This window comes from Acinetobacter sp. B-6, from assembly GCF_056930735.1.
The window spans coordinates 57672-115342 of sequence record NZ_JBXPBY010000014.1 but is presented as its reverse complement, the minus strand read 5'-3'; the positions used below and the strand labels follow the sequence as shown (position 1 = coordinate 115342).

Below are 57671 nucleotides of genomic sequence, written 5' to 3'. Positions count from 1 at the left end.
TGACGAACTTGCATTCTCATAAATTATGTTAATTGTATTGTATATATCGCGCGATAAACAGAGCTAAAACTGGCTCTGTTTATTGATCAATTATACTGGGTTATCCACCTGAATTCATTTGTTTATTTTTCACGCAAACATTGATTATTTTTACTTTAAAAATTGATTTCAATATGGTAAAAATCACCAAATAAATAAAAAAACTATAGAGTATTTACTCTAAAATATTTTTTAAATTCAGAGGCTTACTACTAGTAATTTTATTTTTTTTGTATATTATTGCCCCCAATAAAACTGACTATCTTTTATACAAGGATAGCTTCACCCAGAAACTAAAAATACAGCTCATATATTCATTTTAGCAAAATCAGGAAAATAGCTATGAATCAGAAATTGGAGCAACTTTTTCAAGAAAAGGTTCAAGGTAAAATTGCATTAATCACTGGTGCATCTAGTGGTATTGGTTTAACGGTTGCAAAAAAACTTGCTGCGGCAGGAGCACATGTACTTTTGGTGTCTCGTACAGAAGAAACACTCAAAGAAGTTCAAGCGGAAATCCAGGCAGAAGGTGGTCAAGCGGACATTTTTCCGTGCGACTTAAATGATATGGATGCAATTGATAGGGTCTCTAAGCAAATCATTGCTTCGGTTGATCATATTGATATATTAATTAATAACGCAGGACGTTCGATTCGCCGTGCTGTACATGAGTCTGTCGACCGTTTCCATGACTTTGAACGTACCATGCAGCTGAATTATTTTGGTGCTGTACGCTTAGTATTGAACATTTTACCGCAAATGATGACACGCAAAGATGGTCATATCATCAATATCAGCTCGATTGGTGTATTGGCAAACGCAACCCGTTTCTCTGCTTATGTTGCTTCAAAAGCGGCTTTAGATGCCTTTAGCCGTTGCTTATCTGCCGAAGTCCACTCACATAAAATTGCGATCACATCGGTGTATATGCCTTTAGTGCGTACACCCATGATTGCACCAACCAAAATCTATAAATACGTTCCGACGCTCTCTCCAGAACAAGCTGCAGATTTGGTGGCTTATGCGATTGTTAAACGTCCGAAAAAAGTTGCAACCAACTTAGGACGTTTAGCTTCAATTACCTATTCAATCGCACCAGGAATCAACAATAAATTAATGTCGATTGGTTTTAATTTATTCCCAAGCTCAACTGCTTCTGTGGGCGAACCACAGAAACTTAATCTAGTACAACGTGCCTATGCGCGTTTATTCCCTGGCGAACATTGGTAAGTTTAAAATATCTTAGAAAGCTTATTTTTAAGTAAGCTTTCTAACCACTCAATAAAAAATTGAAAATAGACAGGTCTATATTTTCTTTCTAAAAATAAAAAATTAACAGGAATCTTAAGACAAGGTTCATCTTCAAAAATTCGAATTAATTTATTTTGTGCAATAAAAGGCACTGCATCGAACGCAGGAATCTGAATGATCCCTAATCCTTGTAAAGCAGCATGTAAATAGCTTTCTGTGTCCTCTACACACAGTTTGTAGGGAAGATTGACCTGAATATTTTTAAAATACAGGCGCTCAAAATCAGTATCTAAATTTTTGATTTGATACCCGATCAGAAAATGCTCTTGCAAATGCGTCAAGCGCAATGGCTGTTGCAACCTATTTAGATAATCAGGAGAAGCCAAGGTATATAAATCAACATTGGCAATCGGTCTTATTATTAAATTTTCATCCTCCACCCTACCCACACGAACGACACAATCTAAACGCTGTTCGATTAAATCTGAATAATGATCATGGCTATAAATTGAAATTTTAACATTTGGATATTTTTCATAAAACTCATTGAGATAAGGAATAAGGTATTGTGTTGCTATACGCAACGGCAAACCAATTTTAATTTTTCCTATATGCTCACGATTTTTTAATTTGAAATGATCTAATGTTTCAGACTGTAGAATTAAGTGTTTAACCTCTAGAAAAAATTGCATTCCGTCATTGGTTAAATTGACTTTTCGAGTAGTTCGATTAAACAGCAAAATTTCATATTCTTTTTCTAAAGCTTGTATGGCATAGGTAATGGTGGAACGTGGTAAGTCTAACTCTTTTGCTACTTGTGCAAATGAGTGTTTTTCTGCAACAAGACAAAAAATTTTAAACCGCTCTATTTTATCCATCTATTATTCAAATTTTTCAAACAATCCATTCGATTCTATCCACTATGTAGAATAAAAAATAGCACCTAGAATTTCAACATCACTGGTTAACATTGGAAAATAAAAATGAGCTCACATGACTTAAAAGATAAAACCGTTATTATTACGGGTGGCGCAAAAAATTTAGGTGGTTTGATCTCTCGTAAATTTGCAGAACAAGGGGCAAATTTGGTCATTCACTATAACAGCCCAGAAACACGAAAGGATGCTGAAGAAACACTTAAAGCTGTTGAACAATTGGGTGCTCATGCAACACTGATACAAGCAGATCTCTCTAATATTCAAAATATTGAAACCTTGTTCATCAAAGCCAAAGAAACTTTTGGTGGTATCGATATTGCAATTAATACAGTCGGTCGAGTATTAAAAAAACCATTGATTGAAACCACAGAACAAGAGTTTGATTCAATGAATGACATTAACAATAAAATCGCTTATTTCTTCATTCAATCTGCGGGAAAACATCTCAACAATGGTGGAAAAATTTGCTCAATCGTGACCAGTCTTTTGGCAGCCTATACCAGTTTGTATTCCACCTATGAAGGCTTAAAAGCACCGGTTGAGCACTATACTCGCGCGGCATCAAAGGAATACGGAGCGCGTGGTATTTCCGTTACAGCCGTTGCGCCAGGTCCAATGGATACCCCATTTTTCTATGGTCAAGAAGCACCTGAAGCTGTGGCGTACCATAAATCTGCCTCAGCACTGGGGGGCTTAACCAAAATTGAAGACATTGAACCTTTGGTACGTTTCTTAGTCACAGAAGGCTGGTGGATTACAGGACAGACTATTTTTGCCAATGGTGGTTATACAACACGATAATGCTGCTCGAGAAAAGTGCCCATTTTATTCAATGGGCACTTTTTCCTTAGTCGTCATAATTTTGCTTAACCCATTCAGCCGTCCGTTCAATCGTTTGCTTGAGATTGGTTTCGGGTATTTTCCAGTTTCGATTCAATTTTAAAAATGCATCAATATTCAATTGCTCTGTACGAATGAAATTTAACATTTCCGCAGATAACTCCAACTTTTGAGCAAGCCATTTCCATTTTAAAATTAATTTTAATATTTTGAGAGAAACAAAATAGTGTGGTGCCTTAAGATTTAAGCGATCTGCCGCATGTTGAATCAGTACCTGTAAAGAAATCTGGGTGGGATTAACAATCAGTATCTCTTGATCTACTGCCAATTGATCCTGTGAGGCTTTACATATCGCATGAACCAACATGGTCACTGAAACTAAAGGCAAATAATGCTGAGGGGTGGCAGGAATTGCAGCCAACTTGCGTTGTATCAATTGGGTAATGAGATGTTCAATCGGCTGATATTTTGCGATTTCTCCAGAATTTTCATCTCCTATGACAGTTGCAGGGTGTATCACAGTCCAATCAATTTTCAACGCTTGTGCAGATTTGATCCAAGCAAAATGTGCTTCAATTTTGGAAGCTTCATAAGCACCTAGTTTTTGATAGACAGACTGCCAATCTGTTTTTTCTATATTTTTCAGATCAACTCCAGCATCTTCCAAATGCTGAGTAAGTGTCAACATATAGCCAGAAAGATGAATTGCCCGTTTCAAGTGACAGTGAGCATTCACAGTTTGAAGTAAGTTGATGACTCCTCGAACATTCACTTCATGTGCCTGTTGCATCGACAGATTCCATGCAAATAACGCACTGGTGTTGAACAAATGTGTCACCGTTGCAAGCCGTTTCCAGTCCCCAGTTGAAATACCCAAGTCTGGTAAGGTGATATCACCTTGTATACATTGCAATTTTTGATAATTTATTCCTTGCTTTTCTAGCCAAGCTTTCAATCTAGGTTCTTGCTGCTCACGATTTCGACACAGCGCAAAAACCTGATCATTGTCTTGAAGTAATTGTGCCACCAGAAATTTACCAATAAATCCTGTTGCACCTGCGACCAAGGTAATTTTTTCTGTACTTTGATTATTTTGCATCACTTGCTACGCTCCTTATGTTCACACTTAATCTAAAGGATGGAGTACACTCCACAGTCAAGTGTTTCTTGCAAGTACATTCAAATTTGGAGCCAGTGATGTTAATCAGTGAGTTATCAAAACACCTCAATCTCAGTCGGGATACAATTCGTTTTTATGAAAAGCTAGCGCTTATCCATCCTTTGATACGCAATAATGGATACAAAGATTATTCAGAACAGGATGTACAACAATTACAGTTGATCCAAGTTGCTAAAAATTTAGGTTTTACTTTGGCTGAAATTAAACAAATTTTAGATTTGGTCAATGTGAATGAAATTCCAGCGGAACAATTCCATGAGATTTTAACCGACAAGCTTAATCTCATTCGTGAAAAAATCCATCAACTACAAAACATTCAGCATCTGCTTGAAAATCTTGTAATTGGCGAAGCATGCCCATTTAAAAAAGATTGTGATATTTCTGCGATTATCTAGTCCATAAAAAAAACCGCCTTACGGCGGTTTCATTTTGAGAAATTAAGGCTTATTTAGATCCTTTAATACCTGCTTGTAATAACAATGCGCCTAAACCACCAATTTTATTTTCTTGAGGTTTTGCTGCCTGAGGCTTTTTGTCATGACGAGGTGCTTTGTCCTTATTGTCATGATTTGGACGACCTTGCTGTGGACGCTTACCTTGTGGTTTACGTTCAGTACGTTGCTCATTGTTATTAAACTCACGCTTTTGACGAGGTGCTTTAGCAGGTGCTTCAGAACCTTCAGGGCGCATCGACAAATTCACACGATTACGTTCAGCATCTACTGTCAACACGCGCACTTGTACAATTTGTCCTGGTTTAACAACTTTATGTGGATCTGCAACAAATTCATTGGCAAGTTCAGAAATATGGACTAAACCGTCTTGATGTACACCAACATCAACAAATGCACCGAAGTTGGTCACATTGGTAATTACACCTTCGAGCTGCATGCCCTCGGTTAACTGACTCACTTCAGTAATATCTTCACGGAATTTAGCCGTACGGAATTCTGGACGTGGATCACGACCTGGTTTTTCAAGTTCACTTAACACATCTTGAATCGTCGGTAAACCAAATTGATCATCCACAAAATCTTCCGCTTTGACCTGACGGATAATTTCAGTATTACCAATAATATCTTTCACTGTAGTCGCTTTGGCTTCAACAATCTTATTGACCAAGCCATAAGACTCAGGATGAACAGATGATGCATCCAAAGGCTCAGAACCGTCTTGAATACGCAAGAAACCTGCAGCTTGTTCAAAGGTACGTTCACCCAAACGAGGGACATTCTTTAATGCTTGACGATTATCAAAACGACCATTTTCCTTACGGTAATCGACAATTTGCTGTGCAATCGCCTTATTCAAACCAGCGATATAACCCAAGATTGCAGGAGAAGCAGTATTAACATCCACACCAACAGCATTCACACAGTCCTCTACCACCGCATCCAGTGTTTTTGCCAAATTGGTTTGATTCACGTCGTGCTGATATTGACCTACGCCAATTGATTTCGGATCAATTTTAACCAACTCAGCTAAAGGATCTTGTAAGCGACGTGCAATAGACACCGCACCACGAATCGCTACATCAAGTTCAGGCAGTTCAGCAGAAGCCAACTCTGAAGCAGAATATACTGATGCACCTGCTTCACTGACTGAAACACGGGTTAAGTTAAGATCAGTATTCTCAGCCATCATTTCAGCGACAACTGCTTCAGTTTCACGGCTTGCTGTTCCATTACCAATAGCGATTAAATCTACATTGAATTCACGGCACAGTCTTGCCAGTTCTGCAATTGAACCCGCCTTATCTTCTTTAGGTGCAAAAGGATAAATGGTGCTGTGTGCCAAAACATCGCCTGAATTTGAAACTACAGCAAGTTTCACACCTGTACGGATACCAGGGTCAACACCCAGTGTGGTACGAGAACCAGCAGGTGCAGAAAGTAACAAATGACGTAAGTTTTCAGCAAACACATTCATTGCTTCTGATTCAGCAGCAAGGCGTTTTTCAGTCAATAATGAATGCTCGATGGTCGGACGCACTTTGCCTAACCAAAACAGTTTTGCTGTTTGTTTTAAAAAGTCTTGACGAGATTGTGGTTGAACTGTCTCAAGATTATATTCGGTTTCAATACGTGAAAGTGGTGCATGATCTTCACCATCAACTTTAAGACCAAGCACATTTTCTTGACGACCACGCAGCATCGCCAATAGACGATGTGAAGGTACTTTATTTAGGTTTTCAGAGAAATCAAAGTAATCACGGAATTTCTTACCGACTTCTTTTTTCTCTTCAGATGCAACTAAACTCTTCAACACAGCGGTTTTTGCAAAAGTCGTTTTCAACTCTGTTGTCAAAGGAATATTTTGTGCCCAATCATCAATAATGATGTGTTGAATCGCATCTAATTGACTTTCAACATCTGGATATTCTTCATGGCTAAAACCTGCCAAAGCTTCTGTAGGATCAACTTGCTCTGCAATAATTTTTTCTGCGATAACACCAAGACCCGCTTCTTTTGCTTTAAAAGATTTACTGGTACGTTTTGGACGATACGGTGCGTAAAGCTCTTCTAAGGCATTTTTTGTTTCAGCGGCATTTACACGAGCGAGCAAATCATCTGAAAGTTTATTTTGTTCTTTTAAAGATTCGATTACTTTTTCACGGCGTTCAAATAAATCACGCAAATAAACAAGGCGCGTATCGAGTTGGCGTAATTGTATATCGTCTAAACCCTGTGTTACTTCTTTACGGTAACGTGCAATAAATGGAACACTAGAGCCTTCATCAATCAGTTTAATGGCAGCTTCTACTTGGTTTGGACGTACGGCAAGTTCACTTGCCAACTGCTGAACTAAGTCAGTCATCGTGTTTAATTCCACAAGGATAAGGACTAAAAGTTAGTGATTATAAAGACCGAGACCATAAAATCCACAATTGTTTTGCAAATTAGTAATGAAAAAAGTGATAAAAGTTCATTTTTCTTGAGTTTTTATCATGCAATCGGGTATTTCACTCTGACCTTGTGCGTTCAAATTGCTTTGTAAAATAATTTTTCCAAGCTGCCATTTCGCCCCTTTTCTCTGACCGCCACCAAAACGGTTGAAATATTGTAAAGAACACGATTGATAACCTGGTTTAGTGACTGTCTCTTGAACAAACACTGGTGGTGCTTCCATATACATGATTTCTTTCAACAAAAAAGCAGAATAGCGCTGCTCTTTTAACTGAAAATCGCCATTTTGATTGGTTTGAGTTTCTCCCACTTGAACATATGCAATCGGTTGTCCACGACCATCAATCACTTGTCCAGAGATCTCTGGTCGAGATAATCGGCTAATACATGCAGTTAAACAAAAGCTTATTGCTAAAATACATAAAAGTTTCATTTGCAAATGGTATGTTTTTTTATTTATAAACATAGAACGATCTCAAATATTTGTAGATGTTGTCTTTTGGTTTCAAAACAGCCGGAAAATTGTATTTTTGAGCAATTTGATACATAGTCTTAACAAGCGCTTAGGCATTATACTGAGATTGATGAATATTTATAATTTACAACATTAAGGGAGTACATCATGAGTTTGGTTGTACCTGCTGAAAATACAGATGTCGTACAAAACGAAACTGACCGTGTCGAACGCATCTTAGTGGTCGATGATGATGTGCGTTTACGTACCCTTTTACAGCGTTTCCTTGAAGATAAAGGCTTTGTTGTTAAGACAGCCCACGATGCAACACAAATGGACCGTCTATTACAACGTGAGTTATTTTCACTCATCGTTTTAGACTTCATGCTTCCTGTAGAAGATGGTTTAAGCATTTGCAGACGATTACGCGCATCCAATATTGATACACCTGTCATCATGCTCACAGCACGTGGCAGTGACTCTGACCGTATTGCTGGTTTAGAGGCTGGTGCGGATGACTATTTGCCAAAACCGTTTAATCCAAATGAATTATTGGCACGTATCCGTGCTGTTTTACGTCGCCAAGTTCGTGAGGTTCCAGGTGCACCAAGCCAAAATGTAGAAGTGGTTTCGTTTGGTCCATGGTCTTTAGATCTTTCAACGCGTACTTTGACACGTGAAGGGCAAGTAGTCACCTTGACTACAGGTGAATTTGCCGTGTTGAAAGCGCTGGTACAACATCCACGCGAACCATTGACCCGTGATAAATTGATGAATTTGGCGCGTGGTCGTGAATGGGGCGCAATGGAACGTTCAATTGATGTTCAAGTTTCACGTTTGCGTCGATTAATCGAAGAGAATCCAGCACGTGCACGTTATATCCAAACTGTATGGGGCGTAGGTTATGTCTTTGTTCCAGATGGTGCGGAATAATAAAGCAATATATGGTATCTCTATTTGCTGAACGCATGAGATATTGACTTATGGGTGACATTTTTGAATAAGGAATGTCACCCATATTTTATTGCACAGAATAATGCTTTTATGAATTAAGCTTTTAGATGACTTCTAAATGGGCTTAATCTTATCAGCCATGAAACCTCTGCCATTACATAGAAATAATTGTATGAAGATCAAATTTGCAATGCCTCGCTTTACATTTAAAGTTTAAATCGCTTTGCGTAGCCGCTGCCTCACTTTTCAGAGATGAAAAGATGACAAAAATCTTCTGTTTAACAGGGGTCTTGCGCTGCAAACAAAGCAATGCTTTGTTTTTTGCTCATATACCCCCCACCCAAGATGGCGACATCCATGCCGGATCACGATAGAAAGACCATCTATGTTTCAGAAGCATTTAAAATGTATGTAAACATTCAATGCGCATTTTTCGACCATCTCAAGAGGTCGAATTGGTTACTAAAAATAATAAAAGAAGCAAATCATCATAAAAATTAGACTTTCTTATTCAATCAAACAATCTATTTTGACTAGATTAAATTTTATGAGTTTATTTTTATTCAAATCACAAGTGCTAGATCAAGCATAGATAAAATCACAGTTTTATTATTGCTATAAATTCATCATTGATTAAACTAAAATCATTGCATCACACGATATTATCGAGTAACAGGATCAATCTGTGAAATTAGAACCCATAGACCCACAAGAATTTACTGACTTTGTCGCTTACAAAGAACGCAAACGCACACCTTGGGAACGCTTTCTCGATAAAATCAAACCACGTTCAGCAGCAATGCGAACTACGGTTCTGGTCATATTTGTGGTTTTTTTTAGCCTATTTATGTCTCTTTGGTTTTTCTGGAAAACACTCTATCTCCCAGAAATTCAACAACATGCACGCTTTCTGGCAGTTGAGCTTGAGATGGTCAACAATCCTCGCTTGCAGATCTACCACGACGATATTCAGTTAGATATTGATGAGTGGTTAAAACAGCGTGTTGGTGTGGAATATGTTACAGATCCTAAAGACTATCCAAATGTTAAAGATAAAATTATTGCTGATTTCTTTACCAATCGCATTGAAAAGCAATTGGCAGAAGAATTAAAAATTAAGGACGTAACGGTTTACTTCCAGTTTAAACCTAGTCCACGTATCTGGGTACAAACGCCTGAAATGAATGGGAATTGGGTTCGTGAACCGTTAAATACCTATGCGAATTATAGTCCAGAACTTATTTTAGCTTGGTTATTGGGGATTCCTTTAATTGCTGCAGCCATTATTTTGACATTGGTTAGACAGTTGAATCGCCCATTACGTCGCTTACAACATGCTGCAAATAATTACAGTAAAACAGGTAAAGCGCCTTATCTTGAAACCAACCATGGACCACAAGAAATTCGTGAAGTTAACCAAGCTTTTAACCATATGATTTATACGCTTGAACAAACTGAACGAGATCGTCAAATCATGTTGGCTGGAATTTCACATGATTTAAGAACACCGTTGACTCGGATTCGTTTAAGTGCAGAAATGATGTCTGATGATGACTTCTTAAAAGAAGGACTGATTTATGATGTCGATGATATGGACGCCATTTTGAGCCAATTTATCTCTTATATGCGTGATGGTTCAGATGAAGAGCTACAAGACACCAATATCAACAGCTTACTACAAGAACTAGTGATTCAGTTTAAGCCTTTGGATATTCGCTTTACACCTCAAGAGTTGCCAATCATCACCGCACGTTCGCTCTCCCTCAAACGCTTGATTGGTAATTTGATCAACAATTCTAAACGCTATGGTGCAGAACCCATTGAATTGAGTGCACTGGTTGAAAATGAACATATCAAAATCTGTGTTGCGGACAATGGTGAAGGTATCCCTGAAGATCAGATTGAAGACTTAATGCAACCCTTTGTACGCGGAAATGCTGCACGTACAGTTCAAGGCAGTGGTTTAGGGCTGGCAATTGTGAAGCGAATTGTCGATATTCATCAAGGTGAACTGTCTATTTCCAACCGCCCTGAAGGTGGTTTACAAGCCATCGTCTCCCTACCACTTTCGATAAAAGTTGAGGAAGAACCGACACCTACAAACCCGATTCAAAAAATTAAGCAAAGTTTGAGTGATCATTTTTAATGATCGCTCAATAATCAAACAAACAGTTTTGTTTATTTATCAAACAGACAACATTATTTCATTAATAAATAACAACTTAAAAACCATCACTAGAATTTATACCCGCATTTATTGAAAAAATTAGACCTTAGCATTAGAGGCATGCACAATTTAGTTTGAGGGCGGTACAATCCGTCTAGTTTTGAACAAGAATTGAGCGTAAACCATGTCTTTAGATCGTATCCGTTTAGCATCTCTCCATGACAAAGTCATGAGCGCAGAACAAGCTGCAACTTTTATCCAAGATGGTATGACTGTGGGGATGAGCGGCTTTACTCGTGCAGGCGAAGCAAAAGCTGTACCTTTAGCACTTGTAAAACAAGCCAAGGTAAATCCTCTCAAGATTACATTGATCACTGGTGCGAGTTTAGGTAATGATCTAGACAAACAATTGACTGAAGCAGGTGTACTTGCTCGTCGTTTACCGTTCCAAGTCGATAACACATTACGTAAAGCCATCAACAAAGGCGAAGTGATGTTTATCGATCAGCATTTGTCAGAAACTGTTGAGCAAATGCGTAATCTTCAATTGAAAAAACCTGATGTTGCTGTGATTGAAGCCATTGCAATTACTGAAGATGGCGGCATCATTCCAACCACTTCTGTAGGTAACTCTGCAAGCTTTGCAATTTTTGCTGAAAAGGTGATTGTTGAAATCAACACTAATTTAAGCCCTGCTTTTGAAGGCTTACATGATATTTATATCCCAACCTATCGCCCTACTCGTCAACCCATCCCATTGACACATGTTGATCAACGTATTGGTACACCTGCAATCAATATCGATCCTGCAAAAATTGTCGGTATCGTGATTAACAGCGAATTCCATGACTCTCCATCAACAGTGACTTTACCGGATGATGAAACGCAATCGATTGCAAACCATTTGATCGCATTCTTTGAGAAAGAAGTTGAAGAAGGTCGTTTGCCTGCGAACCTTGGTCCATTACAAGCAGGAATTGGATCTATTGCCAATGCAGTATTAACAGGTCTGAAAGAATCAAACTTTGAAGACTTAGTGATGTACTCAGAAGTACTTCAAGACTGTACTTTTGAATTGATTGATGCGGGTAAAATGAAATTTGCTTCAGGTTCATCAATTACGCTTTCTGCTAAATATGGCGAAAAAGTATTTAACAATCTTGAACAATACAAAGATAAATTGGTTTTACGTCCACAAGAAATTTCAAACCATCCTGAGTTAGTTCGTCGTTTAGGTATCATTGGTATCAACACTGCACTTGAATTCGATATTTACGGCAACGTCAACTCAACTCACGTTTGTGGTACCAAGATGATGAATGGTATCGGTGGTTCAGGCGACTTCGCGCGTAATGCACATTTGGCTATTTTCGTAACCAAATCAATTGCAAAAGGCGGTGACATTTCTTCTGTTGTACCATTTGCCTCACATATTGATCATGCTGAACATGATGTTGATATTCTGGTTACTGAACAAGGTCTTGCAGACTTACGTGGTTTAGCACCACGTGAACGTGCACGCGCTGTAATCGATCACTGTGCTCACCCAATGTATCGTGATGCCTTAAATGATTACTTTGATCGTGCATGTGAAAAAGGCGGTCAAACACCTCATATTCTTCGTGAAGCGCTTTCTTGGCACTGCAACTTTGAAGAAACAGGTCATATGTTAACCACACAAGATCAAGCTAAAAAATCTGCATAATCTTTCTGCATAATCTTTTAGCTCAATAAAAAACGCCCAAAGGGCGTTTTTTATTGTCTGTTGCTTTAACAGGTTGATATGTTCGTTGCAAAAAATGGCAATCAAATAAAATAGCTCTACGATCTATACATATCCACTTGCTCACAAAGCTTAAATGATCTTGCCTAGTCGACCATCTTTTCCTCAATAAATGCTACACCTGACTGATCCTGATTAATCATATCTACGGCTTTTTCAGCAATCATAATGGCAGGTGCATTGGTGTTTCCATTGACCACTTTAGGCATGATGGACGCATCCACCACACGTAAGTTCTGAATACCATAAACACGCAATCGTGGATCAACCACAGCCATTTCATCCACGCCCATTTTACAACTTCCTACAGGGTGATAAACCGTGTCTGAGCGATCTCGTAAAACCTGTCGAATCTCCTCATCCGTGTGGACATTTGCAGTAAACAAATCTTCTTTGATCATGCTTTTAAACGCTTCAGACTGCATTAAAGTTTGCGTGAGCTTAAAACCTTTGACCATTTCTTCTAAATCAGACTCTTCTCCATAAAAATTTGGATCAATCAATATTGGATCGTCGATACTTGGACCACTGATCTTGATCGTGCCACGACTTTTTGGGTTCAGTAAGCACACATGACAAGAAATGCCATGACCTGTATGTAAAGTCCGAGCATGGTTATCAACCAATGCAATCACAAAGTGTAATTGTAAATTCGGTACTTTTTGCTCTGCTGAGCTTTTAATAAAACCGCCACATTCAGCAAAATTAGTCGTAAGCAAACCACGCCGCTCTTTTCGATAACGTCCTATTTGCTTGATTAGATCAATAGACCCAGGGATGGATAGTCCAAAAGTTCCCTGTATTTCACGTACTTTATAGCCAAAGATAAAATCAGGATGATCATGAAAATTCTTGCCCACACCGGGTAAGTGTTTTTTCACCTCAATCCCATGTTCCATTAACTCATGTTGGTCACCGATACCAGATAGCATCAAGATTTGAGGTGACTGCATTGCACCAGCACTGAGTAGCACTTCACGTCGCGCGTGGATCTGTTTCAATTGACCATTCTGCTTATACTCCACACCCACAGCCACACCGTTTTCGATTAAAATTCGCTGGGTTTGCGCCGAGGTCTCAACTGTTAAATTTTTTCGTTTAAGATGTGGAAAGAGATAAGCCCGAGCTGAACTACAGCGCTCACCATTAATATGAGTGACTTGATAAATGCCTAAGCCTTCCTGCTCTTCGCCATTAAAGTCATCCAAAATTCGATAGCCCTGCTGTTTCGCAGCTGCAAGATATTTTTGTTGAAGTGGATTGTCACTGTGTAAATCAATCACAGACAATGGACCATCATTACCATGATATTGATTTTTAATTCTTTGATTATTCTCTGATTTAATGAAATAAGGTAAAACCTCATCATATGACCAGCCTGTATTCCCTAAAGCCGACCAATCATCATAATCTTGTCGATGCCCTCGGATATAGACCATTGCATTGATTGCAGATGATCCACCCAGACACTTACCACGTGGTTGGTAGCCTTTGCGACCGTTCAAACCTTTCTGAGGAACAGTTTCAAATGCCCAGTTATTAATTTTTGTAGGAATGCTAATGACCGCTGCGCAGGGAACCTCGACTTTCCAGCCATCTCCAGTACCACCTGCTTCAAGCAAACAAACAGAAACCTGTGGATTTTCAGATAAACGACCAGCCAAAACACAACCTGAGCTTCCACCACCAACAATAATATAATCAAATTCCTGTTTATTCATATGAAATTCCATTTTTGTTTTAAATTATTCCTCAATCATTATGCATATTTTCAAGCAATAAAAAATAATCATTCGTAACCGCACCATTCCACTCCAAATTTAGAATGTCTATCAAACATTTACGCATTGTTTAAAAAATCAACTTATCAAGATGCACTTTTTATATTAATCTGATGCAAACATTCTTTTAAAAACAAGAGATAAAAGAAAGCTATGTTTATCATTAGGCAGTTTCAGGAAACCGACTTAGATGATGTCATTGCACTTTGGGAGACATGTGATTTAACACGTCCATGGAATAGCCCAGAGATTGATATCTTCCGAAAAGTCGCTCAAAAAGATGGATTATTTTTATTGGCGGTCAAAGATGAACAGCTGATTGCTACCGTGATGGGCGGTTATGACGGACATCGTGGCTGGGTAAATTATCTTGCCGTGCATCCACATGATCAACGTAATGGCGTGGCAACAGCCCTCTTACAACAGCTTGAAAAGCGCTTGGTTGCATTGGGCTGTCCAAAGTTGCAACTGTTGATCCGTAAAGACAATATTGATGTACAAAGTTTTTATGAGCAATTGGGCTATGAAGAGATTGAGGTGGTTTGCTTAGGTAAGCGGCTGATTCAGGATTAAGAACAGCCTCATCAAATTAACCTCATCATGGGTCTAATGCTATCGGTTAAAAGTGAGGCATCATCTACACCGCGTTAAAAGTATTTATTGCAATGCTGTCGAAGTTTCAGAGCTGTACGTATAGCTAAATACACTTAAAACCTATAACCATAAGCAATTCCCAAAATATCCTGACTCATTTTAATTTTAGCCTCACCACCACCAAATGCAGGAGAAATTGGTCCTTTCACCTCATTTTCCAAGGCATGTGTATAGGCAATACTGAGTTCTTGATGAGGATCAATATTCCATGTTGCACCAACACTGAGATGGTCTTGAATGACACCAGGTGCAAGAATATTTAAAAAAACCTCTTGCGCTGGAATGGGCTGATCATTATGGCTATAGCCTGCCCTTAAAAGCAGTCGAGGGTGTGCTTGATAAGATACCCCCAATTTATAGACATTGATGTCTTTCCAACCAAATCCAGGACCCTGTGGAGAACCAAAAAGCTGTCCCTGCTGTAGCTGCCCAACATCAAATGAATGTCCAACAGATTTCACATCTGAATAGTTAATCCGTTGTACATCTACTGCAATGGTGAATTGAGGGCTTACTTTTAATGCTGCACCCACTGCATAGTTTTCAGGAACATCAAAATCTCCATGTTCAGCAAATAATCCTCGATATTGATCAAAACGATCAGCATTGATTTTTGAAGCATAACTCGCACCTAAAGTTAAGCGGTCATTGAAGAATATGCCTGACCAGCCCACTCGTGCTCCTAGACCTGTAGCACTCTGCTTTCCTCGATTACTGAGGTTTGAAGCATCTGAAGAAAATCCAGCAAACCCCTGAATTCCCCTTGTCTCAAAACGTTGATATAAAATATTCGTTGCAACACCCACAGATTGATTTGTAGCATATTTCCAAAATACCGCAGGAGAGACAAAAACTTGCGTTAAATCGACCCCAGCCGTGCCCCTATTGCCAAATGCAGCAAACGGATTATCCTGATAGCCTGTATTCATGCCACCATTGCCATACACTGCTAAACCTAATGCCACTTGGTCATTGATTTGATGATTTAAAGCAATTTCTGGCAATACAAAATACGCTCGTCCATTGCCATCATATGAGCCATTCGCATTCGGCAGTTGATTTGCAGTGATGTTTGCAGAACGATCAGGTGAAAAAATACTCGCCCCAATGTCAATACGGTTTCCAACCCAACTTAAACCTGCTGGGTTATTAGCGATGCTGAGTGCCTCCTGAAATTGAGCGATCGATACACCTGCATTACCTTGGGCTTTTACACCATAGGCATGCATAAAATAGCCTGTTGTCGCAGAAGAATTCGAGCTAAATAAAACCCCAGCAATTGCCAGCCCCGTAACTTGAGATATAAATTTCATCGAATCATCTTATCTTTAAATAATATATAACTAAGTATATTGTTAGCCATATATCTTGTAATCCAAGATAAAATGAGATCATTATTCTATTTTTTCATAAAACACTTTTTCTTGACTTGTTTCACTCGACCTAGGCGCAAGAATACAGGAAATTCTATTTTTAAATCTTCATATTCACTGCTTAGTTGTTCAGCCAGTTCAAGTAAGGGATGATCTTGATTTTTTTCACAATGATGTTTAATTGCCGACCATGTCGATAAATATTTTAACAGTTGTGCTGCTGACCATTGATACTGCATTTTAAAACTGGCAACAGTTATTTCTTCAAATGGGAATGGAATTGTCTGATATTCTTCGTCAATATAACGGCGCTCAGCATCCCAATAACCGTTTAATTTTTTAAAATATACATCTTGAATCATGGAATGAATGACTTTATTCTCAACTTGAATTAAACCATATCCGATGACAGCAAGGATTCCCTGCGGTTTAAGTGTTCTTTGAACCTCTTTATAAAACCCGTCAAAATCAAACCAATGAATTGCCTGCGCTACAGAAATTAAATCAAAACTGTGAGCTGCAAATGAGGTGTGTTCAGCCGATTGGACCTGATAGCTAACATTATCAAAATAAGGTGCAAGCTGTAGTTGTTTTTCGCTCAAATCGGTGGCAACAATATGATCAAAATAAGGAGTCAGTAGTTGAGTGAATTGTCCTGAACCTGCACCACAATCCCATGCAAAACTACGCTCAGGAACATGATTTAATATTTCCTGAACCACATCCTGTGGATAACTGGGTCGTGCTTGTTGATAAAGCGCACTGCCTGATGAAAATAAATCTTTCATTGTTTTTTATAACAATCTATTCGTTTTATAAAAATTTATTCTACGTCATTTCCACATCAGCTCAAGGCATTTTGTAAGACAATTAAAATCATTCCTCTGCACCGTATTTTAATCGGTTTATTTTCCAGAACGCTCACAATGACATTGAACGCTAAAAATAGGCAATAAAAAACCCCAAACAATGTTTGGGGTTTTTCAAATATGGTGGCGAGACCCAGGATCGAACTGGGGACACACGGATTTTCAATCCGTTGCTCTACCTACTGAGCTATCACGCCGATGCGGTGTATTAAGCCGTATCTGTATTCAATAGTCAATAAAAATCATGACTTTTTTATTCAAGCGAATATTTTTTACCCAAAAAAAATCCCTGATGGGATCAGGGATTGAAATCTTAAAGATTTTTAAATATGGTGGCGAGACCCAGGATCGAACTGGGGACACACGGATTTTCAATCCGTTGCTCTACCTACTGAGCTATCACGCCGATGGGGCGTATTAAACAATTTAATCCATAAGCCGTCAAGTATAGAAAGCATTAAAATCATTCAACAGTCTATTTTTACAACAAAATCAGCTTATTTACGCGCTAATGGATGCTTTTTCACACATATTTGAGCCATACATTGTTTGAATGATCTCGATTAGCATAACCAATTTGCGCATATTCCGTTTTTGAATCTGTTCAAAATGCACTTAAAACTAACCATTTCACCATCCCTTGTTCTTGAGCAACTTGTTTTTGAGCAAAGCAAGCAAAAGCAATGACTCAAGCTGCTTTAGGCATTCAGAAAACTCAAATCGCTTAGATTTTACCGAGATGCGCTAAACAACGATGTATTGCACCGCAACCTGGCTCAAAGTTCTTTACACCCTTTTCTTCTTCAATTCGGCAAACTTCCTCAACCAAACGTTCAGCAACTCCTCGCCCTCGATTGGCTGGATGTACCACAATATTTTCTAAAGTTCTGCTTTCACCTTGTCCAGTACACCATAATGCCCCAATAATCTTTGTATTAAATTCTGCGACATAAAGTAGGGTATAATGAGCCAAGTTTTGCTCAAGTTGTTCTATGGCGTCATGACCATCCCCAAATTCGGGGCTGGTGTCATATAATCGCTCAAGCTGATCGCGAACTTCTTCATTTTCTAGTGAAGTTTTAGCATGTACGGTAATAGGCATTGATTAACCCTCCTGAGCAATCTAATATGCTGTCACTTTCGTCACAGCGAAACATCTTTACATCAAACTTTTAATTTTTGACGTTTTTTGAGGAACGTGTCTATGGCGCAACGTATCAGTGAAGTGGTAAGAAACACCAACGAAACTAAAATTCGAGTTCGTGTGAATCTTGACGGTACTGGTCAAGGCACGCTCAATACAGGTGTTCCCTTTTTAGACCATATGATTGATCAAATCAAGCGTCATGGTTTATTTGATATTGATATTCATTGTGATGGCGACTTGGAAATCGATGATCACCACACCGTAGAAGATTGTGGGATTACGCTAGGACAAGCCTTTGCACAAGCGCTTGGCGATAAAAAAGGCTTAAAACGTTATGGTCATTTTTATGCACCACTTGATGAGTCTTTAAGCCGTGTCGTTGTTGATCTATCAGGTCGCCCAGGATTGTGGATGGATATTCCATTTACTCGTGCACGAATTGGTAGCTTCGATGTCGATTTATTCTCAGAATTTTTCCAAGGCTTTGTTAATCATGCCTTAATGACCTTGCATATCGACAACTTAAAAGGTAAAAATAGCCATCACCAGATCGAAAGTGTGTTCAAAGCGTTTGCTCGCGCACTACGTATGGCATGCGAAGTTGATCCTCGCGCTGAAAATACTGTTGCTTCTACCAAAGGAACCTTGTAATGACCCGTATTGCCCTTCTTGATTATGGCATGGGAAACCTTCATTCAGCAGCTAAAGCACTCGAACATGTCGGTGCAACTGTAGATGTGACCAATGATCCAAAGCTGATTGCTCAAGCAGATAAAATTGTATTTCCAGGTGTGGGAGCAATGCGTGACTGCATTCAAGGCATGCATGAAGCAGGAATCGATGAAGTTGTACGTCAAGCTGCCTTCAATAAACCTGTGCTGGCAATATGTGTCGGTATGCAGGCTTTACTTGAGTCATCTGAAGAAAATGGTGGCACTCAAGCGCTGGGTATTTTTGATGGCATGGTCAAACATTTTCCAGATATGGAGGGATTAAAAGTTCCTCACATGGGCTGGAACCAAGTCCACCAAGCTGATCCTAGCCATCCAATGTGGAAAAATATCGAACAAGATGCACGCTTCTATTTCGTGCATAGCTATTATGTTGAACCTAAAGATTCAACACTTATTGCAGCAACATGTGATTATGGTTTGCAGTTCTGTACCGCAATTCATAAAGAAAATCTATTTGCTACACAATTCCATCCAGAAAAGAGCCATACAGCAGGTTTACAATTGCTGAAAAACTTTGTGGAATGGAATATTTAACACCTCAAGATAAAAAAAATCAGAGCCAATTTAAATTGGCTCTGATAACTCAAATTGCTACAAAAAATAAAGTTTTAAACTTTTGACTACTTGGTCTTTTAGACACACTCCAATAAAAACTTTAATACTTATTGATTCAATGGCTTATAGATGAAAAACAACACGCTTATCAATGATGCACTGCTTCATCCCAATGGACGTTTTGGGCGTTTATCACTCATTGCATGGTTAACCATTCTCACCCTTATTTTATGCTCCCTAAATCTTTATATCTCATTACAGATGTTGAATACCGACGAAGATTTTAAGCAAATTGAACCTTTGGCTTTGTTTTTATGGGCGACCTTACACATCTCATGTATCTATACATTTTTTATACTCATCATTCGTAGACTGCATGATCTTAATCGTTCTGGTTGGTGGAGTGTGTTGATTTTGATCCCGATTGTACAGGTGCTTTTTTTGTTTTTAATCTTTGTCACACCTGGCTCTTTTCATAATAATCAATACGGTAGCAGTAGATTAACACCTATTTGGGAAAAAACCGTTGCACTGATCTCAATCATTTTCATCCCCATCTTAACCATCGTGGTCATCTATATTTTGGCGATCTCTCCCCCACCGAAAACTGATCCGCAAATCGAATTTGAAGGATCTCATCACGTGATGCAACCATCACGTTAATCTTTGGTAACAAAGCCACCTTCTAACGGTTCAACATTGATTTTAATCTCTGCTTTTAAGTTTAAAGCGGCATAACGATCTTTAATCTCATTGATTAACTGCTCCATGGTGGCATGGCTTAAATCCAGTTCAGATTCAGCATATGCCTTACTCACAAGTTCCGTTTTGTCTTGCTGTTTAGCTTCCATATTCCAACGTTCAGTCATACCCACTAAACGTGCCAATTCAATTAAACTTTGTGCGCTTGAAGGTGTAGAATTATGTAGCCATTTACTCATTGTACCTTTTGAAGTTTCCAGCACATTGACAATATCACTGGCCTTTATATTTTTATCTTGAATCAATTGCTTTAAACGTTTTGCACCTTCGATAAAAAGATCATCCTCTTTTTCTACCATCTGCTTAATTCCTGTAATTTCATCTCACAAAACTATCATCTTTTATTCAAAGTTTGTTATAACACAATATCGTTAAATTTTTTTATGCCTTACCTGCTCAATTTTAGTCGACAAAGCAAGTAATTTATGAAATTTCAGCTACCCCTGAAAACTGAGAGCTAAAATTTGTGAATGATCAAAGCCAACAAATCCCAAGCAAGGAACAAATTCTAAGCTTTCCACGTTTTGAAAATTTGCCTTTAAATAAAATTGTGGTGATTAATACGCTGGAACAGTGTCATGAAATTTCAGAAGAATTAGCAAAAGCGACTTTACTCGGCTTTGATACAGAGTCAAAGCCAACTTTTATAAAAGGTGAAGTTCAGACAGGACCTCATTTGATTCAACTTGCCACTGCGGAGAAAGCTTATTTATTTCAGGTTTCGCCTGAAATTCTAAACTTTTTAAAACCCTTTTTAGAAAACACAAATCAACTCAAAGTGGGCTTTGGTCTAAAAAATGACTTACATTTATTTCGTAAAAAAGGGGTAGAACTACATCGTGTGATTGAGCTTTCGAAACTTTTCTCAAGCTTCGGAATGACCAGTCCATTAGGCATTAAAAATGCGATGGCGCTCCTATTTCAGGTTCATTTTCCTAAAAGTAAATCAATAAGTACCTCGAACTGGGCGAAAAAAAATCTGACCATTCCTCAAATTCTGTACGCCGCAGCAGATGCTTATGCGCCAGTTCTTATTTTTAAGGCACTTCTCGATTTAAATTTAATCCCAGTTGATATCATCAAAATCACGACTGAATTGGGGATCAATGAAAATAAAAGCCCCAACTGACACTTAGAAATTGATCAAGTTTTTGCTAAGATGAACGCCAATGAATTTCTATGAGAATAGGCAAGGAGCGAAAGCATGCTGATCATCCCTGCAATAGACCTGAAAGATGGTAAATGTGTACGTTTAAAACAAGGTCGTATGGAAGACGATACTGTATTTTCTGATGATCCAGTTGCAACGGCACAACATTGGGTAAATGAAGGTGCACGCCGTTTACATCTGGTTGATTTAAATGGTGCTTTCGCTGGTACACCAATCCATAAACCTGTGGTTGAAGCAATTGCCAAAGCGCAACCTGAACTACCGATTCAAATTGGTGGTGGTATCCGCTCTTTAGAGACGATTGAGCATTACCTAGATGCAGGTGTGTCTTTTGTGATCATTGGAACCAAAGCCGTTCAAAACCCTGAGTTTGTCGAAGAAGCATGTCAAAAATTTGCAGGTCATATCATCGTCGGTATTGATGCAATGAACGGTATGGTTGCTACAGATGGCTGGGCAAATGTGACTGATGTAAAAGCGACTGATCTTGCAAAACGTTTTGCTGATGCAGGTGTATCAAGCATTGTTTATACAGACATCGCACGTGATGGCATGATGCAAGGTGTCAATGTTGAGCAGACTGTTAATCTTGCACAATATTCAGGTCTTCCTGTCATCGCATCAGGTGGTGTTACTAACTTAGATGATGTACGCAACTTAAAAGGTCAACCAGGTATTTTAGGTGCAATTACTGGACGAGCAATCTATGAAGGCACGCTCAATCTACGTGAAGCTCAATTATTGTTGGATGACCAAGCATTCTAACTTCAGTTAATTTGTATAAAGAGAACCGTAAGGTTCTCTTTTTTATTCCTTCAATCACAACAAAAATCTAAACTAATGTATTTTCAAAATGCTGCATTTCTATTTTTTGTGCCAAAAAGGGTTTTAAAGCCTTAAACCAATGTTTAAATTCTTCTGTTTTCATAAAAACATCTGTGTGTGCTTTTAAATCAGTCCAGTGAATTTGTAGAATATATTGTTGATTATTCTCTATTCCACGAATCAATTTAAATTTTTCACACCCTTGTGCATTTCTAAAAATGTCGGATAATTCATAAAATTTCTTTTCGAAAGCCGATTGCTGACCCTCAATAATATGAAATAAAGCTTGTTCAATGACCATGGCTTATTTCTCTTTATGCATATTTTAATAGTTAAAGTATAACGCTTTCAGGTGACAATTTAATGATCGCCTCTCATTTATTACCAAACTTAACCTCAGCATAATTCTGTGCTTTCGCGTAAAATAGCGATGCTTTCTTTTGCCCTCTTGTTCTTTATGTCATCCTCTCCCTTTGCTTTATTTTTAAAATCGAAAATACCTCAGATTGCCCTGATCATCATGACTATGATTTGGGGAGGTACTTTTGTCGTTGTGCATCATGCCTTGAATTATAGTTCTCCAATGTTCTTCGTAGGTTGCCGATTTGCAGCGGCAACCATCGCTGTCGGATTATTGTCATATAAATATCTCAGAGGCATTCATCTAAAAGAAATTATTGCTGGGGCACTGATTGGCAGCATGATTGCTGGAGGTTATGGCTCACAAACCGTAGGAATGCAAACCATCAGTAGTAGTGAGTCTGCATTTTTAACGGCGTTGTATGTCCCTTTGGTACCCATCTTAATTTGGCTGATTTTTCGTAAAAGACCTCACGTGATGACATGGTTAGGTGTCTTACTGGCATTTATCGGGTTAATTTTCTTAACAGGCAATGGCTTCAACCAAATCAATCTCAATACAGGGCAAATTGTAACCCTACTCGGTTCTTTTGCGATTGCAATGGAAATTATTTTGATTGGTTACTTTGCAGGGAAAGTGAACATTCAGCGAGTGACTGTCATTCAGTTGGCTTTTGCCTCAGTGTTATCTTTTGCATCAATGCCCTTCGTTGGAGAACATCATATCCCCGCCTTTTCGTGGGAGCTGCTTATACTGGCTGTAGGATTAGGATTGACCAGTTCTATATTGCAACTGACCATGAACTGGGCACAACGTTCAGTTGATCCATCTCAAGCAGCAGTGATCTATGCTGGCGAACCTGTATGGGCAGCATTATTTGGCAGAATTGCAGGTGAACGCCTTCCCTTAGTTGCACTTTTTGGTGGATTACTTGTGGTTTTGGGCGTTATCGTCAGCGAATGGAGACCTCGATTTTTAAACAGAAAACAACATCAAAAAAGTACTCACACCATATAAAAAAAAAAACAGCGTTTCAAGGTAAACGCTGTTTTTTACTTCAGTCATTCTTTCAATTTTTAGTCAGGTTTATAGCGGTAAAGCTTGATCATCATTCAAAACGATAATCCCTCGAATCGCTCGATAAACAATCCATATCCAAGAAAGAAATAAAGTCACACCACAAAACACTGTAGCGCCGAGTGCTACACCTGCAAATGCGTTGACATTATCCATAGTGAAAAAGAGAAAAAGAAATGGAATAAATGCAACGATGGTCCAGATCAAGTACCACCAAAATGTTCTGATTTGCCACTTAAAATGGCTTTCAAAAATCGTACCTCGAACAGAATCTAATTTTACGTAATTAATAATCAATGCAACAATTGCTAGAATTCCAGCGGAGAAAATCGCAATAATGTAAAGAATGTATAAGATTAAGGTGAGAGATTTACTATTGTTTGAATCGACATAATTACTCATCGCAAGCCCTTTTTTAAAACTTGGCGAATTCACACTAAATGTGAAATACATTTAAAGGTGAAATTAACCATAAAATCAATAAAATATTAAAGACTATGGTACAGAAATAGATATTTCGAAAAGGTTGTTTTTGTGTTTTATGTCGTAAGCGTTGTTGTGCCAACCATGCAGCGGGCCAGCCGCCTAAAAAGGCTAAAATATGTAAGGTATTTTCAGGCACCCGACGCTGATTCATTTGTGCAGCTTCTTTGTCCTGCGAATAGAACCAATAAGTCATGACATTGATAATACTGACAAAAAGCAGAATCATACCATTTAATAAACCACTTATACTTAAGATTGCCAAAACCACTATATAAACGATACATATGATTTGCATCGGCTGTAATGAGGAGGCTTTTTGGGCATTCAGTGTATTCTGACTGGTTCGATTTGTTTTGGCATGAACAGTTTGAGTTGCTTTTAAATAAGTCACTTGCTTGGCTTTATAACGTCCTTGTCCATCTAACTGCACCACATATTCAAGTGCACAGCCCACTATGGGACGTGGACCTTTTTGCGCAAAGTCTTTGATATGCAGGAATACACGCTCTTTTAGTCCATCATTGGGTTGAATAAAGCCATAGCCTTTGTCATCAAACCACTCAACTAAACGACCTTGATCACGCATTTTTTATCCCACACATTTATTAAGCTGTTACAAATTTCAATCTTTCAATCAACATATTACGCATTTCTTGTGGATTTTTCTGCAAGATATCATCCCCTGTTCGAGCTGATTCAGCATTGATTTGTGCAATCTGCAAACGCATCATCCAAAAGCGTCCTGCCGCCATTGCCAAATATAATTCTAGACATGCCTTTTCATCTTCGGTCAGTGGACGAACTGAACTATAAGCATTTAAAAATGCCATTGCCTTGGCTTCATTTAAAGTAACTTCAGGATATTCTGTACAAAAATCATTTAATGTAATGGCAATATCAAACAACAATTCATCTTGATTCATTTCATAAAAATCAAGGATTCCTTTGAGGTTGTCCCCTTCAAACAGCGTATTGTCACGAAACAAGTCAGAATGAATCCAACCTTTAGGTCTATTTGGATACATCTGTGTTAATGCTTGATACAACCCCAAGAGATTATCAAGTAGCGCTTTATCGGCTGGACTTAAAGTCGGTTTGATTTGTTTCGCCACGTTGTACCAATAGTCATGATCGCGGGCGATTTTGCGCTGTAGTGGAAAATCTTTTAATGCGATATGCATCTTTGCCTGAGCCATCGCAATCTGTTCAACTTGAGCAATGCTTGATGGCATAGGATGTTTGCCGATCATACGTGGTGCAATCTGCGCAGGTTTATCCTTCAACGTATGAATAGATTGACCTTCATATTTGAGTGGTACAGGGACAGCCAGCCCATATTCGCCTAAATGCTCTAATACAGGGATCAACTCACCTGCCGCTTGCGCATCCATATTTTCAAATAAGGTTAAAACAAACTGTGTTCCATCACGACAAATGATAAAATAGTTGGTATTTTGGATACCGCCTTGAATTGGGTTCAGCTCAACCACCTCTAATCCATAAGGTGCTGCAAAGACCTGAACTTCTTGTAAACTCAAAGTGGTATAAACCGACATAGAAAACCTGCGAAAAAACTTACATAAGTTTGATAGAATAACCGCTTCGGCTATTGTGGTGCTATAGCTAAGTCACGAAGTTTCATCATCGACTGTTATTTTTTGGAAAAAATTATGCTCGCTAAACGTATTATTCCTTGCCTAGACGTAGATAATGGTCGTGTGGTGAAAGGTGTTCAATTTCTTGATATCCGTGACGCAGGTGATCCTGTAGAAGTAGCTCGACGATATAATGAACAAGGTGCCGATGAAATTACTTTTTTAGACATCACTGCAACCTCCAATGGTCGTGATACGACTTATCGCACTGTAGAACGTATGGCGGAAAGTGTATTTGTCCCTTTAACTGTCGGTGGCGGTGTACGTAAAGTTGAAGATATTCGCCTATTGTTAAATGCAGGCGCTGATAAAGTCAGTATTAACTCCGCTGCCGTGTTTAACCCTGAGTTTGTACAAGAAGCCTCTCAGCGCTTTGGTGCACAATGCATTGTCGTTGCGATTGATGCCAAAAAAACTGCAGAAAATAAGTGGGAAATTTTCACCCATGGTGGACGTAAACCTACAGGGATTGATGCCATTGAATGGGCAGTAAAAATGGCGGAATACGGTGCAGGTGAACTATTGGTTACGTCTATGGATGCTGATGGAACCAAAGCAGGTTATGACATTGGTCTCATGCGTCAAATCAATGATCGTGTCACCATTCCAACGATTGCTTCTGGTGGCGTAGGTAATTTACAACACCTTGCAGATGGTATTTTAAAAGGTGGAGCAGATGCGGTATTGGCAGCCTCGATCTTCCATTTTGGTCAATATACGATTCCTGAAGCAAAACAATATCTCGCAGAACAAGGGATTGAAATGCGTCTTTGATGAATAACGTTTTATCTAGATTAAAAACTATATAAATAATCTCATACTTCAATCAACATACTGCATCATGCTGAAAACGCCTTCTTCCACTGGGAGAAGGTTGTATTGAGCGCTTATTTTATTTCGAATGCTCTATTGAATAAGAAAATGAAAGTATTCTAAAGTGATGAGTTATTCATGGTTTTATATCACCTTTATTAAGTCTAAATTAAAACAACATAAAGAAATCAATTAATAATATTTATTTTCAAATAAAATTTTACAATTTATTTGTCATGATTTTTAAATAGAGAATTCACTCAGTAATGATAAAATAAATGAAAACAGTCACATTTCCATTTTTAATATCAGCGTCTTAAAATAAGCCCATCCTTCAATATAAATCAGGGAATTAACCCTATTTACTGAAACTCCTATATTTTTCCAGTATTTTTACTATGAAAAAAAATCATGAACCTAAGGTATTTCATATTCTTTTTATTTCATTTAATCTTGATTGAAATAAGCCTTAAATTTTGTAGTTGATGATGGAGTTAATAAAAATAAATAAGGAGGATTAATCAGCTCATGACTTATTCATACGATTATACACATCGGCATGTCTTATTTGGGATGTCTGAGTCCATGCATATTTATCATCGTGCAACCAGTTATGAACATCTCGCCCTGAATAATCACTATAGTGTGCATTATGATTTACATCGTCATGAGCGCGTTTATACCTATCAGCGTAATGCGATTTGGAATTTTTTACATGCCGCATTGAAAGGTTATAGTAAAGCACAATATAAACTCGGAATGATTTATCTACAGGGTCAACTGGGGCTGTCTCCTGATCAATATAAAGCCAGAAAATGGTTGTTACTTGCAGCCAATCAAGGGCATACCGAAGCGCAAAATCAACTTCACCATGCTTACCTGCAATAAAAAACCAGCTCAAAAGCTGGTTTTTTATTGTAAAATCAGTGTTTAGCCACCAATTTTTTTGTATTTAGTACGCTTCTGCACAGCTGCATCACCTAAGCGAGCCAAGCGATACGCTTCGTATTCAGCATAGTTACCTTCGTAGAACTCCGGCTGTTCATTTTCAAATGACAAGATATGCGTTGCAATACGGTCGAGGAACCAACGGTCATGCGATACCACCATCACTGTACCTGGGAAGACTAAAATCGCATCTTCTAGCGCACGTAAAGTTTCGATATCCAAATCGTTTGATGGCTCATCCAGTAAGATCACGTTTGCGCCCATTTGAAGAATCTTAGCAAGTTGTAAACGGTTACGTTCACCACCAGATAATTCTCCAACACGTTTTTGCTGATCTTGACCTTTAAAGTTAAAGCGACCGATATAGGCACGAGAAGCAATCTCGTATTCACCGATTCTTAAGATATCTAAACCGCCAGAAACTTCTTCCCAAACTGTTTTATTGTTGTCTAAGGTGTCACGAATCTGACCAACATAGGCGACTTTAACAGACTCACCCAGTGTCACAGTACCTGTATCAGGTTGCTGCTCACCTGTCATCATACGGAATAAGGTGGTTTTACCTGCCCCGTTTGGACCCACAATACCCACAATCGCTGTAGGTGGCACAGTAAAGGTTAGATTTTCGTACAATAAACGACCATCAAAAGATTTACTGATGCCTTCAACTTCAACCACTTTATTCCCTAGACGTGGACCAGGTGGAATATAAATCTCTGAAGTTTCATTACGTTGTTGGAACTCACGCGAGTTAAGCTCTTCAAAACGCTCCATACGTGCTTTATTTTTCTTTTGTTGACCTTTGGCATTTGAACGAACCCATTCAAGTTCTTTTTTCAATGCTTTAGCAAAAGATTCTTCTTGCTTTTGTTCTTGCTCTAAACGGGCATTTTTTTGCTCTAACCAAGACGAATAGTTACCTTGGTATGGAATACCATGCCCACGGTCAAGCTCAAGAATCCACTCTGCCACGTTATCCAAGAAATAACGGTCATGGGTAATCGCCACGATTGTACCAGCAAAGTCTTTCAAGAAACGTTCTAACCAAGATACAGACTCTGCATCCAAATGGTTCGTCGGTTCGTCCAGCAATAACATATCTGGCTTAGACAGCAATAAACGGCATAGTGCAACACGACGACGCTCACCACCTGAAAGCAAAGTTACATCTGCATCCCAAGCAGGAAGATTTAATGCAGCGGCTGCCTGATCCATTTGATTGGTCAGGTTATGGGCATCCCAAGAATGAATGATTGCTTCTAATTTCTCTTGCTCTTTTGCAAGTGCGTCAAAATCGGCATCTTCTGCTGCGTATTCAGCAAAAACCTCATCTAAGCGTGCCAAGGCATCCAATGGCTCACGTAAACCATCTTCAACGTTACCACGGACATCTTTATTTGGATCTAATGGTGGTTCTTGCTCTAGATAACCGATTTTAATACCTGGTTGTGCACGAGCTTCACCTGAGAAATCTTTATCTACGCCAGCCATAATACGGAGCAAAGTAGATTTACCAGCACCGTTTAAACCAAGCACACCAATTTTGGCACCTGGGAAAAATGATAAAGAGATGTCTTTTAAGATTTCGCGTTTAGGCGGAACCATCTTCGACACACGGTTCATCGTGTAAATATATTGGGCCACGTAGGACTCCTCTATAATGAATAAAAATTCGCAAAATGCGAATAGGCTTTACTCGAATGTCATCTGTAGCGACTTGATAAACAAAAACATGGTTTTGTTTATATCCACTTGCAACTCAAATTCACTCAGTCTGCGCGATAAAACTCAAAAACATGTTTACGGTTTTCTTCGTTTCACAGCATTCATTGTTTGTTTTAACTTACAAGGCAACCCACAGATGAAATGCGGACAAATCCTTAAATAAATGCTGTTAATTATACGCTGAATTTATCTATTTTTGTTCAGATTTGTCCAATTAGATGGAGATATTTTCAAACACGCTTTTTCAGATTCGTTCTTCAAAAGAGTTCGACCTTGAGTTTTATTCAAACGAGATATGAAATCAAAGTTCGCCTGATATTGCGATATAAACTGTAGATGCGGTCTGGATGTGTTGGTTGGATGACAACCAAATTAAGGCTTGCACAGGACTAAAACTGGTGGCTATACATTGCACCAAGGTATGAGTATCATTTTTATTTTAATGCTTGCTGTTATTCAACACATAAGATTGAAAGAGCCGTCAATTTGACGGCTCTTTCAAAGTGCTTATTGCCCTTTCAAATTCAATTTATCCATGATGTATAAGGTATTGATATCGACTCTTGTTCGCGCTGTATCCAGATATTTTTGCTCCATTCCTTTTGCATTACTCCACAATCCTAAATCATCATCGTTTAATACACCTAAGGTGGTGTTATTAATCAACCATATGCCTTCTATTTTGTCATGTGGATATTTCACCGCTTTGCCCATATCGAGTACCAATGTTTTGGGTGCTGGAACAATATTCAATGCTTTTAAACCATCCCAGCCTTTTTCCAACTGGAATTCTTCCAGTGTTTTACCCGCAATCGTTAAACCGATCTTGTCATCCTGTTTGAAATCCTTTTGATCTTTAATATCTTCTAAATTGGTGGCTTGAGTTAAATCAATACGATAAACATTTTTAATTACCTTTGTGGTGTCTTTATAAAAAAGACCGTCCCGTTCCAGCACTAAAAATTGTGTTGCACTTAATGCAATAATCCCGGAGTTGGAGTTCTCAGGAAGTTCTTGCTGATAGAGATATTGTGCAACCTTACCTGTCTCAAGGTTAATGGTCACTATACGAGTCAATGTTGATTTATTGACACTTTTATTCGGCAAACTCATGGTCGACTGCATAATGCCCACCAAAGTTTTTTGATCTGGTGTAATGGTGAGCCCTTCCATTCCTCGATTGGCACGGCGATAACTAAATTCATTAGGTAGCGTCCATTGATTACGTTGATCTGCTTTAAATGGGTTAATTCGCCCGATTTCCTTGCCATTGGCATCAAAATGTACAATATGTGGACCATATTCATCACTGACCCAAAACGTGCCATCTTGAAGTGCAACTAGCCCTTCACTATCTAAGCCATAATCATCCAATTTGATGGGATTATTCACTGCATCAAACGGTTTGGTTGGATCTACAATAATCACTTTACCATTCACATCATAAGGGGTTTCTCCCGTCCCCCCAAAAGCTGAGGTATTGGGTAAACCTGAAATATCTTTACCATTACGGTCTTTCAAATTAATGGTTTTGATTAGTTTAACGGTGCCATTGTCCTGAATTTCAAACAAACCAATTTTGGGAACATAATTAGGAATTGCAAACACTTTACCTGCACCATATAGCTTGTCAGTAAAGTCAGCATTTGGTCCTCGATCTGTCAAAGCATAGAATTGCTTTTTATTTGTCGGGTGAGCAGTGGCATCAGAACCAAAACCACCTTGACGAATATCAAAGCTACTATCAATGGTCGTGCCATTTGCATCATGTCGTGCGAGTACAGTAAATGGTAATGCGACGCCTTGAGCAAATAAATTCGGTTTACAACTGTCCTCATTTTTTGTGACTTCACTGGCTTCCAGTTTACCATTTCCATTCCTATCTACCCCGCTTTGAACACGTGTTCCTCCCATCACACAAGCCTCATCGCCAAAGGCTAAACTTATACTTTGAGTAAGTGTTTTGCTGTTGGTTGAGTCTTTATTATCATCATCTGAACATGCTGTTAAGCCGAATAAACTACATAAAACTAAAGTTAAAGTGGTTTTACGAATTGTCAGTTTACTTATCTGTGCTTTATTCATTGTACTTAGTGCCTGATTTTATGGAAATTCCAATACTAATTTCGGCAAGTGACATCAACATGACAGTGACTCAATTAAGCGATATTCGGTATTTACATATTCAATTCTGTGTAAACGGCACATCGCTAAGACTTTGTCTTTATCTTTTTTTATGATTTTAAAATATAGAAACCCTTGTTTACTTCATATATTTATTTGTTACACTCTATTGAATTTTAATAAAAAGTTGACGAAATATGACTTATAAAGACGAAACACTTGCCATTCACGCAGGCTATGAACCAGAAGCAACAACCAAAGCCGTTGCTGTTCCAATTTATCAAACGACATCCTATGCCTTTGATAATACCCAGCATGGTGCAGATCTATTTGATCTCAAAGTTCAAGGCAATATTTATACCCGTATCATGAATCCAACCACAGCTGTGCTTGAACAACGTCTGGCTGCACTTGAAGGTGGAATCGGTGCTTTAGCATTGGCTTCGGGCATGTCAGCAATCACCTATTCGATTCAAACCATTACCGAAGCTGGCGATAATATTGCATCTGTATCGACGCTATATGGTGGAACATACAATTTATTTGCACATACTTTGCCGAAACAAGGCATTGAAGTACGTTTTTTTGATTATCAAAATCCTGAAGCACTGCGCAACCTGATTGATGAAAAAACCAAACTGGTCTTTGTTGAATCAATCGGCAACCCATTGGGCAATATTATCGATCTTGAGGCAATTGCCAAAATCGCGCACGAATACGGCGTTCCTGTCATTGTTGATAATACTGTTGCTACCCCTGCCTTACTCAAGCCTTTTGAACATGGTGCTGATATTGTCGTACATTCTTTGACGAAATACATTGGTGGTCATGGCAACTCCATTGGCGGCGCCATTGTAGACAGTGGAAAATTCCCTTGGGGTAAATATCCTGAACGTTTTAAAGTCTTAAATACACCTGATCCAAGTTATCATGGTGTGAATTATGTAGAAGCCTTAGGTGAAGCCGCATATATAGCGCGAGCGCGTGTTGTGCCTTTACGTAACACTGGTGCTGCGATTAGCCCACTCAGTGTATTCCTTATTTTACAGGGCTTAGAAACGCTCAGTTTACGTATGGAACGTCATACCGAGAATGCACAAAAAGTTGCAGAATACTTACAAGCACATCCTAAAGTGCAATGGGTCAACTATGCCGGTTTAAAAGACCATCCACAACAAGCCTTAGCTCAAAAATATGTCAAAGGTAAACCATCTGCCATCTTATCTTTTGGAGTACAAGATGGTCGTGAAGGTGGAACTCGTTTTATTGATGCCCTACAACTCTTTACTCGTTTAGTCAACATTGGTGATGCCAAAAGCTTGGCATGTCATCCAGCAACCACGACTCATCGCCAACTCAATGAAGAAGAATTAAAAGCGGCTGGGGTCAGTATTGATATGGTTCGCTTATCTGTAGGCATTGAACATATTGATGATTTGATTGCAGATTTAGAGCAAGCCTTGGCACAAGTTTAATTCGTTGAGTTGACGTTTTTTCAAAACCGATGCCCCAACAAAAAGACCTGAATAATCCAGGTCTTTTTGTTTAAGTCTTTAGGGTACGTTAAATTATTTGCCTTGAACTTTTTGTTCAATTTCTTCAATGTTGGTATGACGCACATCAAAACCTTTCGCCATATAAATGACTTGTTCTGAAATATTACGTGCATGATCACCAATACGCTCCAATGAGCGCAATACCCACATCACATTAATAACACGACTAATATGTCGAGGATCTTCAATCATATACGTCATGAGTGTACGTGTTGCCGACTGATACTCACGGTCAATATCTGCATCTGCCAACAAAACTTTTAATGCTTGTTCAGCATCGACACGGGCAAAAGCATCCAAAGCATCATGAATCATGACACGAACTTGATTGCCAATATGGCGTGTTTCCATATAGCCACGAGGTGACTCACCTTCTTCGCACAATGTCTGTGCAATACGGGCGATTTTTGCGGCCTCATCGCCAATCCGCTCTAAATCCGTGTTTGCCTTACTCATCGCAATCACCATGCGCAAATCAATTGCCGCGGGATGACGACGTGCCAAAATCAAGGTCAGTGCTTCATCGATTTCACGTTCATAACGGTTGACGGTATTGTCTTGAAACTGCACATCTATTGCCATATTGGCATTGGTATCTAACAAAGCATGCACCGCATTTGCCACTTGTTGCTCTACTAAACCACCCATGGTCATAAATTTGGTATTTACATCCTGTAGATCTTCATTGAATTGTGAAGAAATGTGATGGTTTAATACAGGATTACTTGGGCTCAAAGTTTGATACTCCACAGGCAACAAATGCGACTTTTTAGACTTAATATTAAACCATAGCAATGATGAACATTTTATGACAAGTATTTTTCTTTTAGATGAACTTTCATTGAAGCAATGTTGATTTTTCATCTTCAAGATTTAGCTCAAATCATAGCACTCACTTTATATAATTTATATATACTGACATTTAATTTAAGATAAACCGCAGGCTTATTTTTAGGCAAATTATTCAATAAATGAACGCTGCATAGCCATGAAAGAATTTGCCATTTCCGTTAAAATCGTAACGTTTCATTATCACAAAACTACAAAATATTTCATTTATTTAGCTTTGATTCAGCGACAATAGCAAAGTACCACATTGAGCTTCCTTGTTATATCGGTCTAATGAAATTTCCTCGCAACCCTATTCATTATCTCATTTCGAGCATACTCGTAGTTTTGAGTGGCTTGGTAGTGGTCGCGTGTCAAAAACCAACAACGGATATCGTACAAGAGTCAAAGGAAGCACCAAAAACAGAAAATCCTGTTCCTGATCTAACGCAAATTTGTCAAAATCTAAAAAATGAAATGTTGGCAATTAATCCGCAAAGAACAACTTTAGCGATTGAACAAGTGAATCAAGACATTCGCATGTGCTTACCTTTGTTAAAATCTGCAGAACAAATGGAACTCATGCATCAATCCAAAAAGATGTACCAACAATTTCTACAAATAGATCGAACATCCGAACAACAGCAAGCATTTGAAACCTATGTGTTAGATCAGGCAGCATATCCAACCATTCAGCAGAATAAATTTGAACAACTCAATTTGCGCGATCAATATTTATTGCGCCATAAAGGACAGGCTTATATTGAGTTAACAGACCAGACTGAGGATGCAATCAACTATCGCCGAAGCCCGCAGTATTTGGCAAAAGTTTTTGCACCTTATCTGCAAGCACCTGAACAAGTATTTATCGAAAATCTGGCAGAGCAAAATGCGCAACCGCTTTTCAAAAATAATAAATTGAACCTTGAGCCTGATGAAATTGCCAAGCGCGCTAAATTTTGGCAAGAATATCTTGTGACGTATCCAAATACCATTTTTCTACATGACGCGCGCTTTTTAAAAAATGCTTACAGCAGCTTGTTATTTTTAGGTACAGAAGGCTCGCCCATTTCGATGAATTTTGAAAATCAAAATGATATAGATGCCTCAAGTTGGTTGGTCATCGAACATTTGTCTAAAACAAATGAAGGGGAGCTTTCAGTCCAAGCCAAGAAATTTATACAATTCGTACAAATGACGCCTGAACAACGCCAACAAAAAATTCAAATCAGTGAAAAAGAACGCTTAAAATTAGAAAATCGCCCTCAATTATTGGCACTTTCTCAACTCAATCAATATTTAAATTTAAGTCCAATTGATTTTAAACATGTCAAAAAAGACTGCTTTAGTGATGCAATTTGTTCTAATACATAGATTTCTTTTCAGCTCAATTTTTATTATCCTTTCACTATTCAAAAAACTCACAACAATTGTCATACCATGAACTTTCTACAAAAAAGTGTTCCATTTGCTGCTATTTTTATTTTTACCTTGCTCAGTGCTTGTCAAAAACATGAAAATAATCAAAAAACTGAAGCCGTTAAAACATCTACATCTGAGATTGATGCCACTCAAGCCTCTCGTCCTAAAGGACCTGCTCAAGATTGTAGCCAAATCGATTCAAGTATTCAAAAGTTAGAAAAAACAGTGGTTGCTGAGGATTTGCATGATCTCAATCAATGGTTTAGAAACTGTTTATCAACTGTACCCTTAAAAACTCGTTATCAATGGCAAGCAAAATCTGAAGACATTTATCAGAAACTTGCGATGGATGCTTCACCTCAAGTATTCCAATATTTGACTGATTCTCTTGCAGAAGGTCAGTCTATGACAGCAAAACAAAAACAAGAACTATATAAAAAGTTAAAACCGAGTGAGAAATACTTGGTAGATCATGCAAAAGACTTATATTTAGAAAAATTTTATGTGGGTGAAGGTGAATATACGTTTACCCGAAATCCACAATATGATCTCGATATTTTTGCACCCTCTTTAGAAAAATCAGATCAAGTTTATTTTAAACAAATCCGTAAAGAGTATACAGGAGCAAACTATATACTGGATGCTGGATTGGCAATTAGTTTTGATGAAGTCGCCAACCGCTTATTATTTTGGGAAAAATTCAATAAAGACTATCCTAAAAACCATTATAAACCTCAAGTTTCAGAAAATATTGAACAATATCGTCGTGCTCTTTTTCAAGGCGATGACAATACCCGTACCCTATGGTTTGATGATGACAAAATTGCAGATGAAGAAGCCATGAAAGCCATTGAGAAAGTTGCCAAAAGCCAAACGGCAAGCCGTCAGACTGCACAAAGCTTCCTAAATTTGATCAATAAGAGTGAAACGCTTTGGCAACAAATGCCAAAGCCATCTAGAGAAAATACTCAAGATGAAACCCCTGAACAACAAAGCATTCAAGAGCAACGTACAGCATTTGAACAAAAAATAAGAAAGCAGGTTGAAGAGATTCTTGCTCAAAAAAATAATTAAATTTGATAGGAGCATGTCATCACATTCCCGATGAGAACATGCTAATATTTAAACATCGCTTGACGGAGCGCGAGTAATTCCTCGCTGAGATTTAGTCAGTTTTGCATCTCCTTGCCAAAACTTAAACTAAAGTACCGTTGAACCTGATCAGGTTAAGACCTGCGTAGGAATCAAGCATCTAAAAACTGACAGCCCAAAGTTTATCTATTTTTTTAGAAATACAGCATCATGCTCTTGGTCATTGTGCTGCATCAAATAGACTAAATTTGCCACCGTTTTTGGTCGTGCTTGATTCGTTGATGTCATTCATAAGGATCATTGTAATGAACCAATTAACGAATCTATCCCCTGCTGATCAATTGGCTCAACATGAGCAAGAAGCCAAAGATCTCACTCGAATTTTACCCGCGTCTAAAAAAGTCTATATTCAAGGTTCACGCCCTGACATTCAGGTTCCGATGCGTGAAATTGAACTCACCGATACCCCTACAGGTTTAGGTGGGGAAAAAAATCCACCAGTGATGGTTTATGACACATCAGGGGTTTATACCGACCCGAATGTCAAGATCGACCTCAATCAAGGTTTGCCCAATGTTCGTGAAACATGGATTGCTGAACGTAACGACACTGAACGCTTAAACACCCTAACTTCTAAGTTCGGACAAGAGCGCCTCAAAGATATTCGTACAGCTGAAATCCGTTTTGCACATATTCAAAAGCCTCGTCGCGCCAAAGCAGGACATAATGTCAGCCAAATGCATTATGCCAAGCAAGGAATTATCACCCCTGAAATGGAATATATTGCGATTCGTGAAAATCAACGTCAACGTGAAGGCGTCGATATGCGTCAACATGCAGGACAAAATTTTGGTGCACATAATCTGATGGAAATCACGCCTGAATTTGTGCGCAAAGAAGTCGCTGAAGGTCGCGCCATCATCCCTGCAAATATTAACCATCCAGAATGTGAACCGATGATTATCGGACGTAATTTCTTAGTTAAGATCAATGCCAATATTGGTAACTCTGCACTGGGTTCATCGATTGATGAAGAAGTTGCAAAAATGACATGGGCAACGCGTTGGGGCGCAGATACCATTATGGATCTGTCGACGGGTAAAAATATTCATGAAACACGTGAATGGATTATTCGCAACTCTCCTGTGCCAATTGGTACTGTTCCGATTTATCAAGCACTTGAGAAAGTCGATGGGGTTGCAGAAGACCTGACATGGGAAATCTTTAAAGACACCTTGATCGAACAAGCTGAACAAGGCGTGGACTACTTTACTATTCATGCAGGTGTGTTATTGCGCTATGTTCCATTAACCGCAAATCGTTTGACGGGGATTGTGTCACGTGGTGGCTCAATTATGGCGCAATGGTGTTTGGCGCATCATGAAGAAAATTTCCTTTATACGCATTTCGATGAAATCTGTGAAATCATGAAAGCCTATGATGTCTCGTTCAGTCTAGGTGATGGTTTACGTCCAGGCTGTATCCAAGATGCCAATGATGAAGCACAATTTTCAGAATTACGCACCTTGGGTGAACTCACCCATCGTGCATGGCAACATGATGTTCAAGTGATGATTGAAGGTCCAGGGCATGTTCCAATGCATATGGTCAAAGAAAATATGGACTTGCAACTTGAAGTTTGTCAGGAAGCACCATTCTATACACTTGGACCACTGACAACGGATATTGCACCTGGTTATGACCACATTACCTCTGCGATAGGCGCGGCAATGATTGGTTGGTATGGTACAGCAATGCTGTGTTATGTCACACCAAAAGAGCATTTGGGATTACCCAACAAAAAAGATGTTAAAGACGGCATCATCACGTACAAAATCGCCGCACATGCAGCAGATTTAGCTAAAGGTCATCCAGGCGCACAGGTACGCGACAATGCGCTCTCTAAAGCACGTTTTGAATTCCGCTGGGAGGATCAATTCAATCTGAGTTTGGACCCTGATACCGCTCGCTCTATGCATGATGAAACTATGCCGAAAGAAGCACATAAATCAGCGCATTTCTGCTCCATGTGCGGACCGAAGTTTTGTTCGATGAAAATCACCCAAAATGTTCGTGACTACGCACAAAATCAGCAACATGCTGAGCAAGCGACTTCAAGCCAAACGGTGATAGAGGATGGTCTTAAAACCATGAAATCTGTCTATCATGAGCAAGGACAAAAGTTGTACCACAAAGTGTAAAGTTAAAAAAAACTTTTGCCTTTGCCTATTTCTCAGTTAGGATGAAGTGAATATGTTTCATCCTAACTACACACATGAACATCATTCAGCAAGCAACTTACACCCATAACGATGTAAAAATTCAATCTCGAGAATATGCTTTTCAGGGCTTTGTTCAAGTCGAAAAAGTCAGCTTGCAGCACCGATTATTTAACCAAACCGAATATACATCAAACATCCAACGTGAGTTAGTTCGTCGCAAAGAAGCCGCGGGTGTTTTGATTTATAATGATCAACAACAAAAATTCGCACTGATTGAACAATTTCGCGTTGGTGCAATTGATGACCCGATTTCACCTTGGCAATTAGAAATTATTGCAGGGGTATTGGATGGTGATGAATCTCCAGAAACCTGTATTCGAAGAGAAAGTCTTGAAGAATCTGGCTGTGAGCTTGAACATATTGAAGCTCTTTTTAGTTTCTATCCATCGGCTGGCGCATGTGATGAAATTTTTCATCTTTATACTGCTCAAGCGGAGTTGCCTGCCGAAGGCGGTATTTTTGGAATGCCCGATGAAGGTGAAAATATTCAACTTCATATCATCGACTATGCAGATCTTAGTATATTATTACAAAGTAATCGTTTAAAAAATGCACCAGTGATAATGGCTTTACAATGGCTACAACAGCACTTGCGTACACTTGAAAATGTCTAGGGGAAAGACATGCAATCAAAGATATTGCAGCAAACCGATAAAGATAAAGTGATCATACAGATCACAGATACACACTTAATGGATAAGCCTGATGCAAAGTTTGTCGGGATCAACCCTGAGGAAAGCTTTCATGCCGTTATGGAAGATGTTCAGCAGCGCTTTCCAAATGCTGATTTGATTCTACATACTGGGGATTTGGCCCAAGCAGCTTATCCGGAAACCTATGCACGCTATTTAAATTATATGCGGGGCTTTGGCATTGATTTTTATCATATCCCAGGAAATCATGACAATCTGAGCTTTTTCCCCTTTCATGTACCTGAACCAGAACCCACAGTGATTGAGCTTGATCAATGGTGCATTATTCTGCTTAACAGTACAGTGAGTGGGCGTACAGATGGAAAGATTCAACCTGAACAATTGGTTCGCCTAAAACAACGCTTAGAGCAACTTCGAGACAAATTTGTGATTGTTGCCTGTCATCACAATCCTTTTGAAATGCACTCAAAATGGCTAGATCAACACAAATTAAAAAATGCCGATGAATTAAAAGCAGTGCTCGAACCATTTAACAATATCAAGCTATTATTACATGGGCATGTACATCAAGAGTCTTATAACGAGTGGAATGGCGTACAGTTTATTTCTACACCAGCCACCTGTGTCCAATTTAAACCACTTAGCCAAGAGTTTTCATTTGACCCAATTGCACCTGGTTACCGTTGCTTACATTTAAAAGCCAATGGTGAGTTTGAGACCTTTGTACATCGACTTGACCACTTCAATGTTACAATTAATGAAGAAATTTCAGGTTACTAGCTTTTCATTTTGTTTTTTTTCCATTAAGTTATTCGTCCAACAAGATATGCAGAAAGTCGAAGTCAGGGCGAGATGACTTTCATCTTTGTAAAAAAATCTATATGATGACGCCCCCGATAGATTCATTCTGTTGGTAGTGATAAAAATACTTGCATATCACCATATTTTTTGCGTATAGATAGTACGTATATGATGAGGAATGCCCTTTATGGCGAATGACAACCAAAATCAAGTCTTGGATGAGCAAACAGCATTGACGGATGACAAGTCTGCAAAGCGTGTACGCAAAGCCAAGCCAAAGACCAATGAAAACGGTACTACAGCAAGTCTATTCGGTATCGAGCCTTATCAGCCAAAGAAAAATGAAGAATATATGTCTGAGGGGCAGCTCGAACATTTCCGTCAAATTTTGCTGGCTTGGAAGGCAGAGTTAATGTCGGAAGTGGATCGCACTTTAAACACGATGCAAGACGAATCTTCTTCTTTACCTGATGTAAACGATCGTGCAACACAGGAAGAAGAGTTTGCAATTGAATTACGTACTCGTGATCGTGAACGTAAATTGATTCGCAAAATCGAACAGTCTATCGAAGCCATTAAAAATGATGACTATGGTTTCTGTGAAACGTGTGGTATCGAAATCGGTTTACGTCGTTTAGAAGCACGTCCTACTGCAACTTTATGTATCGACTGTAAAACACTTGCAGAGATCAAAGAGAAGCAAAACAACGGTTAAACACTGTGTCTGCACATTCCTCCCCGACCCTTCCTGATGTTAAGGAAGGGGGGAAGCATGACCAATATAAAGGACGATTTGCACCTTCGCCCACAGGTCCTCTACACTTCGGTTCATTAATTACTGCTGTTGCCAGTTATTGCGATGCAAAAGCACATACAGGGCAATGGATCGTCCGTATAGAAGATACGGATATTCCTCGCATCTATCCCGATAGCGAACAACACATCTTACAATGTTTAGATGCTTTTGGATTTGAATCTGATGTTGAAATCATTTATCAAAGACAACGCATTGCAATTTATGAATCTGTTATCGACCAGCTCAAACAACACAATTGGGTATATGCTTGTGCGTGTACTCGAAAGATTCTCGGTTCAAACCATATCTATACAGGCACATGTCGAGATAAACAGCTTGAGTTTAAAGATCAAGCCATTCGTGTAAAAGTCACAGATCAAAACATTTGCTTCCATGATCGTTTGCAAGGGCTACATTGCTCTAACTTACAACATGATCTTGGTGACTTTGTCCTTAAGCGCCGTGACGGCATCATCAACTATCAATTGGCAGTCGTTGTAGATGACTATTTACAAGGAATTAACCATATCGTACGTGGTTCAGACTTATTGGATAATACTGAACGTCAAATATGGCTAGGGCAGCTTCTTGGCTATCCAGCAATTGAGTATATGCACCTTCCGCTCGCCATGAATGAACAAGGTCAAAAGCTCTCAAAGCAAAATCTTGCTCATGCACTAAATATTGAAAATGCAGTGCCCCTACTTTCACAGGCAATTCTTGCATTGGGTCAGGCACCTGTAGACTTAGATCAGCCTGCACATATGTTGGCTCAAGCTGTGCAACAATGGGATATTTCACGTATCCCCCAAGGCATCCATTTAACCGGCATTTATCAATAATCACAGTGCTTATATCAACAATAAAAATGCTATAAGTTCACAGCACATCTCACAAAAAAGCCATTTGATCACAAATGGCTTTTGAAGTATTCAAGCTAAGGAAAATTCTAAAAACTCGATTCTTCCCTTGCTGGGTTGGCTTCTTTGGTTGTTGCATCAATTTTTAAAATCAAACTGATCATGACTGCACACATAATCAAAGATGAACCCCCATAACTAATAAATGGCAGGGTCAAACCTTTGGTCGGCAACATGCCCATATTCATGCCTGCATTGACCAGAATTTGCAGTAAGAAAATAATACTAATTCCGTAAGCTAAATAGCCGGCACGTAAATACTGATGATTTAAAGCGCGCTGACCAATTCGAATACAACAAATCAGCATCACAAATGAAAGCAACAACACCGTCGCAATCCCAAAGAAACCAAACTCTTCACCCAAGATCGCCAACATAAAGTCTGTATGCGCCTCAGGTAAATAAGACATCTTTTGAATACTGTGCCCTAAACCGACTCCAAACCACTCACCTCGCCCAAATGCCATCAAGGCATTGGACAATTGATAACCCGAACCTAAAGGGTCAGCCCATGGGTTAGAGAATGACATCAAACGCTCATAACGGTAAGGTTCGAATACAATCAAGGAAACAAACGCAACCAGAATGGCACCAAAAGCGAAACCAAACTGAATCATCGGCGCACCAGCAAGGAAAAACACCCCTAACATCGATACCGCAATCACCACTGTTGCCCCGAGATCAGGCTCTGCAATAATTAACCCTACCGTCAGTAACATTACGACACCGAGTCGAACCAAGCCTTTAATATTGTTTCGAACCTCTTCAGCACGACGAACCACATAATCAGCAGTAAAAATTGCCATCATCACCTTGGCAACTTCTGTCGCCTGCAAGGTGAAGCCGCCGACACGAATCCAACGTGTAGAACCGTTTACCTCTGTTCCCACCACTAAAACTGCAAGTAACAGTAGAATAGTGATCAACCACAAAGGAAAGGTGTTTTTAAACCACAGATTCAGCGAAATCCTATAGGTCACTACAGCGGCTAGAAAAGCCACCACAATTGAAATCGCATGACGAATGACATAATGGAATTCATTTTCATGCATCCGCTCCGCATACGGCATTGACGCTGAAGCAACCATCACGGTACCGATACACAATAGTGAGATGACACAAAACAACAATACATTACGTGGGGTAATTTCTGCGGGCAATTTTGGCATCCAACGTTCATACGTTTGATGAAGTTTACTTATTGTCGTCTGAGCTAACCCAGCCATACTTTATTTTCCTTATGATTCTTTTAGTTTAGCGCATTTACATATTCAACAAAGCGATGACCGCGTTGCGGATAACCTGTAAACATATCAAAACTTGCACATGCTGGTGATAATAACACCACATCCTGTGCTTGCGTATGTTGCTGACACAGCGCCACAGCTTCCTGTAGCGTTTCAGCATGCAATAGCTCAGTTGTGCCTTGAATTGCTTTTTCGATCACAGGTCGATCTTCACCGATCAGTACCGCCAGTTTGGCATATTTTTCTAAGGACTGGCGTAAAGCAGTAAAATCTTGCCCTTTGCCTTGACCACCTAGAATAATCGCCACTTTGCCACCTTGCGCTTCAATTGCAGCACCTAAACCATCTAAAGCAGCCAAAGTTGCTCCAATATTGGTCCCTTTAGAATCATTATAATAGCGAACACCCGCCACTTCTTTAACGAATTCACAACGATGCTCTAAACCCTTGAAGGTCTTGAGTGTTTCCAACATCTTGTCTATCGGTAGACCAATCGCTTCACCTAAAGCCAAACATGCCAAAGCATTCGCAACATTATGCGTACCTTGGATGTACATCTCCGAACTTTTCAGCAATCGTTCACGACCACGCGCTAACCAGATCGTACCATTGTCTTCTCTGAGAATACCGTATTGTCTTAAATCAGGTGCATTGAGACCAAAGCTTTGCATTGGGGTTACATCTGGAACCAACGGACGAGTGAGTGAGTCATCACGGTTAAACACCACTTTTTTCACACCTTGGAAAATACGATGTTTCGCCGCATGATAACCCGCCATATCACCATGACGATCCAAATGGTCTTCACTCATATTTAACACCACAGCAACTTCAGCATTTAAATTTGAAGTGGTTTCAAGCTGGAAGCTCGACAGTTCAAGAATATAGACATCAGGATCATCACGCGTTAGATCCAAGGCTGGGCGTCCAAGATTGCCTCCAACAGCAACTTTTACGCCTGCATCCTGCGCCATTAAACCTATTAAGGTCGTTACCGTACTCTTGGCATTTGAGCCAGTAATGGCAACAATTGGTTTATCTGTTGCACGACGCAAAATCTGAATCTCACTGACGACTGGAATCCCTTTGGCGATCGCCGCTTGAATCTCTGGCAGTTTAATATCCAATCCCGGGCTAATGACAATTTCTTCCGCTTGCAACAGCAAATCTTGGTCCAATTTACCAAAACTGGTTTGCACTGTTGCTGGAATTTGATCGTGTCCTGGTGGGAGTTGACGTGAATCAGTGACTGCAACACGGTAGCCATTTTCATGCAGAAAATTTACAGCTGAAACGCCTGAAATTCCAAGCCCAGCCACAACTTTTAAACCACCACGTTGTATCAACATTTTTTCCCACCAGCATTAAGATTTTAAAACTTGCAAAATGTTAGCACTTTGGCGATTTGAAAGCTTTTTATGTTTGCAGTTTCTGAAGTTTTTTTTGTGTCAGTGCGTAAAAATATCGTCATATTATTCTGATTTATTGCGATGGCTTTTTTTTAAATTTCTTCGATGATAACCTGCGATCATATGATAGATACCAATCAGCCGAATGTTGTACCCAACATTCGGCTGATTGGTATCTATTCTCAATGTGTTTAGAATGAATCGATCAATAGCGACAGTAGATTACCTGCCCCATAACCTGCACCCAACAACAGCGCAATCCAAATCCAGCCACCCAACACGTTATACAGCATGAATACAGGCATTTTCATATGTCCTGCACCTGCTGCGAATGGAGCGAACGAACGAACAAAAGGTACAAAACGTGCAACAAGAATCGTTTTACCCCCATGACGCTCAAAATAATGATTGGTCTTTTTAATATATTCAGGCTTAAACCAACGTGAATGCGCATGAAAATACTTAAAGCCTAAAGCCCGCCCTGTATAGTAGTTGACGATATAACCTAAAATAGAAGCAATGATCAGCAACACCCCCATATAATGAAGATGAACCGATTCAGCAGTCGAGCATAGGGCACCAACAGCGATCAATAAGCTATCACCTGGGAGAAAAAACATAAAGATTGAGCCAGTTTCTGCAAAAATAATCAAAAACAAAATGGCATAAATCCATAGCCCATAATTTTCTAAGAAAGTGGGCAATAATTGTTCTAAATGCAATAAAAAATCAAGCAATACTCAGCTCTCTTCAAAGAAGTATCCACAATATATTAGTCTAATTTAACCATGTAAATATTAAAAAGCCTAAATTAATTAGGCTTTTTCGATCTTAGCGTCTATTTGAGTTATTTTAAAAAACCATTCTTAGCGAGAAATTCCATGCTCAGTTTTGATTCAGCTTTAACCTCAGCGGCTTTATCACCGAGCAGTAAACGTTCGATATAACGTGCCAATACATCAACTTCCAAGTTTACCTTGGCGCCCACTTTCCATGTTCCAATATTGGTACGTTCAGCAGTATGTGGAATCAAATTGAGACTGAGAATATTGCCACGTAAATGATTGATGGTTAAGCTAATTCCATCTACAGTGATCGAACCTTTTTCAGCCAAATATTTAGCGATTTCAACAGGTGCAGTTACCTCAAAATATAGCGAACGTGCATCTGAACGAACTACGGTAATTTCACCCACTGCATCGACATGCCCACTGACAATATGACCGCCAAAGCGTGTGGTTGGCAACATTGCTTTTTCAACATTCACCACTTGTCCAACGTTCCAACTTGCCAAAGTTGAACGATTCAGACTTTCACGAGAAACATCGGCAGCATACCAATTGTCTCCCCAGTCAATCACCGTTAAGCAAATGCCATTGGTAGCAATAGAATCACCCAAATGTACATCAGACATATCTAGGTCAGTCTGAATACGCAAGCGCACATCACCACCTACGCTTTGTAAGCTGTCAACTTTACCTAAACTTTCAACAATGCCTGTGAACATACTACGACCTACTGCCTCAATCTGAGGGCTGATGAATATCTATTGTGTTGATTACCATATCCCCAGCTTTAATTTAAAGACGAGGATAACAAGATTACCATAAAGCCAGTTGTGTACTCACACCCGATGTATCCACACCACCCAACTCAGCAAAATGGTAAAGTTGCCCCAAAAGCTGACGCAAAGGTGGTCCAGACTTGGCATGCGTATCGGTAATGACAATAAACTCAAGTACACGAGCACGCTCTGACTGACGTTGTTTACTCACGCGATAACGCGGAACATCCTGTGTCAACAAGGTAACTTTGCCACGTTTTAGATTTGCCGCCAATAAATCTTTGGCTTCAATATTTCCATCAGTGGAGTAACTGGTGAGAATATAACGTGCATTAATGGTTTCCAACAGGCTCTCATAAGCTTCTTGTGCATGCTTGGACGAGTTATATGGGCTTGGACGCTCTTTTCGCCATGCGCGATCAATTCCACTTTTAAAACCTTTGGTGTCTGGTGTAGGTAGATCGACTTGATCCCAAAGGGTCAATGAATTGAGTACATGATAATTACTGCTGTAAGCATGTTGGTTATAAGGAGGATCTAAATACGCCACATCCACTTCAAAACCGCTCATCTGGTTTGCCAAATGCTGTGCATCCACGCACCACATTTCCGCCATTGGTGTTTTTTGCTTATTGTCACCCACCTCACTAAAACGGCTTGGTGTTAACCACAACAGTGATTCAATTCGTTCTAATGCCGTTTGAGTCTTTCCGCCCCAGCCATGATGAAAACTTTTAAATACACCACTGGTATTACTGACAAAACTGGCTGAGTAAAGCAAAGGGGCAAGTAAGGCACTCATTTCAACATCATCAATAGCGCCTTGTGCCTGCCATGTCGCAATCTGTTGGCGAATTGCATCGATACGCATACCATTACGACGCTTAAAGAACAAACGATCGCGCGCTGGGTCATAAATCTCATCATTACGTGGGCATAAATTATGCGTCACCCAACCTTTGACTTCAGGTAAACGATTTAAATAATCAATGGCTTTTTGATAGCCACCCAATTCTTTAAATGCCGGCGCATCGGTGCAAGCAAGAATGGCATGGTTCAGGGCATGACTATAAGGCTCCCAATCATTGGCAATCACACGATAGCCATTTTGACGAGCCAAACGTGAAACGACTCCGCTACCTGCAAAAAAATCTGCAAAAATAGGCGCACGTTTACCTTTAGGATTCAATGTTCCAGTAATTTCGAGCGCTTCGAGAATCAGGTGCAACAAACGCCGCTTGTTTCCCAAATAAGGAACCAACTGATGAAAAAGATATTCATCTGTTGTACGCGCAGCATGGCGACGTTTATGATAAACCGATGATGTTAACTCTGAATTCATACTGACTCTTGCGCAGGGAGAAGTCTTAAACGAATATCATCACCAAATTGATGAACATCTTTAAGCATAAAACGTAATTGTTGTGCCATGGTTTCAAATTCTGCATTAAACATTGGTCGTGCTGATTGCCCTAAAAAAGCCGGAGCAACATAACTGATTAACTCATCAACCAGTTTTTCCTGTAAAAATGCAGTCGATAAGGTTGCACCAGCTTCAACCAACACATCATAAATTTGAAAATCTTTTAAAGTGCCTAATAAATCTTTTAATGACTGGACGTCTAATTGCACCACGCCAAGTTCAGCCAATTCCCGACGAAATGGTCCCATTACCATCACTGTTTCAGGATGCTTAAGCACTTGAGCGGTCAACGGTAGGCGACCTTTCCGATCTAAGATGACACGTTTCGGCTGTACGACTTTTTCCAGTTCCACATTGGCTAAACTTCGAACATTGAGCTGAGGATCATCCGCCAGAATGGTCTCAATCCCAGTAATCACTGCACCTGAAATAGCACGCCAATGTTGTACATCCTGACGAGACTCAGCACCAGTAATCCATTTGGATTCACCTGATGCCATAGCGGTGCGTCCATCTAGACTCGAAGCGACTTTTAAACGCACATAAGGTAAACCCGTTGCCATTGCTTTTAGGAAACCTAAGTTGAGTTGGGTGGCTTGTTGTTCACAAACACCTGTTTCAACAACAATTCCAGCCTGACGTAAAATCTCTACACCTTTACCTGCGACAAGTGGATTTGGGTCTGCACATGCAACGATAACTTTTGCCACACCTGTTTCAACCAAACCTTTTGCACAAGGTGGTGTACGACCATAATGTGCACAAGGCTCCAAAGTCACATAAGCCGTTGCGCCTTTTGCAGACGCTCCAGCTTGACGCATTGCAAACACTTCTGCATGAGGTTGTCCGGCTTGGGGATGAAAACCCTCTCCAATGAGGACTCCATCTTTGACAATAACGCAACCAACATTTGGATTTGGTCGTGTGGAATACTGTCCAAGCTTGGCGAGCTCAATCGCTTTCTGCATCCAAACCTGATCGATATTGACAGCATCTTCAGACTTAGAGTTTGAATCCAACTCAGACATAAAATTCCTAATTTAATCCTATGAAAAATAAATCAGTGGTCTTGACCACGTGCTTGCATTTGCTCAATTTGATGGCGAAAAGCATCAATATCTTGGAAATCCTGATAAACCGAAGCAAAACGCACATATGCCACATGATCAAGTGCAAACAAAGATTTCATGACAATTTCGCCAATGGTACGTGAACGCACATCACGTTCACCTAAACGACGAATTTGTAATTGAATATCACTAATGACTGTTTCAATTTGCTCTTGAGTCACAGGTCTTTTTTGCAAAGCATGCATCAAAGAACGACGCAATTTTGCTTCATCAAATGGTTCATTTTTACCATCAGACTTGGTTACACGTGGCATCACCACTTCATAACTTTCAAAAGTGGTAAAACGTTCGCCACAACTGATACATTCACGGCGACGACGAATCTGACTACCTTCAGCAGCCAAACGGGAATCGATCACTTTACTATCTGCAGCGTTACAAAATGGACAATGCATAGTGGTTTAATTAAGCAAAATTCATAATTTCAGCTAGTGTAGCAAAAAAACAGGTTTTTGTTGAGGGTTTCGCAAGATATGGAAAAAAAACAGCCCTCACGGGCTGTTTAATACTATATATAGTTATTATTCTAAAAAGCTATTGTTCTCATCATTTTAATTATTCGATGCGTTCACCATGTTGGCTTAAATCCAAGCCCATACGTTCATCATCATTTTCAACACGGATTCCAATCACCACATCGATAATTTTAAGAAGAATGAATGTCACCACTGCCGAGTAAGCAATCGTTGCCAATACACCCTCTACTTGAACCCATAATTGATGCATCATGTTGGTTGGCGCTTTGTCACCCATAATGAATGAGCTTGCAAAAACTGCTGTTAAAATCGCACCCACGATACCGCCCACACCATGTAGACCAAAGGCATCTAAAGAGTCATCTGCTTTCAAGATACGTTTAAGACCAGAGATTCCCCAGAAACATACCACACCACCAATCAAGCCCATGATCAATGCACCACTGACGGTTACAAAACCCGCAGCTGGCGTAATCACCACAAGACCTGCAACCGCACCTGATGCTGCACCCAATACAGAGCCTTTGCCACGGACAATCTTCTCAACCACTAACCAAGCGATTGCGGCTGCAGCTGCTGCAACTTGAGTTGTCACCAAAGCATATGCTGCTGAACCATTAGCACCTAAAGCTGAACCACCATTGAAACCAAACCAACCTACCCATACCAGACTCGCACCCAATACAGTTAAAGTTAAGTTATGTGGCGCCATAGACTCTTTGCCTAAGCCCATACGTTTACCGAGTAGATATGCAGCAACTAAACCAGCAACACCTGAGTTGATATGAACCACTGTACCACCTGCAAAATCAAGTGCACCGTCATTCATTAACCAACCACCACCCCATACCCAATGTGCAATCGGAGCATAAACAACAATCACCCAAATGGTAATAAAGCTGATCCAAGCGCTGAACTTCATACGATCAGCCACAGAACCACTAATAATGGCAACTGTAATAATCGCAAAAGTCATTTGGAAAATAACAAATAGAATTTCAGGGATACTTCCGCTCAGTGCATCTGTGGTGATGCCAGACAGCATGGCTTTATCTAACCCGCCGATAAAAGCATTGCCAGATCCAAAAGCTAGTGAGTACCCCACAACCACCCATACAATACTTACAATTGCTGCAGCAGTGAAACTTTGTGCCATTGTTGCCAGTACGTTTTTCTTACGAACCATACCACCATAAAACAATGCCAAACCTGGAATCGTCATCAGCAAGACCAATGCTGTAGACACTAAAATCCACGCAGTATCGCCTGTGTTGAGTGTTGGTTTCTCTGCTTCTGGTGCAGGTGCAACTGTTGCAGTTGCCTCAGGTGCAACGCTTGCTGTGGTATCTGTTGTCGCTGTGCTGACATCACTTGCTGATGCAACAGCGGTAGATGCAGGCTCAGTTACGCTTTCTTCTGCCCACGCAACTGATCCGCCAAGAAGTGCGCCAGACAGGCTGAGCGCTAATAGCATTTTTTTCATTCGTATCCCCCAACCTAATTTTGTGAGTTATGTCTTCATCAACATAACCAGCAATCTTCGTGCCAAATTAAACAGCGTCTGGACCTGTTTCACCTGTACGAATACGAATCACTTGCTCTAAATTCGTCACGAAAATTTTTCCGTCACCAATTTTCCCAGTGCTCGCAACACGTGTAATAGATTCAATCACTGAATCTACCATGTCATCACTGATCGCGATTTCAATTTTCACTTTTGGGAGAAAATCCACGACATATTCAGCACCACGGTAAAGTTCTGTATGCCCTTTTTGACGACCAAAACCTTTAACCTCAGTTACGGTAATCCCTTGAACGCCTATATCAGACAAGGCTTCACGCACGTCATCTAATTTAAACGGTTTTACAATTGCAGTTACGAGCTTCATATTGTTTTCCTTCGGCTTATTTCACCAGTAAGGTTTTATGTTCAATTTTCGTGCCAATCTTATTAACGGTTGGGGTGGCTAATTTGATCAACACGTATTGCCTTTATAACCTATTGTATATCCTTAGGTGAAGTTTCAACTTGAAAAAACTCACAATAATGATCATTTTTTTTAAAATTCACTCACGATTTTCTTATCTTTGATGCCTTGATAAACCAATAAAAATTACTCAAGTAAAAATCCATACACGATGTTACACTAGGCAAAGAATATCAACATTTTGGATTCCTCATGATTGAAACATTACTACAAGCAATTTTGGAACAAGTCGATCAACCTAAAAAAGATATCGAACATAACCTACGTGCCTTATTGAACGAAGCTATCAGCAAAATGGACATTGTCTCTAAAGATGAAATCGAGCGTCAAAAAACTGCACTAAATAATGCCAATTTAAGATTGACTGAATTACAAGCGCAAGTAAAAGCACTTGAGGTGCTTATTCAGCATAAAAAATAAACTAAATTTGCACAAAAGTGGTGCAAAAATTATAATAATGATTAAAAATAAAGCAAACTTGGAAAATAACAATGTCTTTAGCCAAAATTTATACACGAGGCTTACTTGGATTGCATGCACCTTTAATTGAAGTAGAGGTCCATGTTAGTGCAGGACTACCTTCTTTAACGATTGTTGGTTTGGCAGAAGCAGCCGTTCGTGAAAGTAAGGATCGTGTCCGCTCTGCAATAATCAATAGTGGTTTTCAGTTTCCAACCAAACGCTTGACCATCAATCTGGCACCTGCAGACCTTCCTAAAGATGGCTCTCGCTTAGATCTTCCGATTGCATTAGGAATTCTGATTGCGACAGGTCAACTCCCTGAGAATGTCACAGACGATTTCGAGTTTATTGGTGAGTTAGCACTGGATGGTCATTTAAGACCTGTTACAGGCACATTAACGATTGCAATGGCTTGTCAATTGGCAAAACACCAATTGATGCTTCCTCAAGAAAATGCTGATGAAGCCGCACAATTACCCGAATTCAAGGTATTTGCTGCACATCATTTAAAACAAGTCTGTGATCATTTTTTAAATACACAGAAAATTGAAGTAACGTCCGCACAAAAATCTACTTTGGACAAACAATATAAATTTGATTTGGCTGATGTAAAAGGTCAGTTACGCCCTCGAAGAGCTCTAGAAATTGCCGCTGCAGGTGGACACTCGCTTTTATTTAAAGGACCACCAGGAACAGGTAAAACACTTTTAGCTTCACGTTTACCTAGTATTTTGCCTGCATTGAATCCACAAGAAAATCTCGAAGTCGCCAGTATTTATTCGATTGCCAACACTCAACATCACTTTGGGCAGCGACCTTTTCGAGCACCTCATCATACTGCTTCTGCAATTGCCTTGGTGGGAGGTGGATCGAACCCGAAACCCGGAGAAATTACACTTGCGCATTTAGGGGTACTTTTCTTGGATGAATTACCCGAGTTTGATAAGAAAGTCTTAGAAGTTTTAAGGCAACCCCTTGAGTCTAAAGAAATCATCATTTCAAGAGCATCAAGACAAATTACCTTTCCAGCAAACTTTCAACTCATCGCAGCAATGAATCCATGTCCTTGTGGTTATGCTTTTAATCAAGATAGCCGTTGCCAGTGCTCAGCTGAATCAATCAAACGTTATCAAAGTCGAATCTCAGGTCCTTTATTGGATCGTATTGATCTACATATCGATGTACCACCATTAAAAGCTCAAGAATTACAAGATACAACTCCTGTTGAAGATTCAGCAACAGTGCGAGAACGCGTACTTCAAGCTTTTCATTTTCAAATTCAACGCCAAGGCGGATTAAATCACGCTTTATCGCCAAAACAGTTGGAAAAGTATGTAGTTTTGGATGAAACATCCCAAAAGATGATTGAGATGGCACAACAACGTTTAAATTTATCTGCGCGGGCATATCATCGAATTTTACGAGTTTCTAGAACCATTGCAGATTTAGCACAAAGTGAACAAATTCAAAGTACGCATTTGACAGAAGCTTTGTCTTATCGGGGAACGCAGTCTTAAAGATCAACATCAATACTGGCATTCCAGTAATTCACTGAAATGCCAGTCAAAATGGATATTTTATTCGCTAAACAAGCATTACCACCAGTTTTCCAATTGAATCCCGAAGTTTGAACCGTGATTGGAGGCAACAAAATCACTATCTGACATCATTTGATCCCTTAATTTTCTTTCAGCATTGTTCCAATTTGCATAGGTGTAATAGACCCGAAGCTCTGGTCGATCATAATATTTGGTACCTTTGAACGCCCAAGTTGGTGCAAGTGTAAGCTTAGTTAAATTTCTCTTTTCTGTATCTTTGATCTGATCAAATCCAAGTTCTCCCGTAATTTTGACTTTATCATTCAATACATAAGAAGTTCTTGAACCCAATGAAATCCATTCCGTGTTCGGCAAATCCTTAAAATTATTTTTTTGATAGACTGCTTGCATTTGCCCATTGAAACGGTTCGACTCTGTCTGCCAATCAAACATTTCAAGCGTTCTAAATGTTGTATTATTTCGACTTAAATTGACATCACCTGTATAACTTAATCCTGTTCCAGGTCCTTCTCCATATTGCAAAGCAACCGTGTTCTTGCCGTTGAAACGATGCTTTTGAATATCCTGAACAATAAGCGACCATCCATTGTTTTGCTGATGATCAATATAAGAAGCTCCTAGCTGTAACTCATTGTCTGGGTTGATGTTTATCCCTTTTACAGTGAGATCATGCTTGGATGCCATCTCATCTTGAAATAAATTGTCTTTTCGTGAGAAGGAATAACTGATTTTGTAATCATTCAGATCATAACTATCTATACCGAAACCTGTTGCGCTTTGGTTCCAGTAAAAGAAGTCCGTCATATGACTATCATTACGATTATAATATCTTCGTCCAGCCCAAAAATTTCCGCCATTGAGCACAGCAAGATTACGCCAATCCAGATAAATTTGATTCAATCGTGTGTAGCCATTGTCTCCACTAAACTTAAGTGCTTGTCCATATACATTATAAAACTGCATCATTCCATTGATACTGAGCTGTGAACCATCCTTAAAATTTGCGATAGGCTGCTTGGCAGAAAACTCCGCATATTGTTCACATTCGTTGCCCAAACGGTATTTGGTGGGAGCACCAGTTAATTTAAAACATTCTTGAATATTGCCGTTTTCACTAGTCCCTATTCCTGTACGAAAATAACCGTGTAATTCTACTGCATAAGCTGGATAGCTACTAAAAATACTGGTGATCCCAATCAATCCAATTAATTTTTTCATTAAAATTCCTTTTTAATCAATTTTTATGCTTCATCAATATCTCGATATTACAAATGCAATTTTCATTTCTAATATTCAATTTCTGATATCGAATTTCTAACAATGGAACGTTCCATGACAAATTGGAACGTTCCAAAAAATATAGATATACAAATTTAATCTGTCAATATTAATTTATAGAAGTATTTAAGCCTTGATCTTTAATTTTTTTAAACAAAAACAATAAATCACGATATTTATATCAGATCTATGCAGGGTGTTAAGTGCTTTATATTTAATTGGTCTTATGCTCAGACGGTTGTTTTTGACTGCCACAAGACTCACGTACAATTAGCTTTGGTTTCAGCAAAAACTTTAAAGGAGGTGCCTCTGGTTTTTTAATTCGAGTTAACAATAATTCACTCGCGATTTCACCGAGTTTTTCTGGTTGATGAGCAACGGTAGTCAATGGAGGACTACAATATTCTGATTCTGAAATTCCATCTCCACCCACGACAGCAATATCTCTACCAGCTTTTAAACCACGTCGATCCAATTCGCTTAAAACACCGATTGCGATCAAATCGTTGTAACAAATTACGGCTGAAGGTTTATGCTCTAAATCAAGTAATTGAGCAATACCTAATTTCCCACCTTCACGACTAATTGGTCCATCAATGATCCATTGCTCATTACAAGTTAATCCATTTTTTTCCAAACAATCTTTAAACCCTTGCAAGCGCTCTAAACTGACTGAATAACCCGTATGGCGACCAATAAATCCGATTTCTTTATGTCCTAAATCGATTAAATGTTGAGTTAAAAGTTGGATACCAAGTCGATTATCTGCACCCACAAAATCACAGATCTCTCCTTCCAAAGAGCGCATTACCATAACAAAAGGCACCCCCCATTTTTTTAACATCGAGATTAATTCAGGCGAGGTATCGAAAGTAGGACAAATAATCAAACCCGCAATTTTATGTTCACGCATAGTGACAATAACTTGCTGTTGTAAAGCATGATCTTCGGCTGTATGTGCAAGCAAAGTGGTAAAGTTTGATTCTAAAAGTTTTCTCTCCGCACCAATCAATAACTCGACAAAAAAGGTATTGGTTAAATCATTGACGACTACACCAATAATATTACTTACCCCTTGACGCAAGTTAGCCGCACTACGATTGTAGATATAACCTAGTTGAGCAGCGACCTTTCGAACATTTTCAGCAGTTTCAGGTTTGACCAATTCACTATTATTCAAGACTAAAGAGACGGTTGATTTGGAAACACCCGAAACTTTCGCAATATCCATAATGGTGGCTTTACTTTTTGGTGCTTTGCTACTCAAGTGAGATACCTCATTAACCTGCGTCGAAGTGCTAGTAGCATACCATTTCTTTTTTAGTTAATTTTCCCTTCTTTAAAAAATATATTGACATCGCCATGTAGTAATTCTATATTTTTGGAACGTTCCAAAAATTAATTAGAACGTTCCTATAACAAACATAAACCACATAAGAAGGAACTTATGAGGACAAAAAACAATGGAAATGGATTAAAACCAGCGACCACTAAATTTTTCCATTTGTTTTAAAGCAAGTGGTTTCGCTTCGATCACCGACAACACCAACGTCTATTGATCTTGAACAGAACCATTTAAAGCAATCTAAAAACTATTTGTGTAAAAGTGAAAAACCATGAACAAACTTATTAGTGCCGAACAAGCTGCAAAATTAATCATCGATGGCGACATTGTGACTGTCAGCTCATCAAGTGGTTTGGCTTGTCCAGATCATATTCTTTCTGCGATTGGAAAGCGCTATCAACACATTGCTCAGCCTAAAGACTTGACTTTGCTTCATCCTATTGCTGCTGGAGATTTGTATGGAATCAAAGGCATTGAGCATTTGGCGCAGACCGGGTTAATCAAAAAAGTCATTGCTGGCTCTTTTCCAAGTGGTCCATCCTCTTTACCCATGCCAGAGATATGGAAAATGATCGTCAATAACGAAATAGCCGCATATAACGTTCCCAGTGGCATCATGTTTGACTTGCATCGCGATGTCGCGGCAAAACGTCCAGGTGTTTTAACAAAAGTTGGTTTTAATACTTTTGTAGACCCAGATTTACAAGGTTGTGCGATGAATGCAAAAGCTGAAGCTCAACCCATTGTAGAAAAGGTAAATTTTGCAGGTGAAGATTGGTTGTTCTTTCCAAACATCATTCCTAACGTTGCCATTATTCGAGCAACCACCGCTGATGAAAAAGGCAATCTATCTTTTGAACATGAAGGCGGTTTACTTGGCGCGCTCGATCAAGCACTTGCTGTTCGTAACAATGGTGGGATTGTCATTGTCCAAGTGAAACGTATGGTTCGCGCAGGCTCCATTAAGCCGCATCATGTGCATATCCCTTGTAATTTAGTGGATTATATCGTGGTTGCTCCTGACCAAATGCAAACCACACAAATCAGCTATGACCCAGCAATCAGTGGTGAAATTCAACAACCAGACTCAGTATTTGACATGACGCCTTGGGGAGCTGAAAAGGTCATTGCACGTCGAGCTGCAATGCAAGTCGAAAAAGGTATGTCGGTGAATTTAGGTTTTGGAATCTCTGCCAATGTCCCTCGGATTCTATTGGAAGAAGGTTATCACGATGAGGTGACTTGGTTGATTGAACAAGGAGCTGTGGGCGGAATGCCTTTACTCGATTTTGCATTTGGTTGCGCTGTAAATGCCGATGCAATTATGCCATCGTCCGCACAATTTACTTATTTTCAAGGTGGTGGTTTTAACCTCTCTCTACTCTCTTTCTTACAAATTGATCGCGAAGGCAATGTGAATGTTTCGAAACTTCCTAGCAAGCCTTATCTAACAGCAGGTTGTGGTGGTTTTGTTGACATCACCACACATGCGAAGAATATTGTTTTTTCTGGCTTTTTCACTGCTGGCGCAAAATTAACAGTGGGTGATGGTGCTTTAAAGATTCATCAGGAAGGCAAATCACGTAAATTGGTCAACAAAGTTGATCATGTCACTTTTAGTGGTCATATGGCTCTACAACGAGGACAAAACATCCTTTATATCACTGAACGTTGTGTCATGAAATTAACGGCTGAAGGTTTACTGATTACCGAAATTGCCCCAGGTATAGAGTTAGAAAAAGATGTTCTCTCGCAAGCAGAATTCCCCCTACTCGTCTCTGATGATTTAAAAATTATGAAACCCAGCTTATTTACAGATGCGGTTATGGGACTAGAACTTAAGGAGTATGCAGCATGAATAGATCATC

The 57671-nt window shown here is 39.3% G+C and carries 55 protein-coding genes, 2 tRNA genes and 1 riboswitch (2 of these 58 cut by a window edge); of the genes, 28 read left to right on the top strand and 29 right to left on the bottom strand.

What is annotated here, in order from left to right:
- Window positions 1–22: the 3' end of an SEL1-like repeat protein gene (locus AC1Z3T_RS16770; protein WP_004825435.1), read on the top strand. The gene continues 332 nt to the left of window position 1, outside the view; the window shows 22 of its 354 coding nt (coding positions 333–354); its start codon lies off the left edge, out of view; its stop codon occupies window positions 20–22.
- Between the two features lie 359 nt (window positions 23–381).
- On the top strand, window positions 382–1269 hold the full coding sequence (locus tag AC1Z3T_RS16765) for an SDR family NAD(P)-dependent oxidoreductase (RefSeq protein WP_004825436.1): 888 nt from the start codon (window positions 382–384) through the stop codon (window positions 1267–1269).
- Window positions 1270–1271: 2 nt separating this feature from the next.
- On the opposite strand, the gene AC1Z3T_RS16760 is transcribed toward AC1Z3T_RS16765, so the two are convergent.
- Window positions 1272–2168, bottom strand: coding sequence for a LysR family transcriptional regulator (locus AC1Z3T_RS16760; RefSeq protein WP_100884378.1), 897 nt, complete (start codon window positions 2166–2168; stop codon window positions 1272–1274).
- A gap of 105 nt (window positions 2169–2273) precedes the next feature.
- On the opposite strand from AC1Z3T_RS16760, the gene AC1Z3T_RS16755 reads away from it, so the two are divergent.
- Complete coding sequence (locus tag AC1Z3T_RS16755; protein ID WP_100884377.1) at window positions 2274–3029, top strand: SDR family oxidoreductase; 756 nt, start codon at window positions 2274–2276, stop codon at window positions 3027–3029.
- Between the two features lie 46 nt (window positions 3030–3075).
- Here AC1Z3T_RS16755 and AC1Z3T_RS16750 read toward each other — a convergent pair whose 3' ends face one another.
- Window positions 3076–4167 carry an SDR family oxidoreductase gene (locus AC1Z3T_RS16750; protein ID WP_100884376.1) on the bottom strand — a complete coding sequence of 364 codons (1092 nt, stop codon included), beginning with the start codon at window positions 4165–4167 and terminating at the stop codon, window positions 3076–3078.
- Between the two features lie 98 nt (window positions 4168–4265).
- On the opposite strand from AC1Z3T_RS16750, the gene AC1Z3T_RS16745 reads away from it, so the two are divergent.
- Window positions 4266–4643: a MerR family transcriptional regulator gene (locus AC1Z3T_RS16745; protein WP_100884375.1), complete on the top strand. Its 378-nt coding sequence runs from the start codon at window positions 4266–4268 to the stop codon at window positions 4641–4643.
- 49 nt (window positions 4644–4692) lie between these two features.
- On the opposite strand, the gene AC1Z3T_RS16740 is transcribed toward AC1Z3T_RS16745, so the two are convergent.
- The gene (locus AC1Z3T_RS16740) at window positions 4693–7065 is read right to left on the bottom strand and encodes a Tex family protein (protein WP_151803603.1); all 2373 of its coding nucleotides are present in this window, start codon (window positions 7063–7065) and stop codon (window positions 4693–4695) included.
- Between the two features lie 108 nt (window positions 7066–7173).
- Complete coding sequence (locus AC1Z3T_RS16735; protein WP_046760366.1) at window positions 7174–7620, bottom strand: carboxypeptidase-like regulatory domain-containing protein; 447 nt, start codon at window positions 7618–7620, stop codon at window positions 7174–7176.
- 156 nt (window positions 7621–7776) lie between these two features.
- Between AC1Z3T_RS16735 and ompR the strand changes: the two genes are divergently transcribed.
- From ompR to scpC, 3 genes are all read left to right on the top strand, one after another.
- A complete protein-coding gene (gene ompR / locus AC1Z3T_RS16730) occupies window positions 7777–8541 on the top strand; it encodes an osmolarity response regulator transcription factor OmpR (protein ID WP_004825449.1) in 765 nt (254 codons plus the stop codon).
- Window positions 8542–9247: 706 nt separating this feature from the next.
- Window positions 9248–10708: an ATP-binding protein gene (locus AC1Z3T_RS16725; protein ID WP_046760365.1), complete on the top strand. Its 1461-nt coding sequence runs from the start codon at window positions 9248–9250 to the stop codon at window positions 10706–10708.
- Between the two features lie 205 nt (window positions 10709–10913).
- Window positions 10914–12434: a succinyl-CoA:acetate CoA-transferase ScpC gene (gene scpC, locus AC1Z3T_RS16720; RefSeq protein WP_004825459.1), complete on the top strand. Its 1521-nt coding sequence runs from the start codon at window positions 10914–10916 to the stop codon at window positions 12432–12434.
- A gap of 164 nt (window positions 12435–12598) precedes the next feature.
- On the opposite strand, the gene AC1Z3T_RS16715 is transcribed toward scpC, so the two are convergent.
- On the bottom strand, window positions 12599–14233 hold the full coding sequence (locus AC1Z3T_RS16715) for a GMC family oxidoreductase (RefSeq protein WP_151806357.1): 1635 nt from the start codon (window positions 14231–14233) through the stop codon (window positions 12599–12601).
- A gap of 213 nt (window positions 14234–14446) precedes the next feature.
- On the opposite strand from AC1Z3T_RS16715, the gene AC1Z3T_RS16710 reads away from it, so the two are divergent.
- Complete coding sequence (locus tag AC1Z3T_RS16710; RefSeq protein WP_004825465.1) at window positions 14447–14866, top strand: GNAT family acetyltransferase; 420 nt, start codon at window positions 14447–14449, stop codon at window positions 14864–14866.
- Window positions 14867–15000: 134 nt separating this feature from the next.
- Here the strand turns inward: AC1Z3T_RS16710 and AC1Z3T_RS16705 are convergent, their stop codons facing one another.
- The 5 genes from AC1Z3T_RS16705 to AC1Z3T_RS16685 form a co-directional block, all read right to left on the bottom strand.
- Window positions 15001–16260, bottom strand: a complete 1260-nt coding sequence (locus AC1Z3T_RS16705; RefSeq protein WP_483396791.1) for an OmpP1/FadL family transporter — start codon at window positions 16258–16260, stop codon at window positions 15001–15003.
- Window positions 16261–16346: 86 nt separating this feature from the next.
- Window positions 16347–17108 carry a class I SAM-dependent methyltransferase gene (locus tag AC1Z3T_RS16700; protein WP_483396790.1) on the bottom strand — a complete coding sequence of 254 codons (762 nt, stop codon included), beginning with the start codon at window positions 17106–17108 and terminating at the stop codon, window positions 16347–16349.
- 202 nt (window positions 17109–17310) lie between these two features.
- Window positions 17311–17386 (bottom strand) — tRNA-Phe (locus AC1Z3T_RS16695).
- 133 nt (window positions 17387–17519) lie between these two features.
- A tRNA-Phe gene (locus AC1Z3T_RS16690) sits at window positions 17520–17595 on the bottom strand.
- A gap of 318 nt (window positions 17596–17913) precedes the next feature.
- Window positions 17914–18291, bottom strand: coding sequence for a GNAT family N-acetyltransferase (locus tag AC1Z3T_RS16685; protein ID WP_005034402.1), 378 nt, complete (start codon window positions 18289–18291; stop codon window positions 17914–17916).
- A gap of 102 nt (window positions 18292–18393) precedes the next feature.
- On the opposite strand from AC1Z3T_RS16685, the gene hisB reads away from it, so the two are divergent.
- The 3 genes from hisB (at window position 18394) to AC1Z3T_RS16670 (ending at window position 20288) form a co-directional block, all read left to right on the top strand.
- Window positions 18394–18987, top strand: a complete 594-nt coding sequence (hisB, locus tag AC1Z3T_RS16680) for an imidazoleglycerol-phosphate dehydratase HisB (protein WP_004825477.1) — start codon at window positions 18394–18396, stop codon at window positions 18985–18987.
- On the top strand, window positions 18987–19604 hold the full coding sequence (gene hisH, locus AC1Z3T_RS16675) for an imidazole glycerol phosphate synthase subunit HisH (RefSeq protein WP_004825479.1): 618 nt from the start codon (window positions 18987–18989) through the stop codon (window positions 19602–19604). Before hisB ends, hisH begins: the two co-directional genes overlap by 1 nt.
- 150 nt (window positions 19605–19754) lie before the next feature.
- On the top strand, window positions 19755–20288 hold the full coding sequence (locus AC1Z3T_RS16670) for a DUF805 domain-containing protein (RefSeq protein ID WP_483396789.1): 534 nt from the start codon (window positions 19755–19757) through the stop codon (window positions 20286–20288).
- Here the strand turns inward: AC1Z3T_RS16670 and AC1Z3T_RS16665 are convergent.
- On the bottom strand, window positions 20285–20686 hold the full coding sequence (locus AC1Z3T_RS16665; RefSeq protein ID WP_004825483.1) for a transcriptional regulator: 402 nt from the start codon (window positions 20684–20686) through the stop codon (window positions 20285–20287). The two genes, AC1Z3T_RS16670 and AC1Z3T_RS16665, sit on opposite strands and share 4 nt — an antisense overlap.
- A gap of 167 nt (window positions 20687–20853) precedes the next feature.
- On the opposite strand from AC1Z3T_RS16665, the gene AC1Z3T_RS16660 reads away from it, so the two are divergent.
- Window positions 20854–21516, top strand: a complete 663-nt coding sequence (locus AC1Z3T_RS16660) for a 3'-5' exonuclease (RefSeq protein WP_151824290.1) — start codon at window positions 20854–20856, stop codon at window positions 21514–21516.
- Between the two features lie 75 nt (window positions 21517–21591).
- A complete protein-coding gene (gene hisA / locus AC1Z3T_RS16655; protein ID WP_005034409.1) occupies window positions 21592–22323 on the top strand; it encodes a 1-(5-phosphoribosyl)-5-[(5-phosphoribosylamino)methylideneamino]imidazole-4-carboxamide isomerase in 732 nt (243 codons plus the stop codon).
- Window positions 22324–22390: 67 nt separating this feature from the next.
- Here the strand turns inward: hisA and AC1Z3T_RS16650 are convergent, their stop codons facing one another.
- Window positions 22391–22684, bottom strand: coding sequence for an antibiotic biosynthesis monooxygenase family protein (locus AC1Z3T_RS16650; protein WP_004825489.1), 294 nt, complete (start codon window positions 22682–22684; stop codon window positions 22391–22393).
- A 156-nt stretch (window positions 22685–22840) separates the two neighbouring features.
- Here AC1Z3T_RS16650 and AC1Z3T_RS16645 point away from each other — a divergent pair, with 156 nt between their 5' ends.
- The gene (locus AC1Z3T_RS16645) at window positions 22841–23761 is read left to right on the top strand and encodes a DMT family transporter (RefSeq protein WP_009583987.1); all 921 of its coding nucleotides are present in this window, start codon (window positions 22841–22843) and stop codon (window positions 23759–23761) included.
- 69 nt (window positions 23762–23830) lie between these two features.
- Here the strand turns inward: AC1Z3T_RS16645 and AC1Z3T_RS16640 are convergent, their stop codons facing one another.
- The 3 genes from AC1Z3T_RS16640 to AC1Z3T_RS16630 are packed head-to-tail and all read right to left on the bottom strand — an operon-like array spanning window position 23831 to window position 25863.
- Window positions 23831–24223 carry a DUF4870 family protein gene (locus tag AC1Z3T_RS16640; RefSeq protein ID WP_005034414.1) on the bottom strand — a complete coding sequence of 131 codons (393 nt, stop codon included), beginning with the start codon at window positions 24221–24223 and terminating at the stop codon, window positions 23831–23833.
- 34 nt (window positions 24224–24257) lie between these two features.
- Window positions 24258–24893 (bottom strand): DUF1294 domain-containing protein, encoded by a 636-nt coding sequence (locus AC1Z3T_RS16635; protein ID WP_199993535.1) that lies wholly within the window; start codon window positions 24891–24893, stop codon window positions 24258–24260.
- A 19-nt stretch (window positions 24894–24912) separates the two neighbouring features.
- Window positions 24913–25863: a homoserine kinase gene (locus tag AC1Z3T_RS16630; RefSeq protein WP_100884367.1), complete on the bottom strand. Its 951-nt coding sequence runs from the start codon at window positions 25861–25863 to the stop codon at window positions 24913–24915.
- A gap of 114 nt (window positions 25864–25977) precedes the next feature.
- Here AC1Z3T_RS16630 and hisF point away from each other — a divergent pair, with 114 nt between their 5' ends.
- Window positions 25978–26736 carry an imidazole glycerol phosphate synthase subunit HisF gene (gene hisF / locus AC1Z3T_RS16625; protein WP_004825500.1) on the top strand — a complete coding sequence of 253 codons (759 nt, stop codon included), beginning with the start codon at window positions 25978–25980 and terminating at the stop codon, window positions 26734–26736.
- A 567-nt stretch (window positions 26737–27303) separates the two neighbouring features.
- On the top strand, window positions 27304–27663 hold the full coding sequence (locus tag AC1Z3T_RS16620; RefSeq protein ID WP_208475543.1) for a tetratricopeptide repeat protein: 360 nt from the start codon (window positions 27304–27306) through the stop codon (window positions 27661–27663).
- Between the two features lie 42 nt (window positions 27664–27705).
- Here the strand turns inward: AC1Z3T_RS16620 and ettA are convergent, their stop codons facing one another.
- Both ettA and AC1Z3T_RS16610 read right to left on the bottom strand, forming a co-directional pair.
- Window positions 27706–29367 (bottom strand): energy-dependent translational throttle protein EttA, encoded by a 1662-nt coding sequence (gene ettA, locus AC1Z3T_RS16615; RefSeq protein ID WP_004825504.1) that lies wholly within the window; start codon window positions 29365–29367, stop codon window positions 27706–27708.
- A gap of 588 nt (window positions 29368–29955) precedes the next feature.
- Window positions 29956–31533 carry an esterase-like activity of phytase family protein gene (locus tag AC1Z3T_RS16610; protein ID WP_100884365.1) on the bottom strand — a complete coding sequence of 526 codons (1578 nt, stop codon included), beginning with the start codon at window positions 31531–31533 and terminating at the stop codon, window positions 29956–29958.
- 236 nt (window positions 31534–31769) lie between these two features.
- Here AC1Z3T_RS16610 and AC1Z3T_RS16605 point away from each other — a divergent pair, with 236 nt between their 5' ends.
- Window positions 31770–33047, top strand: a complete 1278-nt coding sequence (locus AC1Z3T_RS16605; protein ID WP_100884364.1) for an O-acetylhomoserine aminocarboxypropyltransferase/cysteine synthase family protein — start codon at window positions 31770–31772, stop codon at window positions 33045–33047.
- 93 nt (window positions 33048–33140) lie between these two features.
- Here AC1Z3T_RS16605 and phoU read toward each other — a convergent pair whose 3' ends face one another.
- The gene (phoU, locus tag AC1Z3T_RS16600; protein ID WP_009584000.1) at window positions 33141–33863 is read right to left on the bottom strand and encodes a phosphate signaling complex protein PhoU; all 723 of its coding nucleotides are present in this window, start codon (window positions 33861–33863) and stop codon (window positions 33141–33143) included.
- Between the two features lie 456 nt (window positions 33864–34319).
- On the opposite strand from phoU, the gene AC1Z3T_RS16595 reads away from it, so the two are divergent.
- From AC1Z3T_RS16595 to gluQRS, 7 genes are all read left to right on the top strand, one after another.
- Window positions 34320–35330, top strand: coding sequence for a hypothetical protein (locus AC1Z3T_RS16595; RefSeq protein WP_228153656.1), 1011 nt, complete (start codon window positions 34320–34322; stop codon window positions 35328–35330).
- Between the two features lie 66 nt (window positions 35331–35396).
- Entirely contained in the window at window positions 35397–36452 is a 1056-nt protein-coding gene (locus tag AC1Z3T_RS16590) for a hypothetical protein (protein WP_100884362.1), read from the top strand.
- Window positions 36453–36505: 53 nt separating this feature from the next.
- A riboswitch (TPP riboswitch) is annotated at window positions 36506–36639 on the top strand.
- A 136-nt stretch (window positions 36640–36775) separates the two neighbouring features.
- Window positions 36776–38671, top strand: coding sequence for a phosphomethylpyrimidine synthase ThiC (thiC, locus tag AC1Z3T_RS16585; RefSeq protein ID WP_004825518.1), 1896 nt, complete (start codon window positions 36776–36778; stop codon window positions 38669–38671).
- A gap of 74 nt (window positions 38672–38745) precedes the next feature.
- Window positions 38746–39366, top strand: coding sequence for an NUDIX domain-containing protein (locus AC1Z3T_RS16580; protein ID WP_046760354.1), 621 nt, complete (start codon window positions 38746–38748; stop codon window positions 39364–39366).
- A 9-nt stretch (window positions 39367–39375) separates the two neighbouring features.
- Window positions 39376–40185, top strand: coding sequence for a 3',5'-cyclic-AMP phosphodiesterase (gene cpdA, locus AC1Z3T_RS16575; protein ID WP_100884361.1), 810 nt, complete (start codon window positions 39376–39378; stop codon window positions 40183–40185).
- Window positions 40186–40393: 208 nt separating this feature from the next.
- The gene (gene dksA, locus AC1Z3T_RS16570; protein WP_004825526.1) at window positions 40394–40921 is read left to right on the top strand and encodes an RNA polymerase-binding protein DksA; all 528 of its coding nucleotides are present in this window, start codon (window positions 40394–40396) and stop codon (window positions 40919–40921) included.
- Window positions 40922–40926: 5 nt separating this feature from the next.
- Window positions 40927–41844 (top strand): tRNA glutamyl-Q(34) synthetase GluQRS, encoded by a 918-nt coding sequence (gluQRS, locus tag AC1Z3T_RS16565; RefSeq protein ID WP_100884360.1) that lies wholly within the window; start codon window positions 40927–40929, stop codon window positions 41842–41844.
- A 107-nt stretch (window positions 41845–41951) separates the two neighbouring features.
- On the opposite strand, the gene ftsW is transcribed toward gluQRS, so the two are convergent.
- The 9 genes from ftsW to glnK all read right to left on the bottom strand — a co-directional run bounded on the left by ftsW (window position 41952) and on the right by glnK (window position 51060).
- Window positions 41952–43148 carry a putative lipid II flippase FtsW gene (gene ftsW / locus AC1Z3T_RS16560; RefSeq protein WP_100884359.1) on the bottom strand — a complete coding sequence of 399 codons (1197 nt, stop codon included), beginning with the start codon at window positions 43146–43148 and terminating at the stop codon, window positions 41952–41954.
- A 23-nt stretch (window positions 43149–43171) separates the two neighbouring features.
- The gene (gene murD, locus AC1Z3T_RS16555) at window positions 43172–44518 is read right to left on the bottom strand and encodes a UDP-N-acetylmuramoyl-L-alanine--D-glutamate ligase (RefSeq protein ID WP_042089145.1); all 1347 of its coding nucleotides are present in this window, start codon (window positions 44516–44518) and stop codon (window positions 43172–43174) included.
- Window positions 44519–44769: 251 nt separating this feature from the next.
- Window positions 44770–45315: a VTT domain-containing protein gene (locus AC1Z3T_RS16550; protein ID WP_004825534.1), complete on the bottom strand. Its 546-nt coding sequence runs from the start codon at window positions 45313–45315 to the stop codon at window positions 44770–44772.
- A gap of 110 nt (window positions 45316–45425) precedes the next feature.
- Window positions 45426–46085, bottom strand: a complete 660-nt coding sequence (locus AC1Z3T_RS16545) for a riboflavin synthase (protein ID WP_005034441.1) — start codon at window positions 46083–46085, stop codon at window positions 45426–45428.
- 94 nt (window positions 46086–46179) lie between these two features.
- Complete coding sequence (locus AC1Z3T_RS16540; RefSeq protein ID WP_004825539.1) at window positions 46180–47484, bottom strand: DNA adenine methylase; 1305 nt, start codon at window positions 47482–47484, stop codon at window positions 46180–46182.
- A complete protein-coding gene (ribD, locus tag AC1Z3T_RS16535; RefSeq protein ID WP_100884358.1) occupies window positions 47481–48593 on the bottom strand; it encodes a bifunctional diaminohydroxyphosphoribosylaminopyrimidine deaminase/5-amino-6-(5-phosphoribosylamino)uracil reductase RibD in 1113 nt (370 codons plus the stop codon). The genes AC1Z3T_RS16540 and ribD overlap by 4 nt, the downstream gene beginning before the upstream one ends.
- A 32-nt stretch (window positions 48594–48625) precedes the next feature.
- Window positions 48626–49090, bottom strand: coding sequence for a transcriptional regulator NrdR (gene nrdR / locus AC1Z3T_RS16530; protein ID WP_004825545.1), 465 nt, complete (start codon window positions 49088–49090; stop codon window positions 48626–48628).
- 160 nt (window positions 49091–49250) lie between these two features.
- Complete coding sequence (locus AC1Z3T_RS16525) at window positions 49251–50654, bottom strand: ammonium transporter (RefSeq protein ID WP_004825546.1); 1404 nt, start codon at window positions 50652–50654, stop codon at window positions 49251–49253.
- Window positions 50655–50721: 67 nt separating this feature from the next.
- Window positions 50722–51060 carry a P-II family nitrogen regulator gene (gene glnK / locus AC1Z3T_RS16520; protein WP_004725283.1) on the bottom strand — a complete coding sequence of 113 codons (339 nt, stop codon included), beginning with the start codon at window positions 51058–51060 and terminating at the stop codon, window positions 50722–50724.
- A gap of 291 nt (window positions 51061–51351) precedes the next feature.
- Between glnK and AC1Z3T_RS16515 the strand changes: the two genes are divergently transcribed.
- On the top strand, window positions 51352–51579 hold the full coding sequence (locus AC1Z3T_RS16515) for an accessory factor UbiK family protein (RefSeq protein WP_004825547.1): 228 nt from the start codon (window positions 51352–51354) through the stop codon (window positions 51577–51579).
- 71 nt (window positions 51580–51650) lie between these two features.
- On the top strand, window positions 51651–53138 hold the full coding sequence (locus tag AC1Z3T_RS16510) for a YifB family Mg chelatase-like AAA ATPase (RefSeq protein WP_100884357.1): 1488 nt from the start codon (window positions 51651–51653) through the stop codon (window positions 53136–53138).
- Between the two features lie 78 nt (window positions 53139–53216).
- Here AC1Z3T_RS16510 and AC1Z3T_RS16505 read toward each other — a convergent pair whose 3' ends face one another.
- Window positions 53217–54398, bottom strand: coding sequence for a maltoporin (locus AC1Z3T_RS16505; RefSeq protein WP_100884356.1), 1182 nt, complete (start codon window positions 54396–54398; stop codon window positions 53217–53219).
- 274 nt (window positions 54399–54672) lie between these two features.
- Window positions 54673–55725 (bottom strand): LacI family DNA-binding transcriptional regulator, encoded by a 1053-nt coding sequence (locus AC1Z3T_RS16500; protein WP_419320058.1) that lies wholly within the window; start codon window positions 55723–55725, stop codon window positions 54673–54675.
- A 349-nt stretch (window positions 55726–56074) separates the two neighbouring features.
- Here AC1Z3T_RS16500 and AC1Z3T_RS16495 point away from each other — a divergent pair, with 349 nt between their 5' ends.
- Both AC1Z3T_RS16495 and AC1Z3T_RS16490 read left to right on the top strand, forming a co-directional pair.
- Window positions 56075–57661, top strand: a complete 1587-nt coding sequence (locus AC1Z3T_RS16495) for an acyl CoA:acetate/3-ketoacid CoA transferase (RefSeq protein WP_419320060.1) — start codon at window positions 56075–56077, stop codon at window positions 57659–57661.
- Window positions 57658–57671, top strand: partial view of an enoyl-CoA hydratase/isomerase family protein gene (locus tag AC1Z3T_RS16490; protein WP_151798055.1) — the 5' end (the start) only. It continues 772 nt past the right edge of the window; 14 of the gene's 786 nt are visible here — the first part of the coding sequence; its start codon is at window positions 57658–57660; its stop codon lies off the right edge, out of view. The genes AC1Z3T_RS16495 and AC1Z3T_RS16490 overlap by 4 nt, the downstream gene beginning before the upstream one ends.

What these genes read in the sequence shown, in the direction of transcription:
- AC1Z3T_RS16765 (WP_004825436.1), top strand. Translation starts at nt 382, where the DNA reads ATGAATCAGAAATTGGAGCAACTTTTTCAAGAAAAGGTTCAAGGTAAA.
- AC1Z3T_RS16760 (WP_100884378.1), bottom strand. Translation starts at nt 2,168, where the DNA reads ATGGATAAAATAGAGCGGTTTAAAATTTTTTGTCTTGTTGCAGAAAAA.
- AC1Z3T_RS16755 (WP_100884377.1), top strand. Translation starts at nt 2,274, where the DNA reads ATGAGCTCACATGACTTAAAAGATAAAACCGTTATTATTACGGGTGGC.
- AC1Z3T_RS16750 (WP_100884376.1), bottom strand. Translation starts at nt 4,167, where the DNA reads ATGCAAAATAATCAAAGTACAGAAAAAATTACCTTGGTCGCAGGTGCA.
- AC1Z3T_RS16745 (WP_100884375.1), top strand. Translation starts at nt 4,266, where the DNA reads ATGTTAATCAGTGAGTTATCAAAACACCTCAATCTCAGTCGGGATACA.
- AC1Z3T_RS16740 (WP_151803603.1), bottom strand. Translation starts at nt 7,065, where the DNA reads ATGACTGACTTAGTTCAGCAGTTGGCAAGTGAACTTGCCGTACGTCCA.
- AC1Z3T_RS16735 (WP_046760366.1), bottom strand. Translation starts at nt 7,620, where the DNA reads ATGTTTATAAATAAAAAAACATACCATTTGCAAATGAAACTTTTATGT.
- ompR (WP_004825449.1), top strand. Translation starts at nt 7,777, where the DNA reads ATGAGTTTGGTTGTACCTGCTGAAAATACAGATGTCGTACAAAACGAA.
- scpC (WP_004825459.1), top strand. Translation starts at nt 10,914, where the DNA reads ATGTCTTTAGATCGTATCCGTTTAGCATCTCTCCATGACAAAGTCATG.
- AC1Z3T_RS16715 (WP_151806357.1), bottom strand. Translation starts at nt 14,233, where the DNA reads ATGAATAAACAGGAATTTGATTATATTATTGTTGGTGGTGGAAGCTCA.
- AC1Z3T_RS16710 (WP_004825465.1), top strand. Translation starts at nt 14,447, where the DNA reads ATGTTTATCATTAGGCAGTTTCAGGAAACCGACTTAGATGATGTCATT.
- AC1Z3T_RS16705 (WP_483396791.1), bottom strand. Translation starts at nt 16,260, where the DNA reads ATGAAATTTATATCTCAAGTTACGGGGCTGGCAATTGCTGGGGTTTTA.
- AC1Z3T_RS16700 (WP_483396790.1), bottom strand. Translation starts at nt 17,108, where the DNA reads ATGAAAGATTTATTTTCATCAGGCAGTGCGCTTTATCAACAAGCACGA.
- AC1Z3T_RS16685 (WP_005034402.1), bottom strand. Translation starts at nt 18,291, where the DNA reads ATGCCTATTACCGTACATGCTAAAACTTCACTAGAAAATGAAGAAGTT.
- hisB (WP_004825477.1), top strand. Translation starts at nt 18,394, where the DNA reads ATGGCGCAACGTATCAGTGAAGTGGTAAGAAACACCAACGAAACTAAA.
- hisH (WP_004825479.1), top strand. Translation starts at nt 18,987, where the DNA reads ATGACCCGTATTGCCCTTCTTGATTATGGCATGGGAAACCTTCATTCA.
- AC1Z3T_RS16670 (WP_483396789.1), top strand. Translation starts at nt 19,755, where the DNA reads ATGAAAAACAACACGCTTATCAATGATGCACTGCTTCATCCCAATGGA.
- AC1Z3T_RS16665 (WP_004825483.1), bottom strand. Translation starts at nt 20,686, where the DNA reads ATGGTAGAAAAAGAGGATGATCTTTTTATCGAAGGTGCAAAACGTTTA.
- hisA (WP_005034409.1), top strand. Translation starts at nt 21,592, where the DNA reads ATGCTGATCATCCCTGCAATAGACCTGAAAGATGGTAAATGTGTACGT.
- AC1Z3T_RS16650 (WP_004825489.1), bottom strand. Translation starts at nt 22,684, where the DNA reads ATGGTCATTGAACAAGCTTTATTTCATATTATTGAGGGTCAGCAATCG.
- AC1Z3T_RS16645 (WP_009583987.1), top strand. Translation starts at nt 22,841, where the DNA reads ATGTCATCCTCTCCCTTTGCTTTATTTTTAAAATCGAAAATACCTCAG.
- AC1Z3T_RS16640 (WP_005034414.1), bottom strand. Translation starts at nt 24,223, where the DNA reads ATGAGTAATTATGTCGATTCAAACAATAGTAAATCTCTCACCTTAATC.
- AC1Z3T_RS16635 (WP_199993535.1), bottom strand. Translation starts at nt 24,893, where the DNA reads ATGCGTGATCAAGGTCGTTTAGTTGAGTGGTTTGATGACAAAGGCTAT.
- AC1Z3T_RS16630 (WP_100884367.1), bottom strand. Translation starts at nt 25,863, where the DNA reads ATGTCGGTTTATACCACTTTGAGTTTACAAGAAGTTCAGGTCTTTGCA.
- hisF (WP_004825500.1), top strand. Translation starts at nt 25,978, where the DNA reads ATGCTCGCTAAACGTATTATTCCTTGCCTAGACGTAGATAATGGTCGT.
- AC1Z3T_RS16620 (WP_208475543.1), top strand. Translation starts at nt 27,304, where the DNA reads ATGACTTATTCATACGATTATACACATCGGCATGTCTTATTTGGGATG.
- AC1Z3T_RS16610 (WP_100884365.1), bottom strand. Translation starts at nt 31,533, where the DNA reads ATGAATAAAGCACAGATAAGTAAACTGACAATTCGTAAAACCACTTTA.
- AC1Z3T_RS16605 (WP_100884364.1), top strand. Translation starts at nt 31,770, where the DNA reads ATGACTTATAAAGACGAAACACTTGCCATTCACGCAGGCTATGAACCA.
- AC1Z3T_RS16590 (WP_100884362.1), top strand. Translation starts at nt 35,397, where the DNA reads ATGAACTTTCTACAAAAAAGTGTTCCATTTGCTGCTATTTTTATTTTT.
- thiC (WP_004825518.1), top strand. Translation starts at nt 36,776, where the DNA reads ATGAACCAATTAACGAATCTATCCCCTGCTGATCAATTGGCTCAACAT.
- AC1Z3T_RS16580 (WP_046760354.1), top strand. Translation starts at nt 38,746, where the DNA reads ATGAACATCATTCAGCAAGCAACTTACACCCATAACGATGTAAAAATT.
- cpdA (WP_100884361.1), top strand. Translation starts at nt 39,376, where the DNA reads ATGCAATCAAAGATATTGCAGCAAACCGATAAAGATAAAGTGATCATA.
- dksA (WP_004825526.1), top strand. Translation starts at nt 40,394, where the DNA reads ATGGCGAATGACAACCAAAATCAAGTCTTGGATGAGCAAACAGCATTG.
- ftsW (WP_100884359.1), bottom strand. Translation starts at nt 43,148, where the DNA reads ATGGCTGGGTTAGCTCAGACGACAATAAGTAAACTTCATCAAACGTAT.
- murD (WP_042089145.1), bottom strand. Translation starts at nt 44,518, where the DNA reads ATGTTGATACAACGTGGTGGTTTAAAAGTTGTGGCTGGGCTTGGAATT.
- AC1Z3T_RS16545 (WP_005034441.1), bottom strand. Translation starts at nt 46,085, where the DNA reads ATGTTCACAGGCATTGTTGAAAGTTTAGGTAAAGTTGACAGCTTACAA.
- AC1Z3T_RS16540 (WP_004825539.1), bottom strand. Translation starts at nt 47,484, where the DNA reads ATGAATTCAGAGTTAACATCATCGGTTTATCATAAACGTCGCCATGCT.
- ribD (WP_100884358.1), bottom strand. Translation starts at nt 48,593, where the DNA reads ATGTCTGAGTTGGATTCAAACTCTAAGTCTGAAGATGCTGTCAATATC.
- nrdR (WP_004825545.1), bottom strand. Translation starts at nt 49,090, where the DNA reads ATGCATTGTCCATTTTGTAACGCTGCAGATAGTAAAGTGATCGATTCC.
- AC1Z3T_RS16525 (WP_004825546.1), bottom strand. Translation starts at nt 50,654, where the DNA reads ATGAAAAAAATGCTATTAGCGCTCAGCCTGTCTGGCGCACTTCTTGGC.
- glnK (WP_004725283.1), bottom strand. Translation starts at nt 51,060, where the DNA reads ATGAAGCTCGTAACTGCAATTGTAAAACCGTTTAAATTAGATGACGTG.
- AC1Z3T_RS16515 (WP_004825547.1), top strand. Translation starts at nt 51,352, where the DNA reads ATGATTGAAACATTACTACAAGCAATTTTGGAACAAGTCGATCAACCT.
- AC1Z3T_RS16510 (WP_100884357.1), top strand. Translation starts at nt 51,651, where the DNA reads ATGTCTTTAGCCAAAATTTATACACGAGGCTTACTTGGATTGCATGCA.
- AC1Z3T_RS16505 (WP_100884356.1), bottom strand. Translation starts at nt 54,398, where the DNA reads ATGAAAAAATTAATTGGATTGATTGGGATCACCAGTATTTTTAGTAGC.
- AC1Z3T_RS16495 (WP_419320060.1), top strand. Translation starts at nt 56,075, where the DNA reads ATGAACAAACTTATTAGTGCCGAACAAGCTGCAAAATTAATCATCGAT.